The sequence below is a fragment of the Sphingomonas sp. GW821-FHT09E03 genome (assembly GCF_059416225.1).
In genome coordinates this window covers 1-55749 of sequence record NZ_JBWKOS010000005.1, presented here as the reverse complement: position 1 = coordinate 55749, position 55749 = coordinate 1, and the positions used below count along the sequence as shown (strand labels likewise).

56 protein-coding genes (1 of these 56 only partly in view) are annotated in these 55749 nt (G+C 68.7%); 37 read left to right on the top strand and 19 right to left on the bottom strand.

What is annotated here, in order from left to right; translation table 11 throughout:
- Positions 1-7, top strand: partial view of a TonB-dependent receptor gene (locus AC07M8_RS13070; RefSeq protein ID WP_495174869.1) — the end only. It extends 2003 nt beyond the left edge of the window; the window shows 7 of its 2010 coding nt (coding positions 2004-2010); its start codon lies beyond the left edge, outside the window; its stop codon occupies positions 5-7.
- A 67-nt stretch (positions 8-74) separates the two neighbouring features.
- On the top strand, positions 75-1088 hold the full coding sequence (locus AC07M8_RS13065; RefSeq protein WP_495174764.1) for an alanine racemase: 1014 nt from the start codon (positions 75-77) through the stop codon (positions 1086-1088).
- 27 nt (positions 1089-1115) lie between these two features.
- Here the strand turns inward: AC07M8_RS13065 and AC07M8_RS13060 are convergent, their stop codons facing one another.
- Positions 1116-2150 carry an alpha/beta hydrolase gene (locus tag AC07M8_RS13060; RefSeq protein WP_495174763.1) on the bottom strand — a complete coding sequence of 345 codons (1035 nt, stop codon included), beginning with the start codon at positions 2148-2150 and terminating at the stop codon, positions 1116-1118.
- Positions 2151-2188: 38 nt separating this feature from the next.
- Between AC07M8_RS13060 and phaR the strand changes: the two genes are divergently transcribed.
- Together phaR and AC07M8_RS13050 are read left to right on the top strand one after the other, a co-directional pair.
- Positions 2189-2743 (top strand): polyhydroxyalkanoate synthesis repressor PhaR, encoded by a 555-nt coding sequence (gene phaR, locus AC07M8_RS13055; protein ID WP_495174762.1) that lies wholly within the window; start codon positions 2189-2191, stop codon positions 2741-2743.
- Between the two features lies 1 nt (position 2744).
- Positions 2745-2927 (top strand): hypothetical protein, encoded by a 183-nt coding sequence (locus tag AC07M8_RS13050; protein WP_495174761.1) that lies wholly within the window; start codon positions 2745-2747, stop codon positions 2925-2927.
- Between the two features lie 16 nt (positions 2928-2943).
- Here the strand turns inward: AC07M8_RS13050 and AC07M8_RS13045 are convergent, their stop codons facing one another.
- From AC07M8_RS13045 to AC07M8_RS13035, 3 genes are all read right to left on the bottom strand, one after another.
- Complete coding sequence (locus AC07M8_RS13045) at positions 2944-4125, bottom strand: retropepsin-like aspartic protease (protein ID WP_495174760.1); 1182 nt, start codon at positions 4123-4125, stop codon at positions 2944-2946.
- Positions 4126-4158: 33 nt separating this feature from the next.
- Entirely contained in the window at positions 4159-5622 is a 1464-nt protein-coding gene (locus tag AC07M8_RS13040; protein ID WP_495174759.1) for a glycosyltransferase family protein, read from the bottom strand.
- 115 nt (positions 5623-5737) lie between these two features.
- Positions 5738-7270 (bottom strand): TadA family conjugal transfer-associated ATPase, encoded by a 1533-nt coding sequence (locus AC07M8_RS13035; RefSeq protein WP_495174758.1) that lies wholly within the window; start codon positions 7268-7270, stop codon positions 5738-5740.
- A gap of 157 nt (positions 7271-7427) precedes the next feature.
- On the opposite strand from AC07M8_RS13035, the gene AC07M8_RS13030 reads away from it, so the two are divergent.
- Positions 7428-8930: a S1C family serine protease gene (locus AC07M8_RS13030; protein ID WP_495174757.1), complete on the top strand. Its 1503-nt coding sequence runs from the start codon at positions 7428-7430 to the stop codon at positions 8928-8930.
- 54 nt (positions 8931-8984) lie between these two features.
- On the top strand, positions 8985-10577 hold the full coding sequence (locus tag AC07M8_RS13025) for a tetratricopeptide repeat protein (RefSeq protein WP_495174756.1): 1593 nt from the start codon (positions 8985-8987) through the stop codon (positions 10575-10577).
- A 171-nt stretch (positions 10578-10748) separates the two neighbouring features.
- Here AC07M8_RS13025 and ada read toward each other — a convergent pair whose 3' ends face one another.
- Positions 10749-11801, bottom strand: coding sequence for a bifunctional DNA-binding transcriptional regulator/O6-methylguanine-DNA methyltransferase Ada (gene ada / locus AC07M8_RS13020; protein WP_495174755.1), 1053 nt, complete (start codon positions 11799-11801; stop codon positions 10749-10751).
- 70 nt (positions 11802-11871) lie between these two features.
- Positions 11872-12558 carry a dienelactone hydrolase family protein gene (locus tag AC07M8_RS13015; RefSeq protein ID WP_495174754.1) on the bottom strand — a complete coding sequence of 229 codons (687 nt, stop codon included), beginning with the start codon at positions 12556-12558 and terminating at the stop codon, positions 11872-11874.
- 188 nt (positions 12559-12746) lie between these two features.
- On the opposite strand from AC07M8_RS13015, the gene AC07M8_RS13010 reads away from it, so the two are divergent.
- The 5 genes from AC07M8_RS13010 (at position 12747) to AC07M8_RS12990 (ending at position 17798) form a co-directional block, all read left to right on the top strand.
- Entirely contained in the window at positions 12747-13337 is a 591-nt protein-coding gene (locus tag AC07M8_RS13010) for a F0F1 ATP synthase subunit delta (RefSeq protein ID WP_495174753.1), read from the top strand.
- A gap of 3 nt (positions 13338-13340) precedes the next feature.
- Complete coding sequence (atpA, locus tag AC07M8_RS13005; RefSeq protein ID WP_495174752.1) at positions 13341-14870, top strand: F0F1 ATP synthase subunit alpha; 1530 nt, start codon at positions 13341-13343, stop codon at positions 14868-14870.
- A gap of 146 nt (positions 14871-15016) precedes the next feature.
- Positions 15017-15904, top strand: coding sequence for a F0F1 ATP synthase subunit gamma (locus AC07M8_RS13000; RefSeq protein WP_267393855.1), 888 nt, complete (start codon positions 15017-15019; stop codon positions 15902-15904).
- A 24-nt stretch (positions 15905-15928) separates the two neighbouring features.
- Positions 15929-17407, top strand: coding sequence for a F0F1 ATP synthase subunit beta (atpD, locus tag AC07M8_RS12995; protein WP_267393856.1), 1479 nt, complete (start codon positions 15929-15931; stop codon positions 17405-17407).
- Positions 17408-17546: 139 nt separating this feature from the next.
- Positions 17547-17798, top strand: coding sequence for an ATP synthase F1 subunit epsilon (locus AC07M8_RS12990; protein WP_495174751.1), 252 nt, complete (start codon positions 17547-17549; stop codon positions 17796-17798).
- A 391-nt stretch (positions 17799-18189) separates the two neighbouring features.
- Here AC07M8_RS12990 and AC07M8_RS12985 read toward each other — a convergent pair whose 3' ends face one another.
- Together AC07M8_RS12985 and AC07M8_RS12980 are read right to left on the bottom strand one after the other, a co-directional pair.
- Positions 18190-20361, bottom strand: a complete 2172-nt coding sequence (locus tag AC07M8_RS12985; RefSeq protein WP_495174750.1) for a primosomal protein N' — start codon at positions 20359-20361, stop codon at positions 18190-18192.
- A 61-nt stretch (positions 20362-20422) separates the two neighbouring features.
- Entirely contained in the window at positions 20423-21880 is a 1458-nt protein-coding gene (locus AC07M8_RS12980) for a diguanylate cyclase domain-containing protein (protein ID WP_495174749.1), read from the bottom strand.
- 71 nt (positions 21881-21951) lie between these two features.
- Here AC07M8_RS12980 and AC07M8_RS12975 point away from each other — a divergent pair, with 71 nt between their 5' ends.
- The gene (locus tag AC07M8_RS12975; protein WP_495174748.1) at positions 21952-22851 is read left to right on the top strand and encodes a tyrosine recombinase XerC; all 900 of its coding nucleotides are present in this window, start codon (positions 21952-21954) and stop codon (positions 22849-22851) included.
- A 12-nt stretch (positions 22852-22863) separates the two neighbouring features.
- Here the strand turns inward: AC07M8_RS12975 and gshB are convergent, their stop codons facing one another.
- From gshB to rsmI, 3 genes are read right to left on the bottom strand one after another with little or no spacing between them, the layout of a single operon-like run.
- A complete protein-coding gene (gene gshB, locus AC07M8_RS12970) occupies positions 22864-23823 on the bottom strand; it encodes a glutathione synthase (RefSeq protein WP_495174747.1) in 960 nt (319 codons plus the stop codon).
- Positions 23824-23875: 52 nt separating this feature from the next.
- Complete coding sequence (locus AC07M8_RS12965) at positions 23876-24229, bottom strand: YraN family protein (RefSeq protein ID WP_495174746.1); 354 nt, start codon at positions 24227-24229, stop codon at positions 23876-23878.
- A complete protein-coding gene (gene rsmI / locus AC07M8_RS12960) occupies positions 24226-25110 on the bottom strand; it encodes a 16S rRNA (cytidine(1402)-2'-O)-methyltransferase (protein WP_495174745.1) in 885 nt (294 codons plus the stop codon). Before rsmI ends, AC07M8_RS12965 begins: the two co-directional genes overlap by 4 nt.
- Here rsmI and AC07M8_RS12955 point away from each other — a divergent pair.
- A complete protein-coding gene (locus AC07M8_RS12955; RefSeq protein ID WP_495174744.1) occupies positions 25109-26350 on the top strand; it encodes a penicillin-binding protein activator in 1242 nt (413 codons plus the stop codon). The two genes, rsmI and AC07M8_RS12955, sit on opposite strands and share 2 nt — an antisense overlap.
- On the opposite strand, the gene hemW is transcribed toward AC07M8_RS12955, so the two are convergent.
- On the bottom strand, positions 26340-27503 hold the full coding sequence (hemW, locus tag AC07M8_RS12950; RefSeq protein ID WP_495174868.1) for a radical SAM family heme chaperone HemW: 1164 nt from the start codon (positions 27501-27503) through the stop codon (positions 26340-26342). The two genes, AC07M8_RS12955 and hemW, sit on opposite strands and share 11 nt — an antisense overlap.
- A 24-nt stretch (positions 27504-27527) precedes the next feature.
- Between hemW and AC07M8_RS12945 the strand changes: the two genes are divergently transcribed.
- Positions 27528-28079 (top strand): CAP domain-containing protein, encoded by a 552-nt coding sequence (locus tag AC07M8_RS12945; protein WP_495174743.1) that lies wholly within the window; start codon positions 27528-27530, stop codon positions 28077-28079.
- Positions 28080-28100: 21 nt separating this feature from the next.
- On the opposite strand, the gene rdgB is transcribed toward AC07M8_RS12945, so the two are convergent.
- Positions 28101-28739, bottom strand: coding sequence for an RdgB/HAM1 family non-canonical purine NTP pyrophosphatase (rdgB, locus tag AC07M8_RS12940; RefSeq protein ID WP_495174742.1), 639 nt, complete (start codon positions 28737-28739; stop codon positions 28101-28103).
- Positions 28736-29449: a ribonuclease PH gene (gene rph, locus AC07M8_RS12935; protein WP_495174741.1), complete on the bottom strand. Its 714-nt coding sequence runs from the start codon at positions 29447-29449 to the stop codon at positions 28736-28738. Before rph ends, rdgB begins: the two co-directional genes overlap by 4 nt.
- A gap of 84 nt (positions 29450-29533) precedes the next feature.
- On the opposite strand from rph, the gene AC07M8_RS12930 reads away from it, so the two are divergent.
- The 4 genes from AC07M8_RS12930 to AC07M8_RS12915 all read left to right on the top strand — a co-directional run bounded on the left by AC07M8_RS12930 (position 29534) and on the right by AC07M8_RS12915 (position 33200).
- Entirely contained in the window at positions 29534-30049 is a 516-nt protein-coding gene (locus tag AC07M8_RS12930) for a DUF6438 domain-containing protein (protein WP_495174740.1), read from the top strand.
- A 39-nt stretch (positions 30050-30088) separates the two neighbouring features.
- Positions 30089-31132, top strand: coding sequence for a heat-inducible transcriptional repressor HrcA (hrcA, locus tag AC07M8_RS12925; RefSeq protein ID WP_495174739.1), 1044 nt, complete (start codon positions 30089-30091; stop codon positions 31130-31132).
- A gap of 12 nt (positions 31133-31144) precedes the next feature.
- Positions 31145-31699 carry a nucleotide exchange factor GrpE gene (gene grpE / locus AC07M8_RS12920; RefSeq protein WP_495174738.1) on the top strand — a complete coding sequence of 185 codons (555 nt, stop codon included), beginning with the start codon at positions 31145-31147 and terminating at the stop codon, positions 31697-31699.
- Between the two features lie 277 nt (positions 31700-31976).
- On the top strand, positions 31977-33200 hold the full coding sequence (locus tag AC07M8_RS12915) for a threonine synthase (RefSeq protein WP_495174737.1): 1224 nt from the start codon (positions 31977-31979) through the stop codon (positions 33198-33200).
- Positions 33201-33372: 172 nt separating this feature from the next.
- Here the strand turns inward: AC07M8_RS12915 and AC07M8_RS12910 are convergent, their stop codons facing one another.
- The 3 genes from AC07M8_RS12910 to AC07M8_RS12900 all read right to left on the bottom strand — a co-directional run bounded on the left by AC07M8_RS12910 (position 33373) and on the right by AC07M8_RS12900 (position 34795).
- On the bottom strand, positions 33373-33774 hold the full coding sequence (locus AC07M8_RS12910; protein WP_267393885.1) for an acyl-CoA thioesterase: 402 nt from the start codon (positions 33772-33774) through the stop codon (positions 33373-33375).
- Between the two features lie 95 nt (positions 33775-33869).
- Positions 33870-34346, bottom strand: coding sequence for a vgr related protein (locus AC07M8_RS12905; protein WP_495174736.1), 477 nt, complete (start codon positions 34344-34346; stop codon positions 33870-33872).
- A gap of 5 nt (positions 34347-34351) precedes the next feature.
- Positions 34352-34795, bottom strand: a complete 444-nt coding sequence (locus AC07M8_RS12900) for a copper chaperone PCu(A)C (RefSeq protein WP_495174735.1) — start codon at positions 34793-34795, stop codon at positions 34352-34354.
- Positions 34796-34973: 178 nt separating this feature from the next.
- Between AC07M8_RS12900 and dnaK the strand changes: the two genes are divergently transcribed.
- The 3 genes from dnaK to AC07M8_RS12885 all read left to right on the top strand — a co-directional run bounded on the left by dnaK (position 34974) and on the right by AC07M8_RS12885 (position 38627).
- Positions 34974-36875, top strand: a complete 1902-nt coding sequence (gene dnaK, locus AC07M8_RS12895; RefSeq protein WP_495174734.1) for a molecular chaperone DnaK — start codon at positions 34974-34976, stop codon at positions 36873-36875.
- A 133-nt stretch (positions 36876-37008) separates the two neighbouring features.
- Positions 37009-38136 carry a molecular chaperone DnaJ gene (dnaJ, locus tag AC07M8_RS12890; protein ID WP_495174733.1) on the top strand — a complete coding sequence of 376 codons (1128 nt, stop codon included), beginning with the start codon at positions 37009-37011 and terminating at the stop codon, positions 38134-38136.
- 35 nt (positions 38137-38171) lie between these two features.
- Positions 38172-38627: a hypothetical protein gene (locus AC07M8_RS12885; RefSeq protein ID WP_495174732.1), complete on the top strand. Its 456-nt coding sequence runs from the start codon at positions 38172-38174 to the stop codon at positions 38625-38627.
- A 285-nt stretch (positions 38628-38912) separates the two neighbouring features.
- Here AC07M8_RS12885 and purB read toward each other — a convergent pair whose 3' ends face one another.
- On the bottom strand, positions 38913-40226 hold the full coding sequence (gene purB / locus AC07M8_RS12880; RefSeq protein ID WP_495174731.1) for an adenylosuccinate lyase: 1314 nt from the start codon (positions 40224-40226) through the stop codon (positions 38913-38915).
- A 111-nt stretch (positions 40227-40337) separates the two neighbouring features.
- Positions 40338-41021 carry a RadC family protein gene (gene radC / locus AC07M8_RS12875; protein ID WP_495174730.1) on the bottom strand — a complete coding sequence of 228 codons (684 nt, stop codon included), beginning with the start codon at positions 41019-41021 and terminating at the stop codon, positions 40338-40340.
- A 71-nt stretch (positions 41022-41092) separates the two neighbouring features.
- Between radC and AC07M8_RS12870 the strand changes: the two genes are divergently transcribed.
- From AC07M8_RS12870 to AC07M8_RS12795, 16 genes are all read left to right on the top strand, one after another.
- Entirely contained in the window at positions 41093-44272 is a 3180-nt protein-coding gene (locus AC07M8_RS12870; protein ID WP_495174729.1) for an intermembrane phospholipid transport protein YdbH family protein, read from the top strand.
- A 44-nt stretch (positions 44273-44316) separates the two neighbouring features.
- A complete protein-coding gene (locus tag AC07M8_RS12865) occupies positions 44317-44493 on the top strand; it encodes a YnbE family lipoprotein (protein ID WP_495174867.1) in 177 nt (58 codons plus the stop codon).
- Complete coding sequence (locus AC07M8_RS12860; RefSeq protein WP_495174728.1) at positions 44493-44870, top strand: YdbL family probable chaperone protein; 378 nt, start codon at positions 44493-44495, stop codon at positions 44868-44870. The genes AC07M8_RS12865 and AC07M8_RS12860 overlap by 1 nt, the downstream gene beginning before the upstream one ends.
- A gap of 180 nt (positions 44871-45050) precedes the next feature.
- Complete coding sequence (locus AC07M8_RS12855) at positions 45051-45371, top strand: AtpZ/AtpI family protein (protein ID WP_267393902.1); 321 nt, start codon at positions 45051-45053, stop codon at positions 45369-45371.
- Between the two features lie 37 nt (positions 45372-45408).
- Positions 45409-46200 carry a F0F1 ATP synthase subunit A gene (locus AC07M8_RS12850; RefSeq protein WP_495174727.1) on the top strand — a complete coding sequence of 264 codons (792 nt, stop codon included), beginning with the start codon at positions 45409-45411 and terminating at the stop codon, positions 46198-46200.
- 46 nt (positions 46201-46246) lie between these two features.
- Complete coding sequence (locus AC07M8_RS12845) at positions 46247-46474, top strand: F0F1 ATP synthase subunit C (protein WP_038662560.1); 228 nt, start codon at positions 46247-46249, stop codon at positions 46472-46474.
- A gap of 48 nt (positions 46475-46522) precedes the next feature.
- The gene (locus tag AC07M8_RS12840) at positions 46523-47017 is read left to right on the top strand and encodes a F0F1 ATP synthase subunit B family protein (RefSeq protein WP_495174726.1); all 495 of its coding nucleotides are present in this window, start codon (positions 46523-46525) and stop codon (positions 47015-47017) included.
- On the top strand, positions 47010-47648 hold the full coding sequence (locus tag AC07M8_RS12835; RefSeq protein ID WP_495174725.1) for a F0F1 ATP synthase subunit B family protein: 639 nt from the start codon (positions 47010-47012) through the stop codon (positions 47646-47648). The genes AC07M8_RS12840 and AC07M8_RS12835 overlap by 8 nt, the downstream gene beginning before the upstream one ends.
- A 121-nt stretch (positions 47649-47769) precedes the next feature.
- Positions 47770-48090 carry a DMT family transporter gene (locus AC07M8_RS12830; protein WP_495174724.1) on the top strand — a complete coding sequence of 107 codons (321 nt, stop codon included), beginning with the start codon at positions 47770-47772 and terminating at the stop codon, positions 48088-48090.
- Positions 48091-48167: 77 nt separating this feature from the next.
- Positions 48168-48605, top strand: a complete 438-nt coding sequence (locus tag AC07M8_RS12825; protein WP_495174723.1) for a hypothetical protein — start codon at positions 48168-48170, stop codon at positions 48603-48605.
- 50 nt (positions 48606-48655) lie between these two features.
- Positions 48656-50578: an excinuclease ABC subunit UvrC gene (uvrC, locus tag AC07M8_RS12820; RefSeq protein ID WP_495174722.1), complete on the top strand. Its 1923-nt coding sequence runs from the start codon at positions 48656-48658 to the stop codon at positions 50576-50578.
- A 68-nt stretch (positions 50579-50646) separates the two neighbouring features.
- A complete protein-coding gene (locus AC07M8_RS12815) occupies positions 50647-51597 on the top strand; it encodes a polysaccharide deacetylase family protein (protein WP_495174721.1) in 951 nt (316 codons plus the stop codon).
- Positions 51594-52475, top strand: coding sequence for a GNAT family N-acetyltransferase (locus tag AC07M8_RS12810; RefSeq protein ID WP_495174720.1), 882 nt, complete (start codon positions 51594-51596; stop codon positions 52473-52475). The genes AC07M8_RS12815 and AC07M8_RS12810 overlap by 4 nt, the downstream gene beginning before the upstream one ends.
- A 45-nt stretch (positions 52476-52520) precedes the next feature.
- Complete coding sequence (gene recO, locus AC07M8_RS12805) at positions 52521-53252, top strand: DNA repair protein RecO (protein WP_495174719.1); 732 nt, start codon at positions 52521-52523, stop codon at positions 53250-53252.
- A 28-nt stretch (positions 53253-53280) separates the two neighbouring features.
- The gene (leuB, locus tag AC07M8_RS12800; RefSeq protein WP_495174866.1) at positions 53281-54327 is read left to right on the top strand and encodes a 3-isopropylmalate dehydrogenase; all 1047 of its coding nucleotides are present in this window, start codon (positions 53281-53283) and stop codon (positions 54325-54327) included.
- Positions 54328-54337: 10 nt separating this feature from the next.
- Positions 54338-55435, top strand: a complete 1098-nt coding sequence (locus AC07M8_RS12795; protein ID WP_495174718.1) for a glycosyltransferase family 2 protein — start codon at positions 54338-54340, stop codon at positions 55433-55435.
- Positions 55436-55749: the final 314 nt, after the last annotated feature.

Below are 55749 nucleotides of genomic sequence, written 5' to 3'. Positions count from 1 at the left end.
GAAGTAGGTCCGCTGGCGATCGTCGGTGGCATGCAGCCATCGACGCCCGCGTCGGCCCGGCTTATGCGACGCGGGTGACCGCTCCTCTTCGCCTCCGCCTCGATCCCGCCGCGCTTGTCGCCAATTGGCAGCACATGGACCGCCTCAGTGGCGCCGCGGCATGCGGCGCGGCGGTCAAGGCCGATGGCTATGGCCTCGGCGCGAGCGACGTGGCCAGGCGGCTCGCCGCAGCGGGCTGCCGCGATTTCTTCGTTGCGACGTGGCGCGAGGCCGAAGCTTTGGCCCCGCTCGGGCTGCCGGTATCGGTGCTCCACGGTTTGCGTGCCGACGACATGGCGCTGGCGACGAGCGGCATCGCCCGTCCCGTGCTCAGCACCGACGCGCAGGTCGCCCGCTGGCGCGACGCCGGGGGCGGTGCCTGCGACGTCATGGTCGACACCGGGATGAACCGGCTTGGCGTGTCGAGCGCTGCGGTGCGCGACGGGCTGCTCGTGGGCCTGCGGATCGAGACGCTGATCAGCCATCTCGCCTGCGCCGACGAGGATTCGCCGATGAACGAGCGTCAGCGGGCGCTGTTCGCCAGCTTGGCCGGCGTCACCGATGCGCGGCGGATGAGCCTCGCCAATTCGGCAGGCGTCGCGCTTGGCGGCGGATATCACTTCGATCTCGTCCGCCCCGGCCTGGCGCTGTACGGCGGCGTCGCCCGGCCCGAACTGGCGGCTATCCGCCAGGTCGCGGTGCCCGAGGCGCAGATCCTGCAACGGCGGCTTGTCCTCGCCGGGGGAACGGTGGGCTATAATGCGACCTGGACGGCGCGCGCGGACACCGAGGTGGCGATCCTCAACATCGGCTATGCCGACGGTTATTTCCGCGGCTTTTCCGACCGCGGCGCCGCCGGCGACCTGCCGGTGATCGGCCGCGTCTCGATGGACCTCACCGCGATCGACGTCTCGACACAATCCGACTTGGCCGAAGGCGACTGGATCGCGCTCGATTTCGCGCTGCCACAGGCGGCGGCGCAATCGGGCATGTCGCAATATGAGCTGCTCACCAGCCTCGGTGCGCGGTTAGACCGGACGTGGATATAGGCGCGTCCGCATCGTGCCGTCGCCGGATCAGGCGCCGACATCCTTGATCCATTCGGCCAGCGGTACCCACAGCTCTGCAGGCGCGCGCCGGCTAACGATCATGCCGACATGGCCTAACCCGCTGTCGCTACGCCCCGGCAGCTGCGCGGCGGTGGCGGCAGGGACGATGCGGTCGGCGCGCGACACCACATCGACGGTGGGGCAGGCGAGGTCAGCCGGCTCGATGGGGCTGCCGCCGACCACCCAGCGGCCGCTGCCGGGCAGATCGTCGCCGACGAACTGCTCGAACAGCTCGCGTCCGAAGGCGTAGGGCAGCGGCGCGCCGGTGTTGGCCCAATCCTCAAGGCGCACGAAATCGCTCGCCGCGGCGCTGCCGGGGTCAAGCCGACCGAATGCGCCGTATTTCGCCACGGTGGCGGCGGGGTCGAGCTGCCAGAAGCCGGCCTGCAGTAGCTCCATCGGTACCAGGCCGAGCCGCTCGCACCAGGGCTGGGCGCGGCGCCACATCTCAAGCATCGACGCCCGCGCATCGCCATAGCCCGCGAACCGCCACGGCGCGGCGAGGGTCGCCAGCCCGGCCACCGGCGTGCGCGCCGCGGCGGCGATCGCCAGCGTGCCGCCAAGGCAATAGCCGACGAGCACCGGCGGCTCCTCCAGGCGCTGGATCAGCGGGATCAGCAGCTGTTCGACATGATCCGCGAGGCCTAGCGTGCGATCGGCAGGCTCCGGGGTGCCCCAGTCGACCAGCCACACGTGCAATCCCTGGGATGCCATCCAGCGCAGCAGCGATCGCTCGCCGAGGTCGAGGATCCCCGGCGGATTGATCAGCGACGGCACGAAAACAACCGGCGGACCGACGCCGCCATAGTCGCGCAGGCATACCCGGCCTTCAAAAAAACGCGCAGGCATCGGCTCGGGCGCGGGCGGGCGGGGCGCTTGCTGATAGGAGGCAAGGCCACGCAGCGCGGCGGCGCGAGCGTCGGGTACATCTGCGGTTTCGCTGCGCAGCATGGCGAGAAACAGAGGGAGAGGGCGTGGCCCGTGTTGCGGTGCGGCAAGCATCGGCGTATCGTCCGCCTCAATCACGGATGGAGAGCCGGATGAAAAAACAAAACGCGGGGGACGGCACGGTCATTATCAAGAAGTACGCCAACCGGCGTCTCTATAATACCGAAACCTCTTCCTACATCACATTGGACCACCTCGCCACGATGACGCGCGAAGGGCGCGACTTCAAGGTGATCGACGCCAAGACCGAAGAGGACATCACCCACAGCGTCCTCACCCAGATCATCATGGACGAGGAAAACCGCGGCCAGGCGATGTTGCCGGTGGGCTTCCTGCGCCAGCTGATCGCGATGTACGGCGATTCGATGCAGGCACTGGTGCCGGGCTATCTCGATGCATCGATGGAGAATTTTCGCCGCAACCAGGCGCAGTTCAAGTCGGCGGTCGAGGGCGCCTTCGCCCATTCTCCCTTCGCCGAGATCGCCAAGCGCAACATGGCGATGTTCGAGGCCGCGGCGGAAGCGTTCAAGCCGGTGATGCCGGCGGCGGCGGCTGGCGCGGCACCGGGCGGGACCAAGGACGACGAGATCGCCGCACTGCGCGCCGAACTGTCGCGGCTGCAGGAAAAGGTCGAGAAGCTCGGCTGAGATGATGTGGGGCGTGGGGGCTGCGGTCGCAGTGCTGCTGGCCATTGTGGCCGGGCTCGGCGATCGCCGCCGGCGGCTGCGGCAGGATCTTGATCGGGTCGGCGTGGTCGATTGGCGCACGGTGCAGATGGCGGCGCTGCTTGCGGCGATGATTATGGCCGGGCTCGGCTTCCACGCGGGCTGATGTCGTCGCTGAGCCCTCAGTAGAAGCGCTTTAGGGTCAGCGAGCGGACCTCGCCGGTGCACAGGCCGAGCATCACCACCGTGCCCGGTGCGCCGATCGACCAGGCGGCGATCGGGTTGCCCGCATAATCGGCGGGGATCGGGACGCCGTTGATCCGGCAGATGCGATCGCCGTCATGCCAGCCCGCCGCTTCCGCCGGGCCGCCGCGCATCACATGGAGCACGCGCAGCCGGTCCGGCTCGATCCCTACCAGAAGTCCGCTGGTGGAGCGCAGCGGCGGCTGGTCGGCGGTCAGGCCGGGCTGCAGCACCATCCGCCCCGCCGCCGGGTCGAGCAGCACGCGATAACGCTGCAGGAACCCCGAGCCGATCCGTCCGGCAACGCCGATCGCCTGTGAGAAGCCGCCGGCGGGCTCCACCCGCACCTCCACCTGCCGCGCCAGCTGGGTGCCGAGTGCCACCGCCGGGGCGATCGCCAGCGTGCTCACCACGGGGCCGGCAAGCCCGAACGAAATGGTGGTGGTGTTGGGCAAGGTGGCAAGCCCCGCGCGCTGCCAGGCCGCCGCCGACAAGGTGATCGCCGAGCCATCGCCGGTGTCGACCACCATCGGCGCGAGGCGGCGGCCGGCAACGGTGAGCTCGCTTTCATAGACCCGCCGCGCAGCGGAGATGGCGAGCGGCGCGGTCGCGCCGGTGAACGGCAGGCGGCCGGTGGGGATGAGGCGGAAGCGGCGATGTTCATAGTCGATGTCGAGTGCCTGACCGCCGGTGAGGTCGCGGCCGACCAGCATGTCGACCGGCGTCGCGCCGCCGGTGGCCAGCGCCGGCAGGTCGGCGACCGAGACGCCGCCGCCGCGCCGGGTCAGGCCGCCGATGGTGATGGTGCCGGTCGGCAGCCAACCGGTGGCGACGGCACCGCCGATCGCGGTTGCCTGGCCGCCGCTCGTTAATCGCGCCGGATCCACCGCCGCCGAGGCGCGCGCCAGCACCGAGAACGACACCCCAGTGTCGAGCACCGCGGTGATCGGCCGCGAATCGAGCCGCATCGCGAAGCGGATCTGGTTGCCCGGGGTAAGATCGAACGGCACCCATTGCGCCTCGGCATCGGCGGCCAGGGTGGTGACGCCATCCTCCGGGCCCGCCGGTGGGGCAGGGGCGGCGGCGAGCAGCAGCAGGATCGACGGGAGGAGCAAGCGCATCGCGGTCCTCCTACGGGGGATTGGCATCCCCGGCTAGAATCCCGTGCGCGCCAGCACCCGGTTGACCAGGAAGGGGGATCCTGCCGCGCCGGCGCAGCGGCCAGGCCGTGCGAACAGGCAGAGCCGGCCGTCGCGCAGTGGGTGGCAGGCCAACGCTTTGTAGTCCGTCGGCGTGTGTTCAGGCCCCACGGAGAATGTGATCAGCCGGTTATAGCTCGCACTCCATCGCGCGGCGGCACGTTCCGGATCCTCCGGCGTCACCGCGGGATCTTGGTTCCAGAACAGGCTGAGCGGTATGGCGCGCCGCAGCGCGCTCATGCCAGGCAATGACGTGATGACGCCATCGGTAACCATGAACGCCACCCCGCAGGCTGCGGGATCGCGGCGGATCGCCGCGAAGAGTTGGCTTCCCGCCGTGCCCGGATCGAACTGATTGGGCGCGAACGACCCCTCCGCCAGCCCGAGCGACGCCAGTCCCCAGGCGGCGAACACCCCGAACGCGACCCGCCGGCCGACCGTTGCACCCCAGCGCTGGCGGACCAGGCCGATGATCTCGCCCCAGCCGATCGCGGCCAGCACCAGCAGCGCCGTCACTGCCAGGAAGATGAAGCGATATTCCTTGTGGGCGATGCCGCTGTGGACGAGCAGCGTGACGAGGGCCGCCGCCGCCAACGCCGGGCACCGCCGCCAGCCGAACCGCACGCCGATCGCCACCGGCACGATCCACCACCGCCAGACCTCGAGCAGCCACGACACATAAGCGATCGCCGGCAAGGTGCCGTAGCGCGCCGCGACGCCATGGACAATATTCTGGCGAAGATTCTCCAACATCCAGGCGAAGGGCAATTGGCCTCGCGCGGCATCGATCGCGGCGCTGGCGAGCCCCACCACCAGCCCGCCCGCGATCAGCCAGGGCACACGCCGCCAGTGTGCCGCCTGCGCACCGCGCGGCCACCAAGCGACGAGGATCAGCGTGGCGATGCTGGGTGCGTAATGCGGCCGGGCGACGAGCACGAAGCCGAGCAGCGCGCCGGCGATGGCGGCGTCGCGCGCGCGCTGGCGTGGGGCGGTAACGAGGGCCGCAGCCGGCAGGAAGGCCGCGGTGGCGAGCGGCTCCGCCAGCGTCTGCGCGCCGAAGAAGATCAGCTCGAACCAGGTCGCCGCGACGAACGCGGCGAGCACGCCGGTGAGCGGCGCATGGCGGCGGCCGATCTGCCACGCCGCCCAGACGATCGACAGCGAGGCGAGTCCCGTCGCAACTCGCGGCAGCAGCGTTGGCAAGGCTCCCATAGGGTCCAGCCATTCGCCGAGGCCAAGCGGCATTGCGAGCAGTGCCGGCAGCGTCCAGCTGCGGATCCCCGCGCGCCATTCCCAGGTAATCACCCCGTCGCCGGTCAGCAGGCGCTGTGCGGGCTCGAGATATTGATAGATCGCGTCCGGATGATGGAAGCCAGGCACTGCGGCGGCGATGATCCGCAGCGCCGCGCCGAGCAGCATCAGCCAGAGAAGCGGGCGACCAGCTGTCGCCCGCCACCACGACGCGGTTGCGTGGGGCGGCGGCAATGGTGTCGTGGCGGATCCCGAGTCGTCTACGCGCATGGCGCCGATCAGCTTACAGGCACGCCTCGAGGAATGCCTGGTCGAAGCCGAACTGCTTGGCCTTGTCGAGCGTATAGGGCCTGAGACCCATCGAACGGTATTCGCCGATGATCTTGCCGTCGGCGCTCTCGTCGAGATACTCGAACTTGAACAATTCCTGGGTGACGATCACCGGACCTTCCATGCCGATCACCTCGGTGACGTTGGTGACCCTGCGAGAACCGTCGCGCAGGCGCTTCACCTGGATGATCAGCTCGACCGAATCCGCGATCTGGCGGCTGATCGCTTCCTTGGGCACCTTGATGTCGCTCATCATCACCATGTTCTCCATGCGGGCGAGCGCCTCGCGCGGGGAGTTGGCGTGGAGGGTACACATCGAGCCGTCGTGGCCGGTATTCATCGCCGCGAGCATGTCGAAACACTCGCTGCCGCGGATTTCGCCGAGGATGATGCGATCCGGGCGCATACGCAGCGCGTTCTTGACGAGATCGCGGATGCTGATCTCGCCCTGACCCTCGAGGTTGGCGGGGCGGGTTTCCAGCGGCAGCCAGTGCGGCTGCTGCAGCCGAAGCTCGGCCGCGTCTTCGATCGTCAGCACGCGCTCGCCCGGGTCGATCATCTTGGAGAGGGCATTGAGCATGGTCGTCTTGCCCGAGCCGGTACCGCCCGAGATGACGACGTTGAACCGGCTCGCGCCCGCGATCTTGAGCGCGGTCGCCATCTTGCTGCTCATCGAGCCGCCGTTCGCCATCATGTCGAGCGTGATCGGCTTGGCGGAGAATTTACGGATCGAGATCGCGGTGCCGCGCAGGGACAGCGGCGGCACGATGACGTTGACGCGGCTGCCGTCCTTGAGGCGGGCGTCGGCGAGCGGGGTGGTCTGGTCGACGCGACGGCCGACCGAGTTGCAGATCCGCTGTGCGATCTGGAACAGATGCTCCTCGTCGCGGAACTGGATTTGGGCGAGCACTAGCTTGCCCTTCTGCTCGATGTAGGTCTGCTCGGGGCCGTTGACCATGATGTCGGTAATAGTCGGGTCGGCGAGCAGTTCCTCGAGCGGTCCGAGCCCGAGCAATTCGTCGACCAGCACCTTCTCGAGCGCGAACTGCTCGCGGCGGTTGAGGGTGAGCTTCAATTCGGCGAGCACCTCGCCGATGATCGGCCGGAATTCCTCGGCGAGCTCGTCCTTGCCGAGCGTCGCGGCGGCCTCAGGGTCGACGCGCTCGAGCAGGCGCGGCAGCACCTGCTCCTTGATCTTGTGGATCGACGCCTCAAAACCCTCGCCGCGGCTGTTGCCGGCGTCGCCGCTCGCATTCTGGCGATCGGTGAGGCGCTGCATCGCGTCGCTCATCTGGTCGGGCTGGGTGCCGTAACCCTCCTCGCCGGGCAGCGGCAGCATGTCGATCGGCGGGAATTGGCTACCGCCGCCGATCGCCTCCGGCTCGGGCCGCGGCGTGCCGCCGCCCTGCATCGGCCGCGCCACCCCGAATGCAGGCCGTGACGGCTGCCCGCCGCCCATTCCGCTCCGCCGTCCGAACGCACTCATCGCCATACCCTCATGCTCTGGCGTGATCGGTAGGGGCCAAGGTTTGAGATATTCCTAACCAAAGTAGCTTGGTTTCCCGCAGCTTCTCTTGGATCGTCGCCGGCACCCAGGGGGGCGGCGCTTGACACCGGCGCCTCGGTGCCGTTCGAGAAGCGCCGTGATCCGCTGGCTCCTGCTTCTTTTCGCCGCGCTTGGTTGGGCCGCGCCCGCTGCGGCCGATGACATTGCCGCCACGGCACGCGGGGTGGTGCGCGTCGTTACCATCGCGGTGGTCGATGGCGAGGTGGTCGGCTTCGGCCATGGCAGCGGCGTTGCGATCGCACCCAATCGTATCGTCACCAATGCCCATGTCATGGAGCTAGCCGATCGCTACCCCGACAATGTCGTGATCGGCATCGTCCCCTCCGAAGGCGACAAATCATACCAGGGCAAGGTGATCGCCTATGATTCCAAGCGCGATCTGGCACTGATCGAATTCACCGGCGCCGCGCTGCCGCCCGCCGCGCTTTATACCGGCCCGGTGACCGAGGGCGATCCGGTGGTGGCGCTGGGCTATCCCGGCAACGTCGATCTCGCCACCGCGCAATCGGCTGCCGATTATATCCGGCCGACCTCGCCGGTGCGCTCGGAAGGGGTGTTCTCCGGTCGCCGCAGCCTGACGGGAATCGAGGTGCTGCTCCACACCGCCAGCATCGCCCGCGGCAATTCCGGCGGGCCGCTGCTCGATCGCTGCGGCCGGGTCATCGGCGTCAATTCGGCGATCACCCGCGGCGAGGAAGGCGATTCCTCATTCGGCTTTGCGATCGCCGATACCGAGCTGGCGAGCTTCCTCCACGACGCCGATCAGCCCTTCGCCACGATTGGCACGCCCTGCACCTCAATGGAGGAGCGGCTGCGCCAGGACGCCGAGGCGGAGGCTCATGCTCAAGCCGAGGCGGCGACCGCGCGACGCGAGGCCAGCACCCAGGCCGAGATGAACCGCGAGGAGGCGCTCGCCTCCGCGCGCAATGCAGCCGAGCGCCACCGCGAAAATGTCATGGCCATCGCCGGGCTGCTGCTGGTGGCGGGAGCGCTGATGATCGGCGGTGCCGGGCTGCTCGAGATCCGCGACCAGCGGCGCCACGCGATCTGGGCCGCCGTCGTCGGCGCGCTTGCCATGCTCACCGCGGTGACTGTGTTCGTGCTGCGGCCGTCCGCCGATATCGAGCTGCCCGCGCCGGCCGCGCTCACCGTCGCCAGCAGCCGCAACGCGCCGCTCGGTAAGCTGGTCTGCACCATGCAGCCCGAGCGCAGCCGGGTGACGATGTCGTCGACCGCGGACGTGGCGCTCGACTGGGGGCGCAACGGCTGCATGAACGGCCACACCCAATATGTCGCAAGCGCCAGCCGGTGGGAGCGGGTGCTGGTCCCGGATGCCGAACAGACGCTGTCGGTGCTCGGCTTCGATCCGGCGACCCGCACCTATACCAACACCCGCTACTTCCTCCCCGCCACGGCGATGGCGGCAGCGCGCAAGCTGCGCGTGCAGACCGGCCTCAAGGCCTGCACCATCGAACCGGCGCCGACCGAAGCGCTAATCCAGCAGCAGGCCGCGATCCGCGCCGCGCTGCCGCGACTGCCCAACGAAAAGCTGGTCTATGCCTGCAAAGCCGCGGGCTGACAGGGTGATCCGCCGGCGATAGGATCACCCGACAAGGGGCAGGGGGATGCGACGATGACGGCTGTTGGTTGGCGCTGGCGGATGGCGGCGGCGGCGTTGACGATGGCGGTGGTGCAACAGCCCGCCCACGCCGAATGGCTGGAAGCGACGTCGTCGCACTTCATCGTCTATGCCGACAACAATGCCGCCGAAATTAAGCGCCAGGCCGAACAGCTCGAGCGCTTCGATCAGGTGTTGCGCTATTTCCACCACGTCCGCTCGAACCCGGAGGATGAGGCCAACAAGGTCACCGTTTATGTCGTTGCCGACGACGAGGCGGTGAAGCGGCTGTGCGGCGGTGGCAGCGGATGCCGCAACGTCGCCGGCTTCTACGAACCACGGGTGACCGGCTCGGTGGCGTTCACGCCCAAGGGCGGCTTCGATACCAGTAACGTGCTCGATCTGCAGCCGCGGATCGTGCTGTTTCACGAATATGCCCACCACTTCCTGCTCGGCAATTATGCCGCCGCCTATCCGGCGTGGTTTTCGGAAGGTTATGCCGAGTTCGCGTCGACCGCGCAGGTGACAAAAGATTATGTCCAGATCGGCGGAGCCGCCAATCATCGGGCTTATAGTCTGTTCATGGGCAAGTCGCTGTCGGTCGAGCAGCTGTTCACGCCGCGCACCAAGCCGATGAACGATGAAGAGACCGAGTCGCTCTACGCGCGCGGCTGGTTGCTGACCCATTACATCATGTTCAACACCGATCGGCGCAAGCAGTTCGCCGCCTATCTCGATGCGCTCAACAAGGGGACGCCGAGCCTGGACGCGGCGCGGCAGGCGTTTGGCGACCTCAAGGCGATGAACCGCGCGGTTAATGCCTATCTGGCGGCGTCAACCCTCCCGGCAACGCGGATCCCGATCGACAAGCTGCCCGCGGTAACCGTGTCGGTGCGTGCGCTGGCACCGGGTGAGAAGGCGATGATCGGCTTGCGCATGCAATCCGACCGCGGCGTCAACCGGACGACCGCGCAGCCACTGTTCGCGCGCGCGACCGTCATCGCGGCGAACTATCCGCGCGATCCGGTGGTGCAGGGATGGCTCGCCGAGATGGCCTTTGATGCCGGTCGTGACGATCTCGCCGACGCTGCCGCCGATCGCGCGCTGGCGGCCGATCCAAAGTCCGAACAGGCGCTGGTCTACAAGGCGCAGATCGCGCTGCGCCGCGCGCATGACGCCAAGGCCAAGGATGCCGCGGTGTGGCAGGCGGCGCGGAGCTGGATCATCAAGGCCAACCACCTCGATCCGAATGACGCGCAGGCGCTGCTGCTGTTCTACGAAAGCTTCGAGCTTGCCGATCAGCTGCCCACCGCCAGCGCAATCCAGGCACTGGATCGCGCGCTCGAACTGGTGCCGCAGGATCCTGGCCTCCGCTTCGCCGTCGCTCGCCAGGCGATCGTCGATGGCAAGATCGACGATGCTCGCCACACGCTGCAGCCGCTGGCGTTCGATGCCCATGCCGGCCCCAACAACCCGGCCGCGCAGCTCGTCGCGCTGCTCGACGCCGGCCTCAAGGGCAAGGCCGCGCTCGAGGCGGCCGAGAAGGCCGATGGCGAGAAGGCCGCCACCGCCACGGCACCGGGCAGCGCTGGAGGCAGCGCGCCGTAATCTCTGACGAGGTGAGCTGCCTGTCGTACTCCGTTCGCCCTGAGCTTGTCGAAGGGCAGTGAGACCCATGGGCCTCGACAGGCTCAGCACGAACGGACCAGACTGATCCTCCACCAGCACCCCGTTCGGGAGCAGGATCGTCCGCGACGCCGGCCAACGTATCGGCAGCGGTTAACCTCGCTCGCGGTCCAGCAGCGCCCGTTTGCGTTCCACCCCATAGGCATAGCCGCCGGCGCTGCCATCGCCCCGCAGCACGCGATGGCAGGGCACCACCACCGCCAGCGGGTTGGCGCCGCACGCGCTGCCCGCCGCCCGTGTCGCGCCGGGTGCGCCGGCGGCGGCGGCGAGCTGTGCGTAGCTGCGGGTCTCGCCTGCGGGGATGGTCTTGAGCGCCTGCCACACCGCCTCCTGAAAGGCGGTGCCGCGCACGTCGAGCGGCAGGTCGTGGTCGCGCTCGGGCGATTCCACCTGTGCCACCACCCGCGCGGCCAGATTGGCGAGCGAGTCGCCGCCGGCGATCACCGTCGCCCGCGGGAAGCGCTCGACCAGCGCCGCGTCGTCCTCGTCGAACGCGATCCGGCACAGTCCCTTATCGGTGGCCGCGATCAGCAGCGGGCCAAGGCTGGTGGCGGCGATCGTCCAGCGGATCGTCGCGCCGGCGCCCCCGCGCGCCCAGGCGCTCGGCGCCATCCCCAGTCGCGGTGCCGCCTCGTCGTAGAAGCGGCTCGGCGCCGAATAGCCCGCCTCGTAGATCGCATCAGTCACCCGATCCTCGTCGCGCAGCGCGTCGGCGGCCCGCCCGGCGCGCAGCCCGCGGGCATAGGCCGACGGCGTCACCCCGGTCGCGCGCTTGAACAACCGGTGAAAATGGTGCGGCGCATAGCCGACCGCGGCGGCGAGCGGGCCGAGCGTGATCGGCGCCTCGGCGGCCTCGATCAGCCGCACCGCCTCGGCGACCGCGACCCGGTCGCGGCCGACCGCGTCGGGGAGGCAGCGCCGGCACGCGCGGAAACCAGCGGCCTGTGCCGCGGCCGGATCGGCATGGAAGGAGACGTTCTCGCGCCGCGGGTGGCGCGCCGGGCAACTCGGCTTGCAATAGATGCCGGTGGTCTTCACCCCGATCACGAACCGCCCGTCGTGGCTCCGATCGCGGGCGGCGAAGGCGGCCCAGGCGGCCTCCTGGTCGATGCCGGGGACGGTGGCGGGGTCAATGATCGTGCTCATGATCCCTTATGTAGCGCCGCGGCGGGGTGTCTCCATCCCGCCGCTTGCGCCCAAAGCACGGGTCCGGGCGTCAGCCGCCGTTGGCGTGGAACAGGTCGAGCGTGCGCTGCTTGGCTAGCGTTGCCGACGCCTCGTCATATTGGGCGCGGCGATCCGAGTTGAAGCCGTGATCGGCGTCATAGGTGTAGACGGTGGCGTTGGGCCAGTCCTTGGCGGCGATCGTTTCGACATCGGCCATCGAGATATGCGCGTCGAGCTTGCCGAAGTGGAGGATCACCGGCACCTTGGGCTCCTCGTCGGCGGCCGCGGCGATCATGCCGCCGTAATAGCCGCTCGCCGCGGTCACATGGTGCATCCGCGTCGCCGCGAACCAGGCGACCGAGCCGCCATAGCAATAGCCGACCACGAACACTGGGCCGCCCTTGCCATCCGTTCCGGCCAGCGCATCGACGCAGGTCTGGGTGTCGGCGAGGGTGAGGTCGAACGGATGGAGTTCGCGGGCGAGCTTCACGCCGTCGTCGAACCGGGTGTAGTCGATCTCGAAGCCCGGCGCCTCGCGATCGAACACCGCCGGGGCGAGCACCTCATAGCCGAGCGCGGCGTAATCGTCGCACAGCGAGCGGATATGCTCGGTGACCCCGAAGATTTCTTGGATCAGCACCAGCCCGCCACGCCGCGTGCCGCTCGGCTGGGCATGATAGACGCCGATCTCGGCGCCGTCGCTCATCATCATCCGTTCCATCGTGCCTGCGCTCATCGTCTCGATCCTATTGCCCGAAAGGGGCCCGGCGGTGCCTTTGCGCCGCGACCCCGCGGTTGCGCAACACCCTGACAAAAACCGTTCACGCAACTGTCATGCAGCCGCCCAGCTTGCTTGCATCATCGCCACCCCCATGCTAGCCGCCCGGCATCCCATGGCAGGCGCGGTTTCGCGCCCATATCCTTATGGGTCTAACCGTTGATAACGAGGACTTCGATCGCGTGGAGACATCCGGCGGTATTCAGGCAAGCTTAGGTGGTCGCTATGCGATCGCGCTGTTCGAGCTCGCGCGTGATTCCAAGACGATCGACACCGTCGAGCAGAGCCTCGCGACCATTCGCGACGCGCTCGCCCAGTCGGCCGATTTCAAGGCGCTCACCCTCAGCCCGCTGGTCGCCCGCGGCGCCGCGGTGAAGGCGGTGCTCGCCACCGCCGACGAGCTCGGGCTCGACGCGACCACCAAAAACTTTCTCGGCGTGCTCGCCGAGAACCGCCGGCTCGCCAAGCTGCCCGCGATCACCCGCGCGTTCCGCGAGCTCGCCGCCCGCCACCGCGGCGAGGTCAGCGCCGAGGTCGCCAGCGCCTATCCGCTCACCGACGAGCAGGTCGTCGAACTCAAGCAGCAATTGCGCCAGCGCGTCGGCCGCGAGGTCGCGGTCGACCTGTCGGTCGATCCGGCGCTGCTCGGCGGGCTCGTCGTCCGCATCGGCTCACAGATGATCGATTCGTCGATCCGCACCCGTTTGAACACGCTCGCGCACGCGATGAAAGGCTAAGTGATGGATATCCGCGCCGCAGAAATCTCCAAGGTCATCAAGGACCAGATCGCCAATTTCGGTGCCGAGGCCGAGGTCTCGGAGACCGGCCAGGTGCTCAGCGTCGGTGACGGCATCGCGCGCATCTACGGGCTCGACAACGTCCAGGCGGGCGAGATGGTCGAATTCTCGAACGGCGTGCAGGGCATGGCCCTCAACCTCGAGGCCGACAATGTCGGCGTCGTGATCTTCGGCTCGGATGCCCAGATCAAGGAAGGTGACGTCGTCAAGCGCACCGGCACGATCGTCGACGTGCCCGTCGGCAAGGGCCTGCTCGGCCGCGTCGTCGATGGTCTCGGCAACCCGATCGACGGCAAGGGCCCGATCGTCTCCGACCAGCGCAGCCGCGTCGAGGTCAAGGCACCGGGCATCATCCCGCGCCAGTCAGTGAGCGAGCCGATGCAGTCCGGCCTCAAGGCGATCGACGCGCTGGTGCCGGTCGGCCGCGGCCAGCGCGAGCTGATCATCGGCGATCGTCAGACCGGCAAGTCCGCCGTCGCGATCGACGCTTTCATCAACCAGAAGACGGCGAACGCCGGCGACGACGAGAAGAAGAAGCTTTACTGCGTCTATGTCGCGGTCGGGCAGAAGCGCTCCACCGTGGCGCAGCTGGTCAAGACGCTCGAAGAGAATGGCGCGATGGACTATTCCATCGTCGTCGCCGCAACCGCATCGGACCCTGCGCCGATGCAGTTCCTCGCGCCCTATACCGGCACCGCGATGGGCGAGTACTTCCGCGACAATGCGATGCACGCGCTGATCGTGTTCGACGATCTCTCCAAGCAGGCCGTCGCCTACCGCCAGATGTCGCTGCTGCTGCGCCGCCCGCCGGGCCGCGAAGCCTATCCCGGCGACGTCTTCTATCTCCACAGCCGCCTGCTCGAGCGCGCCGCCAAGATGAGCGACGCCAATGGCGGCGGTTCGCTCACTGCGCTGCCGATCATCGAGACCCAGGCTGGTGACGTCTCGGCGTACATCCCGACCAACGTGATCTCGATCACCGACGGCCAGATCTTCCTCGAGACCGACCTGTTCTTCGCCGGCATCCGCCCGGCGATCAACGTCGGCCTGTCGGTCAGCCGCGTCGGCTCGGCCGCGCAGACCAAGGCGATGAAGAAGGTGTCGGGCTCGATCAAGCTCGAGCTCGCCCAGTATCGCGAGATGGCGGCGTTCGCGCAGTTCGGCTCGGATCTCGATGCCTCGACCCAGAAGCTGCTCGCCCGCGGCGCCCGGCTCACCGAGCTGCTCAAGCAGAAGCAGTTCGCACCGATGCCGTTCGAGGAGCAGACCGCGTCGATCTTCGCCGGCACGAACGGCTATGTCGACAAGGTCGCGGTGAACGACGTCGTCCGCTACGAAGCGGCGATGCTGCAGGACCTGCGCGCCAACCATTCGGACGTGCTCGCCAAGATTCGCGACACCCGCGATCTCGGCGACGAGGCCAAGGCGGGGCTCAAGGCCGCGCTCGACCAGTTCGCGAAGACCTTCGCTTAAGGCGCATGCGGAACAACCCACACATCGTCACCCTGAACTCGTTTCAGGGTCCATGGCCGGACCCTCGCGCCGCACGCGCGGGCGGCGATGGGCCATGGATGCTGAAACGAGTTCAGCATGACGGTGCAGATATGGTGCTCAAGTAAATGGCGTCACTCAAGGCCCTCAAGATCCGCATCGGCTCGGTGAAGTCGACGCAGAAGATCACCAAGGCGATGAAGATGGTCGCCGCCGCCAAGCTGCGCCGCGCGCAGGAGGCGGCGATGGCCGGCCGTCCCTATGCCGAGCGGCTCGAAGGCGTGGTCGCGAGCCTGGCCGGCCGTATTGGCGGCGGCATCGGCGTCTCGCCGTTGCTCGCGGGCACCGGCAAGGACCAGGTCCAGCTGATCGTGATCGCCACCTCCGAGCGCGGCCTCGCCGGCGCGTTCAACAGCAACATCGTTCGCGCGGCACGCCGCAAGGCGGAGGAGCTGGAGAAGGCGGGCAAGACGGTGCGCTTCTACATCGCCGGCAAGAAGGGGCGGGTGATCCGCCGCTTCTATCCCGACCAGATCCTCGCCGATCACGATCTCGCCGGGATCAAGAACGTCGCTTTCGCCGATGCCAAGGGGATCGCCGACGATCTCATCGCGCGCTACGCCAAGGGCGAGTTCGACGTCGCTCATCTGTTCTACGCCAAGTTCGTCTCGGCGCTGGTGCAGGAGCCGACCGGCCAGCAGATCATCCCGGTGTCGGTACCGGCTCCGGCCGCCGCCAAGGGTACGGTCGCCGCGGCCGAGGCGGTGACGGAGTATGAGCCGGACGAGGAGACCATCCTTGCCGATCTGCTGCCGCGCAACGTCGCGATCCAGCTGTTCCGCGCGCTGCTGGAAAATGCCGCCTCGGAGCAGGGCAGCCGCATGAACGCGATGGAAAACGCGACCAAGAACGCAGGCGACATGATCAATCGCCTGTCGATCGAATATAACCGCACCCGTCAGGCCGCGATCACCACCGAGCTGGTGGAAATCATCTCGGGCGCCGAAGCGCTCTAAAGTTTCGCAGTAGGAAGCAGACCCATGGCAACCCTCGCCGAAGACATCCGCCCCAACCATCAGGGCCAGACCAACAACGTGGGCACCATCGCCCAGGTGATCGGTGCCGTCGTCGACGTGCACTTCCCCGAGAACCTGCCGTCGATCCTGTCCGCGCTGGAGACCGACAACAACGGCAACCGCCTGGTGCTCGAGGTCGCCCAGCATCTCGGCGAGAACACCGTGCGCACGATCGCCATGGATTCGACCGAGGGCCTGACCCGCGGCCAGAACGTCCGCGACACCGGCAGCCAGATCTCGGTGCCGGTCGGCCCGGCAACGCTCGGCCGCATCCTCAATGTGATCGGCGAGCCGATCGACGAGCGTGGGCCGGTGCAGACCGATTTGCGCAGCCCGATCCATGCCGAGGCGCCGCTGTTCGTCGATCAGTCGACCGAGAATGCGATCCTCGTCACCGGCATCAAGGTGATCGATCTGCTCGCGCCCTACGCCAAGGGCGGCAAGATCGGCCTGTTCGGCGGCGCCGGCGTCGGCAAGACCGTCCTGATCCAGGAACTGATCAACAACATCGCCAAGGGCCATGGCGGCACTTCGGTGTTCGCCGGCGTCGGCGAGCGCACCCGCGAGGGCAACGATCTCTACCACGAGTTCCTCGACGCAGGCGTTATCGCCAAGGATGCCGAGGGCAATCCGATCAGCGAGGGCTCGAAGGTCGCGCTGGTGTTCGGCCAGATGAACGAGCCGCCGGGCGCGCGCGCGCGCGTCGCGCTGTCGGGCCTGACCATCGCCGAATATTTCCGCGACGTCGAAGGCCAGGACGTGCTGTTCTTCGTCGACAACATCTTCCGCTTCACGCAGGCGGGCGCCGAAGTGTCGGCGCTGCTCGGCCGCATTCCGTCGGCGGTGGGCTATCAGCCGACCCTGTCGACCGACATGGGCGCGCTTCAGGAGCGGATCACCTCGACCAACAAGGGGTCGATCACCTCGGTGCAGGCCGTCTACGTCCCCGCCGACGATTTGACCGATCCGGCGCCGGCCACCTCCTTCGCCCACTTGGACGCGACCACGGTGCTCAACCGCGCGATCTCGGAGCTTGGCATCTATCCGGCGGTCGATCCGCTCGATTCGACCAGCCGCGTGCTTGAGCCGCGCGTCGTCGGTCAGGAGCATTACGACACCGCGCGTGCGGTCCAGTCGCTGCTCCAGCGCTACAAGTCGCTGCAGGACATCATCGCCATCCTCGGCATGGACGAATTGTCCGAAGAGGATAAGCTCACGGTGACCCGTGCACGCAAGATCCAGCGCTTCCTCAGCCAGCCGTTCCACGTCGCCGAGGTGTTCACCGGCATCTCGGGCAAGTTCGTGCAGATCGAGGACACGATCCGCTCGTTCAAGGCCGTGGTCGACGGCGAATATGACCACCTGCCGGAAGCCGCCTTCTACATGGTCGGCGGCATCGACGAGGTGGTCGCCAAGGCCGAGAAGATGGCCAAGGAGGCGTAAGCCTTCACCCCTCCCGACCGCGGGAGGGGTCTGTAGTTCCCCTCCCGTGATCGGGAGGGCTGGGGGAGGGTTTCCTTGACGCCCTGTCCCGCCATGGCCTCCCCCGACCCCTCCCGCGCGGGAGGGGGGAGAAGAACAGATGCTGCACTTCGAACTCGTCACGCCTGAGAAGCTGGTCCGTTCCGAGGACGTCTACATGGTGGTCGTGCCCGGCACCGAGGGCGACTTCGGCGTGCTCGAGGGTCATGCGCCGCTGATGTCCACCGTCCGCGACGGCGCGCTGTCGGTCTACCGCACCCAGGGCGGCACCGCCGAGACCATCTCCATCCAGGGCGGCTTCGCCGAGGTCAACGCCAAGGGCCTGACCGTGCTCGCCGAGCGCGCGGGCTGAGCTAGCCCGGTCGGCGGTTCCCCTTTGCCTGGTGGTTGGAGCGCAGCCGAGAAACACCGGCGCCCGGCTGTCCTACACGATTCGATTATGCCAGCGTCGCGAGCCGGAGTCGTTTAGGCTCGCGGCTCTTTCTCACGTTCATCAATGCGGAACCACGCCTCTCCTCAGGTAAAGCGTCGAGAGGTACAAGCCGTCGCCCCACCACCACTGTCATCCTGAACTTGTTTCAGGATCCATGGCCCGGACGTGCCCGGCGGACAGCGCCGGCCGTGGATGCTGAAACGAGTTCAGCATGACGAATAAGTTGGACGTGAGCCACCTGGCAGCCGCCACCAGGTGAGACTTTAGTGAGACCTTCGGCGGAATTCCGCCATTTCCCACATCGTGGCGCTTACAGGAAACTGTACGGATCTACATCCACTGTCACCCGCGCCTTGGTCGGCCAGTCGAGCCCTCCCAGCCAGTCTCGAATCACGTCCTGAACATCGAGCGCGCGGCGGGCATGGACCAGCAGCCGATAGCGGTGGCGCCCGCGCAGCATCGCCAGTGGGGCAGGGGCGGGGCCATAGACCGCCATGCCGTCCACCTGCGGCGCCGAGCGTCCGACCAGCAGCGCCGTCTCATGCGCGCAGGCGCGATCCTCCGAGGAGACCACGATCGCCGCATAGCGGCCGAACGGCGGTGCGCCGGCATCGCGCCGTGCCTCGGTCTCGGCCTCGTAGAACGCCTCGGCATCGCCGGTGATCAGCGCCTGCATCACCTGCGCCTTGGGGCTGTGGGTCTGGATGAAAACATGCCCCGGCTTTTCGCCACGCCCGGCGCGGCCTGAGACCTGGCGGATCTGCTGGAAGGTCCGCTCCGCCGCGCGCAGGTCGCCGCCCTCGAGGCCGAGGTCGGCATCGATCACGCCGACCAAGGTCAGGTTGGGGAAATGGTAGCCCTTGGTGACGAGCTGGGTGCCGACGACGATGTCGATGTCGCCCGCCTCCATCCGGCCGACGAACTCCGCCGCCTTGGCCGGCGACCAGATGGTGTCGGAGGTCACCACCGCGGTCTTCGCCTCCGGGAACAGCGCGGTCACCTCGTCGGCGATCCGCTCCACCCCCGGGCCGCAGGCGACCAGCGTGTCCTCTTCCTTGCACTCGGGGCACAGCCGCGGGATCGGCTCGACATGGCCGCAATGATGGCAGGCGAGCCGGCGGGTGAGGCGGTGTTCCACCATCCAGGCGGTGCAATTGGGGCATTGGAAGCGGTGCCCGCAGGTCCGGCACAAGGTGAGCGGCGCATAGCCGCGGCGATTAAGGAACAACAGCGACTGCTCGCCCTTGGCCAGCGTCTCCGCCATCGCCGTGACGAGCTGCGGCGCCAGCCAGCGGCCGCGCTCGGGCGGGTGCTCGATCAAGTCGATCGGCTCGATCGTCGGCATCTCGGCGGGGCCGTAGCGGCCGGGCAGCTTCAATTCGGCATAGCGGCCGATCTCCACCTGCTGGCGGGTCTCGATCGCCGGAGTCGCGGAGGCGAGGATCACCGGGCAGCCCTCGAACTTGCCGCGCATCACCGCGACGTCGCGGGCGTGGTAATGAACGCCCTCTTCCTGTTTGAAACTGCTTTCATGCGCCTCGTCGACGATGATCAGCCCAAGGTTGCGATAGGGCAGGAACAGCGCCGACCGCGCCCCGACCGTGACCATCGCCTCGCCGCTGGCGATCGCCCGCCACGCGCGCCGCCGTTGGGTGGAGCGCAGGCCCGAATGCCAGGGCACCGGCTCGCAGCCGAAGCGGTCGTAAAAGCGCTTGAGGAACGGCTCGGTGAGCGCGATCTCGGGGAGCAGCACCAGCGTCTGCCGGCCGAGCCGGATCGCCTCGGCGACCGCCTCGAAATAGACCTCGGTCTTGCCCGACCCGGTGACGCCGTCGAGCAGCGTCGGGCGAAAATCATGGTCGCGCACGCCCGCCGTCAGCACCTCGGCAGCGGCGCGCTGCTGATCGGACAAGGTCGGCGGACCGAACGCCGGATCGGGCGCCGGATACGGGCTATCGATGCTGACCTCTACCGCCTCCAGCGCGCCGCATTTGACAAGGCCGCGGATCACCGCGTCGGACACTTCGGCGAGGGCGGCGAGCTCACGAATCAGGCCCTGGCGGTCACCGATCCGTTCCAGCGCCTGCTCGCGCTGCGGGGTGATACGCGGCGGCACGTCGCCGGTGGCGCGATATTCCGTCGCGGTACGGGCACCCTCCAGCGCCGAGGTGGAGGCGAGCGCCATCCGCACCACTGACGCGGGCGGCGCGAGGTAATAAGCGGCGGTCCATTCGATCAATCGGCGCAGCGGCGCGCGCAGCGGTGGCGCATCGACAACGCCGAGCAAATTGCGCAGGCGGTTGTCGCCGACCTCGGCGTCCGATGGCAGTCGCTCGGGTTCCCAGGCGACGCCGAGCAGCTGCCGCGGACCGAGCGGCGCGATCACGATCGATCCGGGCTCCACGGCCATGCCGGCGGGCACCCGATAATCGAGAGGGCCGAGGGCGGAGTTGAGGACGAGGACACGGGCACGGGACGACATCGGCCCTCATATGGGGCCTCGGCGGGGTGGCGTGAAGCGGGTCGTTCGGCTGCGGCCCGGCTCAGCCGGCGGCGCGGTAGCGATCCATCCGTCGGCGCTCGCCGGTGCGGCTCCGCTTGGCGGCATAGAGGATGGTGTCGGCGCGGTGGGTGAAGTCGCGGGCGCTGTGGCAATCCTCGCCGAGCGCGGCGACGCCCACGGTGCCGGCGCTGACCAGGATGATGCCCTTGGCGGCGACCTGCCATTGCAGCGCCTCTTCCAGCCGCCTCGCCAGCTGGTCGGGTGCGTGGACCAGCAGCGAATCCTCGACGATCAGCGCGAACTCGTCGCCGCCGATCCGGGCCGGGGTGCAGCCGGCGAGCCATGGCGCGGTCAGCACCTGGCCCACCCGGCGTAGCACGTCATCGCCGGCACTGTGGCCGAGCGTGTCGTTGATCGCCTTGAAGCCGTCGAGGTCGATCAGCGCGAGCAGCAGCGGGCGCTCCTCGCTGCAGGCGCGCTCCATGGCGCGGGCGAGCTGCCGATCAAAGGCGGCGCGATTGGCGATGCCGGTCAGCGCGTCGGTATCGGCCGAGTGGCGCAGTGCCAGCTCGAGGGCGTGTCGTTCGGTGATGTCCTGGAACACCCCGACCATGGCAACGGTGCGGCCGTCGACCACATCGGCCTCGGCCATGCTGCGCACCTTGCGTGGCTCGCCGGGGCGGGCGCAGAAATCCACCTCTATGTCGAACGAGCTCCCGGTGGCGATTGCCCGGTCGAACTCGGCCTGAACCACCTCGCGGGCCTCCGGCGGAAAGGGCGCCATCGCCTCCTCCAGCGAGGGCGTGGCGCCGATCGGCCGGCCGTAGATGGCGAAGACGCCGTCCGACCAGTCGAGCCGCTCTTCGTCGATCGAGTAGCGCCACGATCCGATCCGCGCCATCCGCTCGGCCTGGCGGAAGATCCGGTCGTGGCGCACCAGATCGGTGGAGAGCTGCTGGCTGGCGGTGGCGAGCCGGACCGCCTCGAGTGCGGTCTGCCGCGCCGCGATCAGTGCCTCGGCCAGGGAGGCAAGGTGGAGAAGTGCCGCGCGACCAGCGGCGTTCAGCGAGCGCGGCGCCGTGTCGGTGACGCACAGCGCCCCGATCGGCTGTCGCTGCCCATCACCATCGGTCGCGTGGATCGGCATGCCGGCGTAGAAGCGGACGGTATCGGAAAGGGTCAGCGGGTTGCTGGCGAAACGAGCGTCGGCGGCCGAGTCTTCGATCACCATCGGCGTCGATCCGCGGATGGTATGGTCGCAGAATGCAAGGTCGCGGGGCAGGTTCTGGATGTCGTTGGGGGTGCCGGCCTTGATCCACTGGCGGTCGCGATCAATGAGCGTGAGCAGTGCCATCGGACAACCGAGCATCTGCCCGGCGAGCGCGACCAGCGCATCGAATTCCTGCTCCGGCGCGGTGTCGAGCAGGTCGAGCGAGTGCAGGGTCGCCAGGCGCTGCTCGTCTGGCGAACGCGAGATCGGAGGGGCGGCAACGGACATCGTGCCTCGCAGTGCCACAAGCCGGGTTAATATTGTTTGCAGTAGAAACCTCATGAGGCTCATGCAGCAGCATGGCTGAAAATCCGCCCGTTTCGCTGACGCTCGCCTGGAGTGAGCATCTCGGTCGCGACCGCCGCCGCTCGGTGCATACGGTGCGGGCGTATGAGGCGACCGCAGTGCGGTTGGTCGGCTTTCTCCGCGAGCATTGGGGTGGCGAGGTTAACCGCGAGCGGCTGACGCAGCTCGAGGCGGCGGACCTGCGCGCCTTTCTGGCACGGAGGCGCGGGGAAGGGCTGGGGAATGCCTCGGCGGCGCGCGAGCTGTCGGCGGTGCGGGGCTTCCTCGCCTGGGCCAACCCCGATGCAGCGGCGCCGCGCCTCAAGGGGCCCCGGGTCAAGAAGGGGCTGCCGCGGCCGATCTCACCCGCCGAGGCGATCGCACTGGCCGATGAGGTTGCCGATGATGCCGCCGAGCCATGGATCGGCCTGCGCGACTGGGCGGTGCTGATGCTGCTCTACGGCGCTGGCCTGCGCATTGGCGAGGCGATCGACCTGGCCGCCGGCGTAATGCCGCTCGGCGACACGCTCAGCGTCACCGGCAAGCGCGACAAGACCCGGCTGGTGCCGCTGCTGCCGCAGGTCCGCGAGGCGGTGGAGCGTTATGCGGCGGCGGTGCCGTGGTCGCTGGTACGGCACGAACCGCTGTTCCGCGGTGCCAAGGGCGGCCCGCTGTCGCCGGCGGTGGTGCGACGCGCGGTCCGCGGCGCTCGGGCGCGGCTGGGTTTGAGCGAACGGACCACGCCGCACGCGCTACGCCACAGCTTTGCCACCCATCTGCTCGGCCGTGGCGCGGATCTGCGCGCGCTGCAGGAGTTGCTCGGCCACGCCAGCCTCAGCTCGACGCAAATCTACACTCAGGTGGATGCGGCGCATTTGCTCGACGTCTACCGCAACGCCCATCCCCGGGCGTAACCGCCGAGCGGCCTAAGCCGCTCGCGCGGCGACCTTGCGCTCGATCGCATCCCAGATCAGCCCGGCGACATCGGTGCCGTCGAACCGCTCGATCGCGACGATGCCGGTGGGCGAGGTGACGTTGATCTCGGTCAGCCATTCGCCGCCGATCACGTCGATGCCGACGAACAGCAGCCCGCGACGCTTGAGCTCCGGCCCGAGCACGGCGCAGATCTCGCGTTCCTTATCGGTCAGTTCGGTCTTCACCGCCGAGCCGCCGACCGCGAGGTTGGAGCGGATCTCGCCCTCGCCGGGCAAGCGGTTGATCGCACCGACGACCTCGCCGTCGACCAGAACGATGCGCTTGTCGCCCTTGGCGACGGCAGGCAGGAAGGCCTGGACCATGTGCGGCTCGCGCCAGGTCTGGTTGAATACCTCGATCAGCGCCGACAGATTGGCGCCCTCGTTGCCGACCTTGAAGATCGCCTTGCCGCCGTTGCCGTGCAGCGGCTTGATCACGATCTCGCCATGCTCGGCGAGGAACGCGCGGGCCTCGTCGAGGCTGCGGGTGATCAGCGTCGGTGGCATGAACTGCGCGTAGTCGAGCACGAATACTTTCTCGGGCGCGTTGCGGACGCTGACGGGATCGTTGACCACAAGCGTCTGGTCGGCGATCCGCTCGAGCAGATGGGTGGCGGTGATATAGCCGAGGTCGAACGGCGGATCCTGGCGCATCAGCACGACATCGGCCTCGGCCCCGAGGTCGAGGCTGACCGGATCGCCGGCCGCGAAATGATCGCCGACCACGCGCTGCACCGTCACCGGCCGCGCCGCCGTCCACACCCGGCCGGCCGAATAGTTGAGATTCTCGGCGGCATAATGGAACAGCCGGTGCCCGCGCGCCTGCGCCGACAGCATCAGCGCAAAGCTCGAATCGCCTGCGATGTTGATGCTTTCCAGCGGATCCATCTGGACGGCGACGGTAAGGCTCATGCGGCAACTCCTGCAGGGACGTGCGGGCATGTAGGCGCGGGATGCCGGGAAGTCACCCGATCCAGGCGTTCTCGATATGTCGGGGTCGCACCCCTGGAGCGAGCAGGATCACGTCGACGCGGATGTCATCGCCGGCCCTGGCGTATCGCGCCATCAGCACCTCGGCCGCCGCGGCGACCCGCGCCAGCCGGCGCTCGTCGATGGCATGGTCGAGCTCGGCGACCGACTTGCGGGTCTTGACCTCGACGAACGCCACCAGATTGCCGCGGCGCGCGACCAGATCCACCTCGCCGGCAGGCGTCCTCACCCGGCGGTCGAGGATCTGCCAGCCCTTGAGGCGCAGCCACCAGCCCGCCAGCCGCTCGCCGCGCCGACCGGAAGCCTCGGCGACGCGGCGGTCCCTCATTGCGGCGCCGCGCCTTTCATCGCCAACGCGCGGGCGTAGAGCTCCTTGCGGTCCAGCCCCAGCCGCTTGGCGACCTCGCCCGCTGCCTTGGCGATCGGCAGCCTCGTCAACGCCTCGGCAAGCGCAGCGTCGGCGTCTTGCTCGGTCGCCGGTGGTGCGTCGCCTAGCGGCGCCACCACCACCACGATCTCGCCCTTGGGTGGCGCTTCGGCATAGCGTGCCGCGAGGCTGGCGAGGGTGCCGGTGACTGCCTCTTCGAACCGCTTGGTGATCTCGCGCGTCACCGCCGCCTCGCGATCGCCGAGCACCGCGGCAAGCGTCGCCAGGCAGGCGCCGAGCCGCGGTCCCGACTCGTAAAGCACCAGCGTCGCGCGGACGGCGGCCACCTCGGCGATCGCATCGGCGCGCGCCTTTTCCTTGGGCGGCAGGAAGCCGAGGAACAGGAAGCGATCGGTTGGCAAGCCGGCGAGCGTCAGCGCCGCCACTGCCGCGCACGGGCCAGGAAGGGTGACGACCAGATGTCCGGCGGCGCGTGCGTCGCGCACCAATTTATAGCCCGGATCGGAAATCAGCGGCGTGCCGGCATCGGAGACGAGCGCCACTGCCTCACGCGCCATCCGCGCGATCAGCCCGGGGCGAACGCCCTCGGCGTTATGGTCGTGATAGGGCATCATCGGCCGCTTGACGCCAATGTGGCGCAGCAGCCCGGCGGTCACGCGGCTGTCCTCCACCGCGACCACATCGGCGCGGGCGAGGATGTCGGCCGCGCGCGGCGACAGGTCTCCGAGATTGCCGATCGGTGTCGCAACGATGTAGAGCCCGGGATCGAGAGCCGTTGGTTCGGGCGGGTTCGTCTTCAAAGCAGTCACAAGGATCGTCATGGCAGAGGCAGCTACACTTGCACAGCCACGTGCAGCGTTACCGGCGGGGCCGCTCGGCGAGAGGATTGCGTGGCGGCCGGCGCGCTGGCTGGCGGTCGCCGCCGCCGGCCTGCTCGGCGCCTGCTCGACGGTGGTGCCGCGCGGCCCGGTCGAGGCGCCGCAGCAGCGTCCGGCCAACCGGCCCGCGGCGACCCGCCCCGACACGGTGGAACAGGGCCTGCCGCGCGATACCCAGCGCAATCGCGTCGCGCTGCTGGTGCCGTTGTCGGGCGGCAACGCCGGGGTCGGTCGTTCGATCGCCAACGCCACCATGCTCGCGGTGCTCGACACCGGCACCGACAAGGTGCGCATCACCAACTACGACACCGCCGGCGGTGCAGCGGCCGCGGCGCGGCGCGCGATCGCCGAGGGTGCTCAGCTGATCCTCGGGCCGTTGCTGTCAGACGATGTCCGTGCGGTTGCGCCGATCGCCCATGCCGCGGGCGTGCCGGTGCTCGGCTTCTCCAACGATGCCAGCGTCGCCGGCGCCGGCACCTATCTGATGGGCTATGCGCCCGCCCAGTCGATCGACCGGGTGGTCGGTTACGCGCGCAGCCGGGGCGTCACCAGCTTCGCCGGATTGGTGCCGAACGGCCTATATGGCGAGCGTGCCTCGACCGCGTTCCTGCGCACGGTGGAGGCCGCGGGGGGGCAGGTCGTGTCGCTGCAGACCTACGGCCGCGCGCCGGGTGGGCTGACGGCTGCGATCACCCGCCTTAACACCAAGGCGCCGTTCGGCGCGGTGCTGGTCGCCGACGGCGGCGCCTCGGCGGCCGCTGCGGCGCCGCTGGTCAAGCGCGGCAGCGGCGCGTCCACTCGCATTCTCGGCACCGAGTTGTGGAATTCCGAAAACGGGCTTGCCGCCAAGCCGGGCCTCGCCGGTGCCTGGTTTGCGAGCGTCGCGGATGGCCTCTATCGCCAATATGCCGCCAAATACCGCGCGCGCTACGGCGCTGCCCCGTACCGGCTGTCGAGCCTTGGCTATGACGCGGTGCTGCTGACCGTGAAGATCGCGCGCGATTGGCCGGTCGGCCGGCCGTTCCCCGAGAACAAGCTCAGCGACAGCGGCGGCTTTGCGGGCATTGATGGCGCGTTCCGCTTCGGCCGCGACGGCGTCGCCGAGCGCGCGCTCGAGGTGCAGGAGATCCAGAACGGCACCACGGTGACGGTGTCGCCGGCGCCGGCGGGTTTCAGCCGCTGACGCGGTCGAGTACCAGCGCGGGCAGGATCGCGTCGAGCAGCAGTGCGCCTGCCTCCGTGACGACGAGCCGGTCGCCGTCGTAGCTGATGAGGCCCTGATCGCTCATCCGCGCCGCGGCCGCATCATCGATCGGCGCGCGGCCGCCGGCGAGCGCGGCAACCCGGGCGAGGTCGACACCCTCGCGCAGCCGCAGGCCCATCACCAGCGCCTCGGTGGCGCGGTCATGCGGATCGAGCAATTCCTCCAGCTCCATGCCGTGGCCGTTGCGTGCTACGGCGGCGAGCCAGTTCTCGGGCTTCTTGCGCCTCGCGGTCGCGAGGCCGCCGCGCCGGCCGTGGGCACCGGGACCTACGCCGGCGTAATCGCCGTAACGCCAATAGGTGAGATTGTGCCGGCTCTCCGCGCCTAGTCGGGCATGGTTGGAGGTCTCATAGGCGGGCAGGCCTGCCGCGGCGGTCATCGCCCTCGTCGCCTCGAACAGGTCGGCGGCGCTGTCGCCATCGGGGATGGTCAGCCGGCCCTGCGCCGCCTCGGTGGCGAAGCGCGTGCCGGGCTCGATGGTGAGCTGGTAGAGCGAGAGATGCTCGGTGCCGAACGACAGCGCGCGGGCGAGCTCGGCCTGCCAGGCCGCCATGTCCTGCCCGGGCAGCGCGTAGATCAGGTCGAAGCTGACCCTCGGGAACACCGCCTGCGCGACGTCCAGCGCCGCCAAGCCCTCATCGACGCCATGGGCGCGGCCGAGGAAGCGCAATGCTTCGTCGTCTAGGGACTGCAGCCCCAGCGAAGCGCGGTTGACGCCAGCGGCGGCGAGGTCGGCGAAGCGTGATGCCTCCACCGACGAGGGGTTTGCCTCCAGCGTGATCTCGATCCCCGGCGCGAAGCCCCAAGCGCGCTCGGCGGCATCGAGGATCGCGGCGACGGTGGCCGGCGGCATCAGCGAGGGCGTGCCGCCGCCGAAGAAGATCGAGCCCAAAGTCCGCCCCGGCAACTCGGCCGCTTCATGAGCGAGATCGGCGAGCAGTGCGGTGCGCCAGGCGTCCTGGTCGACGGCGTCGCGGACGTGGCTGTTGAAGTCGCAATAGGGGCATTTGGAGACGCAGAACGGCCAATGGACGTAGAGGGCGAGCGGCGCTTGTGTCTTGTCGGGGTTCATCTTGGCGCCGATATGGACCCCGCCATGCTCAAACGCCACCTTCTCGCCGCGATGCTGCTGCTCACCGCCTGTGCCCAGGCGCCCGAACGCGTGGTCGAGCCGCGCACCAGCGATCAGCCGGCGCCGCGCGGGGCGGGGCTGCTCCGCCAGGCGATGCTGGCCGGGCAGAATGCCGCGCGCGTCGAGGTGGGCGTGCCGCCGCTGGTGTGGGACGAGCGGCTGGCGGATTCGGCACGAGCCTATGCGCAGACGATGGCGCGAACCGGCAAGTTCGAGCACGCCAAGCAGCCGATCGACATGAGCCGGCAGGGCGAGAACCTATGGACCGGCACGCGCTATGCTTATGGCTATGACGAAATGGTCGGCCATTGGGTGGCGGAGAAGAAGGATTTCGTGAACCTGCCGACACCCAATTTCAGCCGCAGTGGCCGCTGGGAGGATGTCGCCCATTATACGCAGATCATCTGGCGCGGCTCGACCGCGATGGGCTGCGCGATGGCGAGCAGCCCGACCGACGATTATCTGGTCTGCCGCTATTCGCCACCGGGCAATGTCTGGGGCCACGCGGCTTTCTGACGCCGCCGTGCGTGCGCCGGTTCAGAAGACCGCTGCGACCATCTGCCTGAACGCCGCGGCGCGGTGGCTGATCGCCTGCTTCTCCTCGGGTGCCAGTTCGGCGAACGTCCGCGTCTCGCCGTGGGGCACGAACACCGGGTCGTAGCCGAAGCCGACGGTGCCGCGCGGTGGCCAGGTCAACGAGCCCTCGGCGCGGCCCTCGAACCACTCGACATGGCCATCGGGCCAGGCCAGCGCGAGCACCGAGACAAAATGCGCGTCGCGACCGGCATCCGGCCCCTTGGCGGCGAGCGCGTCTTCCACCTTGCGCATTGCCAGGTTCCAGTCGCGCCCGCTGGGCGTCTCCGCCCAATTGGCGGTGTACACCCCCGGGTCGCCGTTTAGCGCATCGACGCACAGCCCGCTGTCGTCCGCCAGCGCCGGCAAACCCGACAGATCGGCGGCGCTGCGGGCTTTTAGTTCGGCGTTGGCGAAGAAGGTGGTGCCGGTCTCCTCGGGCTCGGGTAGATCGAGCGCTGCTGCCGACACCGTTTCGATGCCATAAGGGCGCAACAGCGCCTCGATCTCGCGGACCTTGCCGGCATTGTGGCTGGCGATCACCAGCTTGCCCGGCTGAAGCTTGCGGATGGCCTGGCGGCCGGTGTCGGCAGCGTTGGTCATGCGGTTGCCCGTTCCTGCGCGGCGAAGATGTCGGTGCAGCCGATCCGCGCCAGCCGCAGCAGGCGCAGCAGCGCCTCCTCGTCATAGGTCGCATGCTCGGCCGTGGCCTGCGCCTCGGCGATATGGCCGTTCTCAAGCAGCACGAAATTGGCGTCGGCGTCCGCAGCCGAATCCTCGTCATAGTCGAGGTCGAGCACCGGCGTGCCCTGGTAGATGCCGCAGGAGACGGCGGCGACCTTCTGCTTGATCGGATCGGCCGACAGCTTGCCCTCGACCAGCAGCTTGTTGACCGCGAGCCGCATCGCCACCCAGGCGCCGGAGATCGACGCGGTGCGCGTGCCGCCATCGGCCTGGATCACGTCGCAATCGAGCACGATCTGGCGCTCGCCGAGCAGCTTCATGTCCATCACCGAGCGCAGGCTGCGGCCGATCAGCCGCTGGATCTCCTGGGTACGACCCGATTGCTTGCCCTTGGCCGCCTCGCGGTTCGAGCGGGTGTGGGTGGCGCGCGGCAGCATGCCATATTCCGCCGTCACCCAGCCTTCGCCCTTGCCGCGCATGAACGGTGGCACCCGCTCCTCGATCGAGGCGGTGACGAGCACGCGCGTGTCGCCGAAGCCGATCAGCACCGACCCTTCCGCGTGGCGGGTGAAATGGGGCTGGATGGTGATGGCACGCATCTGGTCTGGCGTGCGGCCGCTGGGGCGCATGAAATGAGTCTCCTGTCGTTCAGGTGCGGAGCCCTAGACGGCGGTGGGCTGCGGCGCCAGTAGCCGTGCTCCCGGGAGAGACAGATGATCAAGACGATGACCGCAGGCCTGTGCGCACCGATCGCCCTGCTGGCGCTGGCGGGGTGCGCGACGCCGGGCCAGGTGCCGGCCGCCGCCGCGGCGGCCGCTGGGGGGAACGAAACGATCCGCTATGCGACTACCGCCTGCCACGGCTTCTGCCCGGTCTATGCGGTGACGGTATCGTCGGACGGCGCCGGCGTGTTCGAGGGCGAGCAGCATGTCGCCGCGACCGGTGCGCACCGCTTCACGGTAACGCCTGCACAGTTCCTCGGCTTCAAGCAGCGGCTCGCGCCGTTCCGGCCTGCCGGCGAGGCGATCTACCAGCCGGATCAGCCGCTGTGCGGCCCGGCGGTGACCGATCTGCCGGGGGTCGACATCCGCTGGCGACAGCCGGGGACGGCATCCAGCCATCTCGATTTCTATTATGGCTGCGGCGGCGAGCCGGCGCGGGCGATGCGCGACGGCCTGCGCGCCGCGCCCGAGGCGCTGCCGATCGCCGACTTCATCGGCAAGCGTTGAGTCGTTGAGCGTGGGGCGAAGCCCGCCTACATGTCGCTGATGGTCGCACCCCCCGTGTCCGAACTGACCGACCGCGCCCGCGACATCTTTCGCGCGGTGGTGGACGGCTATGTCGACAGCGGCATGCCGATGGGATCGAAGAGCATCGCGCTCGCCTCGGGGCTCAACCTCTCGCCGGCGTCGATCCGCAACGTCATGCAGGAGCTGGAGGAACTGGGCCTGCTCGCCAGCCCGCATACCAGTGCCGGGCGGATCCCCACCGAGCGCGGCTTGCGATTGTTCGTCGACGGCATGATGCAGGCGCTCGAGCCGAGCGCGGAAGAACGCGCCGCGATCGAGGCGCGGGCCGGGGTGGGTGGCCCGGTGGAGGAGGCGCTGGCGGCGACCACCGCGGCGCTCTCCGGCCTGTCGGCCTGCGCAGGGCTGGTGATGGTGCCCAAGCGCGAGCTGGCGCTGCGATCGATCGGTTTCGTCGCGCTGTCGCCCACCCAGGGCATGGCGGTGCTGGTCAGCGAGGATGGCTCGGTGGAGAACCGGGTGATCCAGCTGCCGGCGGGGATGACCTCCTCGGCGCTGGCCGAGGCGGGCAATTACATGACGGCGACGCTGTCCGGGCTGACGCTGGTCGAAGCGCGCGGCCGGGTGGAGCGCGAGCTGGCCGAAGGGCAGGCGGCGCTGGACGGCGCCGCGCGCTCGCTGGTCGAGCAGGGCTTGGCGGTATGGAGCGAAGACGGTGATCGCCGCCCGGTGCTGATCGTGCGCGGGCAGGGCCGGTTGATCGACACCGCCGCGGCCGCCAACCTCGATCGGGTGCGCGACCTGCTCGACGATCTCGAGGGCAAGCAGGAGATTGCGCATCTGCTGGACAGCGCCCGTGCCGGCGATTCCACCCGCATCTTCATCGGCGCGGAGAACAAATTGTTCGCATTGTCGGGCTCGTCGGTGATCGCGCGGCCGTTCCGTGGCCCCGGCGGAAGGGTGGTCGGCGTGGTGGGCGTGATCGGGCCGACGCGGTTGAACTATGCCCGCGTCGTGCCCATGGTGGATTTCACAGCGGCGACCATCGCCCGATTGATGGCCTGAACAGGGAATAGAATGACCGACAACATCACCACCGACACCGACAATCTGCGCCAGGAAACCGCCGAAGCCGCGCCCGAAGTTGCCGAGCACGACCAGGGCCAGGCGCGGATCGCGGAGCTGGAGGATCAGCTCGCCGAGGCCAAGCAGCAGGTGCTCTACGCCCAGGCCGAGATCCAGAACGTCCGTCGCCGCGCCGAAAAGGAAGCGCAGGACGCCCGCAACTATGCCTCGACCAATTTTGCCCGCGACATCCTTTCTGTCGCGGACAATCTCTCCCGCGCGCTCACCGCGATCCCCGGCGACCTGCGCAATGACGAGAAGATGAAGGGCCTCGTGGTCGGCCTGGAAGCGACCGGTCGCGAGCTGGACAGCGTGTTCAGCCGCAACGGCATCACCAAGGTGGAGGCGATGGGCGCCGCACTCGATCCCAACAAGCACCAGGCGATGATGGAAGTGCCGAGCGACGCCGAGCCGGGCACGATCGTCCAGGAGATGCAGGCGGGCTACATGATCAAGGACCGCCTGCTGCGCCCGGCGCTGGTCGGCGTCGCGCGCAAGCCGGACTAAGATGAACACGCCGCGCCGGCTGTCGATGAAGATACTGGCAGCGGCGCGGCGGCGCGCGGGATCGATTCAGACGCCGTAACCGCAAGCGACCTGACGATGACGACGGGTCCGTCGGCACGCCGGTGGACCCGCCTCGTCCGGCGGCACTACCGCTGTCGCACTAGAGTTCGATAGCTAGCGTCGGTTGGGGGATGCCGTCGGCCGCGGCTGGGCATGGATGGTGATCTCGCCAAGTAAGCGATTGCTCAGCGGGCCTGCTCGATAGTAGCGAGGAGGCATGAACGCCAATCTCACCGCCGATCGCGCCACCTTCGTCACCCATCTGGAATGCTCGCTGACCGGCGAGCGCTATGAGGCGGACCAGCTTCACGGCCTGTCCGCGGCGGGCAAGCCGCTGCTGGTGCGCTACGACCTCGACGCGGTGAAGGCCAACCTGCCGCGGCCGCTGCTCGAGGCGCGGCCGACCGACCTGTGGCGCTGGCGCGAATTGCTGCCCGTGCGCCACACCCGTGACATCGTCAGCCTTGGCGAGATCGAGACGCCGCTGGTGCCGATCGGCAAGTCCGGCGGCCCCAACGTGCTGGTCAAGGACGAGGGGCGGCTGCCGACCGGTTCGTTCAAGGCCCGCGGGCTGGTGATGGCGGTGGCGATGGCCAAGGAACTCGGCGTCACCAGGATCGCGATGCCGACCAACGGCAATGCCGGCGCCGCGCTTGCGGCCTATGCCAGCCGCTGCGGGATCGAGACGATCGTGTTCTGCCCCGAGGACACGCCCGAGGTGAACGTCCGCGAGATCGCGATGCAGGGCGCGCGGGTGTGGCGGGTCAACGGGTTGATCGACGATTGCGGTGCGATCGTCGGCAAGGGGGCTGCCGAGGGCCGCTGGTTCGATTTCTCGACGCTGAAAGAGCCCTATCGGATCGAGGGCAAGAAGACGATGGGGCTGGAGCTCGCCGCGCAGCTCGGCTGGAAGCTGCCGGATGCGATCTTCTACCCCACCGGTGGCGGCACCGGGCTGATCGGCATGTGGAAGGCGTTCGACGAGCTGGAGAAGCTCGGCTGGATCGGGCCCGAGCGCCCGCGGATGTATGCGGTCCAGGCCTCGGGCTGCGCGCCGATCGTGCGGGCGTTCGAGGAAGGCGTCGAACATGCCGAGCGTTGGGAGGATGCCTCCACCGTGGCGATGGGCATCCGCGTGCCGAAGGCGATCGGCGATTTCCTGATCCTGCGCGCGGTGCGCGAGAGCGGCGGCAAGGCGCTCGGCGTCGGCGATCCCGCGATCCTCAAGGCGGTGGACGATTGCGCGCGCCGCGACGGCCTGCTGCTGTGCCCCGAAGGCGGCGCGACGCTGGCGGCGTACAAGGAGGCGCTGCGCTCCGGCGAGGTGGACGAGGACGAGCAGGTGGTGCTGTTCAATTGCGCGACCGGGTTGAAATATCCGATGCCCGAAGCCCCACAGTGGCTGGATCGCCACCAGCCGATCGATTTCGACGCGCTATAGGAAGGTGGCCGCCGAACCGCATTTCGCCGGCCGCCAGCATTGCTGCTTACTTCGTCATCCTGAACGTGGTTCAGGATCCCTCACCGGCGGCGTCCAGGAGCGGAGCGGCCTGGCCATGGATGCTGAAACGAGTTCAGTATGACGGCGGGGAACTATGGGGCGAGCTGCCCGCTCAATCCTTCGGGAAGAAGCGCTCGATCACATTGGCCGCGAGCCGCGCCGGCCGGTGGGTGGTCGCATCGAGGCAGCACCAGCTCGATTTGACCTCGGCGAGCACTTCCTCGCCGCGCTTGATCACCGTCTCGTAGAACGCCCGCGCGCCCTGGACCTTTTCGAGCAGCACGGTGGCGATCACCTCGTCGTCGAGGAAGGTCGGCTTGCGATAGGTGATCTCGTGCTTGAGCGCGACCCACAGGTGCGTCGCGACCGCATCGGGCGGCGCCAGGCGCTGCCAATGGCTGATCACCGCCTCCTGTACCCACTTGAGATAGCTGGCGTTGTTGACATGACCCATGAAGTCGATGTCGGCCGGATCGATGCCGATCGGATAGCTGTGGGGGATCGCGGTGGACACAATAATTCGTGTACCACCAAAAGCTTACCCAAGCGATGACAGATTGGGCCGCGACGGCATGTTTATCGCTAATGCCGATTAGCGGGTCGAGCGGATCAGCCGCCGCGGAACGGCAGCAGCGTGTCATATTGGCCGAGCGGCGGCGCACCGGGCACGCGGGCGCCGTGGCGGAGCAGAAAGGCGTGGCGGACGATCTCGCCTTGCTGCTCGATGCCATAGCGGTGGAGCGGCTGGCCGGGCTTCAGCGCATAATCGTAGCGGCACCACGGATGGCGGGCGAGCGGCAGGAAGATGCCGCGCTGGTGCTGCCAGACGTGGACCATCTCATGGATGAACAGGCCCTGATCGGTGAGTGCGGCGGCGGCGAAATCGTCGCGATAGCCGGTGCCATGGGGGTGAAAATGGATGCAGCCGCGCGGCGCCATCACCGTATCGCGCGGCTGGAAGAAAACCCATTTGCGCCGCACGATCCGCACCGGGGCATAATCGATCGCGTCGCCAAACACCGATCCGGCCAGCGCGATCTCGCCGGCCGTCAACGGGCGCCCCGACATCGTATCGGCGTCGGCCATCGCGATCAGGCGTCGGGCATCGGCTGGCCCGGGCCGACCACGATGGCGGTGGTCACCAGCCGCTGGCCATCGGCGAAGCTCAGCGTGACCACCGGCCGCCGGCCGCCGGGCTTGATCCCGGGATTGACGTCGAACAGCATCACGTGGCGGCCGCCGGGCGCGAAGACGATGTCGGCGCGCGCCGGGACGGCCAGCCGCGCGAGCGGCGCCATCGTCGTCAACCCGCCCTTGGCCATGCTCTCGTGCATCTCGCTGCTCACCGTCACGTCGGTGGTGACGCCGATCAGCGTCACCGGCAGCGGGCCGCCATGCAGGGTGAAATAGAGCGCCGAAGGCCGGCTCGGCACCGCGGCGAGCCGCACCCAGGCCTGCTCCACGGTCGGCGTGTCGGGCCTGGTGCACCCGGTCATCACCGCCGCGCCCAGCGCCAGCGCCATCACCGTTCGCATGCCGTCCCTCCCGTGCCGATCTCCCGGTTCGGGAAATCTCCGATGCGCTCTAGGTTCCGCGCCTTCTTGCGGCAAGCGGGCGCCCCCCTATATCCGGCCTAGCAACGGGAAATTGCGCAGCCGTAACGGGGCGTCGTTTCCCATGGTTTTTTTGTTCGTGAGGGGCTGAAGAGCACACATGGCTAAAGTTATCGGTATCGATCTCGGCACTACCAACAGCTGCGTTGCAGTGATGGAAGCCGGCAAGCCCAAGGTCATCGAGAATGTCGAGGGCGCGCGCACCACGCCGTCGATCGTCGCCTTCGCCAAGGATGGCGAGCGACTGGTCGGCCAGCCGGCCAAGCGCCAGGCGGTCACCAATGGCGACAATACGATCTTCGCGGTGAAGCGCCTGATCGGCCGTCGCTTCGACGACCCGATCACCAAGAAGGACACCGAGCTGGTGCCGTACAAGATCGCGCGCGGCCCGAACGGCGACGCGTGGGTCTCGGCCGGCGGCAAGGATTATTCGCCGTCGCAGATCTCGGCGTTCACGCTGCAGAAGATGAAGGAGACCGCGGAGTCGTATCTCGGCGAGACGGTCACGCAGGCGGTCATCACCGTGCCGGCCTATTTCAACGACGCCCAGCGCCAGGCGACCAAGGACGCCGGCCAGATCGCCGGCCTCGAGGTGCTGCGCATCATCAACGAGCCGACCGCGGCGGCGCTGGCTTACGGCCTCGAGAAGCAGGACGGCAAGACGATCGCCGTCTACGATCTCGGCGGCGGCACCTTCGACGTCTCGATCCTCGAGATCGGCGACGGCGTGTTCGAGGTGAAGGCCACCAACGGCGACACCTTCCTGGGGGGTGAGGATTTCGACAACAAGCTGGTCGAATATCTCGCCGAGGGCTTCAAGAAGGACGAGGGGATCGACCTCGCCAAGGACAAGCTCGCGCTGCAGCGCCTCAAGGAAGCCGCGGAAAAGGCCAAGATCGAGCTCAGCTCGGCTGCGTCAACCGAGGTCAATCTGCCGTTCATCACCGCCGACCAGAACGGCCCGAAGCATCTCGTGCGCACGATCACGCGCACCGATCTCGAAAAGCTGGTCGACGACCTGATCAAGCGCACGATCGAGCCGATGAAGAAGGCGCTCGCCGATGCCGGCGTGAAGACCGACGACATCAGCGAAGTGGTGCTGGTCGGCGGCATGACCCGCATGCCCAAGGTCCGCGAAGCGGTGAAGAACTTCTTCGGCAAGGAGCCGCACACCGGCGTCAACCCGGATGAGGTCGTCGCGATGGGCGCCGCGATCCAGGCCGGCGTGCTGCAGGGTGACGTCAAGGACGTGCTGCTGCTCGACGTGACGCCGCTGTCGCTCGGCATCGAGACGCTGGGTGGCGTGTTCACGCGGATGATCGATCGCAACACCACGATCCCTACCAAGAAGAGCCAGACCTATTCGACCGCGGACGACAACCAGGGCGCGGTGACGATCCGCGTGTTCCAGGGCGAGCGCGAGATGGCCGCGGACAACAAGATCCTCGGCCAGTTCGACCTGGTCGGCATCCCGCCGGCGCCGCGCGGCGTGCCGCAGATCGAGGTCACCTTCGACATCGACGCCAACGGCCTCGTCAACGTCTCGGCCAAGGACAAGGGCACCGGCAAGGAGCAGCAGATCCGCATCCAGGCGTCGGGCGGCCTCAGCGACAATGACATCGAGCAGATGGTGCGCGATGCCGAGCAGTTCGCCGAGGAGGACAAGAAGCGTCGTGCCGGCGCCGAGGCGAAGAACAACGCCGAATCGCTGATCCACACCACCGAGCGCCAGCTCGCGGACAATGGCGACAAGGTCGACGACGCCTTGAAGTCGGAGATCCAGGGCGCGATCGACACCGCCAAGGCGGCGGTCGAGAGCGGCGATGCCGATCGCATGACCGAGACGAGCCAAGCGCTCGCCCAGGTCGCGATGAAGCTCGGCCAGGCGATCTACGAGAAGCAGGCCCAGGCCGACGCGTCGCCGCAGGGTGGTGCCGATGAGGCGCCCAAGGACGATGTGGTCGATGCCGAATTCTCGGAAGTCGACGACCACAAGGCGTAAGTTCGAGGCGCAGTGACATGACTCTCCTCCGTCATACCGGCCAGCGCCGGTATCCAGGGCCGCCGGCGATATCGCTGGCGGTTCTGGACCCCGGCCTCCGCCGGGGTGACGGACAGAGGGGCGGGGGCCAAGTATGAGTACCGAGATCGACTATTACGAGCTGCTCGAATGCGAGCGGACCGCGGATGCGGGGACGATCAAGTCGTCCTACCGCAAGCTCGCGATGAAATATCACCCCGACAAGAATGCGGGGTGCAAGGACAGCGAAGCCAAGTTCAAAGCGGTCAGCGAGGCGTATGACGTCCTCAAGGACCCGCAGAAGCGCGCGGCCTATGATCGCTTCGGCCATGCCGCCTTCCAGAACGGTGGCGGCGGCGGCGGTGGTGGCGCGCAGGATTTCAGCGGCTTCTCCGACATCTTCGAATCGGTGTTCGGCGAGTTCATGGGCGGTCGTGGCGGTGGCGGGCGTGCCCAGCCGCGTCGCGGCGCCGATCTGCGCTACGACATGGAGGTCACCCTCGAGGAGGCGTTCCACGGCAAATCGACCGAAATCACGGTCGATGTCTCGGCGCAGTGCGACACCTGCCACGGCTCGGGCGCCAAGCCCGGCACGCATGCCTCCACCTGCCGCCAGTGCAACGGCCATGGCAAGGTGCGCGCGCAGCAGGGCTTCTTCGTGGTCGAGCGCGCCTGCCCGGTGTGCCAGGGCTCGGGCGAGGTGATCGCCGACCCGTGCCCGGATTGCCGCGGCGACGGCCGGATCGAACAGACCAAGACGCTTGCCGTCAACGTCCCCCCCGGGGTGGACGAAGGCACCCGCATCCGCCTGTCGGGCGAAGGCGAGGCGGGTCCGCGCGGCGCGCCGGCGGGCGATCTGTACATCTTCCTCCACGTCAAACGACACACGCTGTTCGAGCGCGAGGGCACGACGCTGTTCGCGCGCGCGCCGATCAGCTTCACCACCGCCTCGCTCGGCGGTTCGCTGTCGATCCCGGGGCTCGACGGGCAGACCCATGAGGTCAAGATCCCGGCGGGGATCCAGTCCGGCAAGCAGCTGCGCCAGCGCGGCGCCGGCATGCCGGTGCTGCAGGGCAGGGGGCATGGCGACCTGGTGATCCAGATCGACGTCGAGACTCCCACCAAGCTCTCGACGCGCCAGCGCGAATTGCTCGAACTGTTCCGCGAGACCGAGACGGGCGACGAATGCCCGGCGACGCAGGGCTTCTTCGCCAAGCTGAAGGGCGTGTTCGCCGGGGAATGAACGGCGCCGTCACGGTGCCGCGAAAGGGGGAACCGATGACGGCGATCGTGATGACGTGGCTGGCGTGCTGGCTGGTGATGGTGATCGCGCCGGGCGTGCCGGCCAGCCGGGCGCTGCATCGCTGGCTGGTCGAGACGCCCGCAGCCCGGCTGCTCGCGCTCAGCCGCGGCGATGTCGCCGTGATGTTCATTCTTGTTATGGCAGCGGCGATCATGCTCGCCGTCGGTGAGACAGATGGCGTGCGGCTGGTGACCTTCGCGCTGCCCGACCTGGCCATGTGGCTGACTAGCCTCGAGCTGTCTGCCCTGTTCGACGTCGCGGTGGCCTTGGTCACGGCTGTGTCCGCGGTCCGAGGCAGTGGCTTGGCCGGTCGCATCGGGACGGCGAGGCTGCCGCGCGCAGGCCGGCATGGCCGATCACGCCGTCCCCGGCGTTTGCTGGCGAGCAACGATGATGATGAAGAGCGAGCGGTTCGGTCGCTGGTCGCGTGACCGATCCCGCCCGAGCCACGCCCCCTTGCCGGGGGCGGGCGGGCAGATGATCAGAAGGAGGTAACTACCACCCCGACCACCAGCGCCTGGGCCGCGATCGCCAGCATGGTGCTGGTCACGGTTTCGAACATACGCATGGGTTGGTCTCCGATACCGGAAAAATATCCGGCAAGCGCGAGATGGTGATAGTTGCCGGAGCGCGCAATATAATTGCGTGCAATCGTGATTGCGTTCGACGCAATCGCCCGTCACTCCAGCGCAGCTCCGGAGCAACGGGCAGAGCGGTCACTCGCCGAACACCCGCGCGAAGATCGTATCGACGTGCTTGAGGTGATAGCCGAGATCGAATTTCTCCTCGAGCTGAGCAGGCGACAACGCCGTGGTGACCTCCGGATCCGCCTTGAGCAGCTCGAGCAGCGACAGCGCGCCATCCGATTCCCACACCTTCATCGCGTTGCGCTGGACGAGGCGATAGGAATCCTCGCGGCTCACGCCCGCCTGGGTCAGCGCCAGCAGCACCCGCTGCGAGTGGACGAGCCCGCCCATCTTGTTGAGGTTCTTTTCCATCCGCTCGGGGTAGACGAGCAACTTGTCGACGACGCCGGTGAGGCGGGCGAGGGCAAAATCGAGGGTGATGGTCGCGTCGGGGCCGATGTAGCGCTCCACCGACGAATGGCTGATGTCGCGCTCGTGCCACAGCGCGACATTCTCCAGCGCCGGCGTCACATAGCCGCGCACCATGCGGGCCAGGCCGGTGAGATTCTCGGTGAGCACCGGGTTGCGCTTGTGCGGCATCGCCGACGAGCCCTTCTGCCCGGGGGAGAAATATTCCTCGGCCTCCAGCACCTCAGTCCGCTGGAGGTGGCGGACCTCGATCGCGAGCCGCTCGATCGCGCTCGCGATCACGCCCAAGGTGGCGAAATACATCGCGTGGCGGTCGCGCGGGATCACCTGGGTGGAGACCGGCTCGGGAGTCAGCCCCATCTTGGTGGCGACATGCTCCTCGACCATCGGATCGATGTTGGCGAAGGTGCCGACCGCGCCCGAGATAGCGCAGGTCGCGATATCGGCGCGCGCGGCGACCAGCCGGGTACGGCAGCGGTCGAACTCGGCATAGGCCTGGGCGAGCTTGAGGCCGAAGGTGACCGGCTCGGCATGGATGCCATGGCTGCGGCCGATCGTCGGCGTCATCTTGTGCTCGATCGCGCGGCGCTTGAGGACGTCGAGCAGCGTGTCGAGATCGGCGAGCAGCAGGTCGCTGGCCCGGGCGAGCTGCACCGCGAGGCAGGTGTCGAGCACGTCCGACGAGGTCATGCCCTGGTGCATGAACCGCGCCTCGTCGCCGACATTCTCCGCGACCCAGGTGAGGAAGGCGATCACGTCATGCTTGGTGACGGCCTCGATCGCGTCGATCGCGGCGACGTCGATCGCGGGGTTGGTCGCCCACCAGTCCCACAGCGCCTTGGCAGCCGCCTTGGGCACCACGCCGAGTTCGGCCAGCGCATCGGTGGCGTGTGCCTCGATCTCGAACCAGATCTTGAAGCGCGCTTCCGGTGTCCAGATCGCGACCATCTCGGGGCGGGAATAACGGGGGATCATGGGCGGTCCTTGTGGCGCTGGGGAAGAGTCGCTCGGGCCCCTAGCAGAGCAGGCCGGCAAGATCAGCCCCGCGGACGGCGGCCAACGGAACGTTCTCGCCAGAGAGCGACGCTAGATCAGTCCCTGGGCGCGCAGGCTGACATGGCCATTCAGCCCCATGATCAGGTGATCGTGCACCGCGATCCCCAGCCGCTTGCCGGCCTCGGCGATGGCACGGGTAATCTCGATGTCGGCGCGGCTCGGCGACGGATCGCCCGAGGGATGGTTGTGGACGAGGATGATCGCCGCCGAGCCGAGATCGATCGCGCGGCGGATCACCTCGCGGACGTGGACCGCGGTCTGGTCGATCGAGCCTTCGCTCATCACCTCGTCGCGGATCAGCATGTTGCGGGTGTTGAGGTGGAGCACCCGGAACCGCTCGATCGCGTGGTGGACCATGTCGGCGCGCAGATAATCCATCAGCGCCTGCCAGTTGGCGAGCACCGGCCGATCGGCGACCGGCGCCTGGAGCAGGCGCAGCGCGGCGGCCTGGACGATCTTGATCGCCGCCGCCGATCGCTCGCCCATCCCCGACACCCGGGTCAGCGCCTCGGCATCGGCGGTGAGCAGCCCCGCGATGCCGCCGAACTCGCGCAGCAGCGCCTTGGCGAGCGGCTTGGTGTCGATACGCGGGATGGCGAGGGTGAGCAGATATTCAATCAGCTCATGGTCGAGCAGCGCCTCGCCGCCACCGGCGAGCAGGCGCTGGCGCAGGCGATCGCGGTGTCCGGCAGTGTCGCTGGGCGGAGCGGCCATGCCCCAGCCTAGGTCGGCGCGGCGACCCGCGCAATTGCATCCACGGCCGTGCGCCGCTTATGGAAGCGGGGATGGAAGAGGGCGTGGACGAACTGACCGAAGCGCCTGAACGACGCGCCCGCCGCGCGTCGCTCGGCGCGGTCTGGCCGCTGCTCGGGGTCCTCGGCCTGCTGCTGCTCGCCGCGCTGGTCGCTGTGTGGCTCGAGCGGCGACCGATCGCGAGCCACTTCATCGATCGCGAATTCGCCAAGCGCGGCGTGCCCGCCCGTTACCGCCTCACCGATCTGGGGTTCGGCCGCCAGCGGCTCACCGACGTGGTGATCGGCGATCCGGCGGCCCCCGATCTGGTTGCCGACTGGATCGAGACCGACACCCGGCTGGGGCTGTCGGGCGCGTCGCTCGAGGGCGTGCGGGCAGGGCATATCCGCGCACGGGGACGGCTGGTCGATGGGCGAGTGTCGCTCGGCGTGCTCGACCGGCTGATGCCAGCGCCGTCGGGCAAGCCGTTCGCGCTGCCCGCGTTGCACATCGACCTCGCGGATGGCCGGCTGCGGCTAGACACCGCGGCGGGCGTGCTCGGGCTGAAGCTCAGCGGCCAGGGGCGGCTCGACGACGGCTTCAGCGGTAGCGTGGCGGCGGAGGGCGAGCGGCTGCAGGCCGGCGCCTGCGTGCTCGATCGCCCCCAGGCGGTGCTGCGGATCGTCACCCGGCGGGGGGCGCCGTCGCTGACCGGGCCCGTCCGGATCGCGCACGCGACATGCGCCGGTGCGGAGATCGCCAGCGCCGGGATCGACATCACCGCGACGCTGACTCCCTCGTTTGACCGCTGGCAGGGCAGCGCGCGCATCGCCACCGCCGCGCTGCAGGGCGGCGGCGTCCGCGTCGAGCGCGCTCGCGGGTCGCTCGACTTTGCCGGTGGCGGGTCCGGCACCGCCGGTCATGTCGACCTCGCTGCCGCCGGCGTCGCGGGTGCCGCCGGTACCGCCGGCGGGCTGGCGATCAAGGGCCGCTACCAATGGGCCGGCACCGCGGGGTTCGATGGCACGGTTCAACTCGCAGATGCCGCGATCGCCAGTCGCTGGCGCGCGCGGCTCGATGCACTGGACGGCGCCGCCGGCACGCCGCTGGCGCCGATCGCCCGCGCGCTGCGCCGGCATGGCGAGGCGGCGCTGCGCCGCTTCGATGGCAGCCTCGCCGTCGCGACCCAGTTGGTGCCGTGCTCGGCCGCGGCGGGTCGCTGCGTTTCGGCGCAGCTGCGCCAGGCCACCGTGTCCGCCGCCAGCGGCGCCCGCGTCGGGCTCGCCGGCGGCACCGGCCTGAGCTGGCGGGGAGGGGCCGGGTTGCGCGTCGATTCGACCCTGGCCCTCGCCGGGGGCGGCCTGCCGACGATGCGCGTCACGCTCGCCCAGGCGCAGCCCGGCGCCGCGATTCGGGGGCGGGCGCTCGTCAGCCCCTATGCGGCGGATGGCGGACGATTGGCGCTGGCGCCGGTGCTGTTCACCGCGACACCCGGCGGCGCGACGCGGATCGCGACGCGCGTCACCCTGTCGGGCCCGCTCGGCGATGGCCGGGTCGACGAGCTGGCGCTGCCGCTCGATGTGCGTTGGGATGGCCGCGCCGCGCTGGCGATCAATCCCGGCTGCGCAACGCTGTCGTTCCGCCGGCTCGCCGTGTCGGGCTTGGCGCTCGACGCGGCGAGCGTGCCGCTGTGCGCGACGGGGCCGGCCTTGCTGACGATGACGCACGGCCAGCTGACGGGCGGCGCACGGCTCGGCGCGGTGCGGCTCGGCGGTCGCCTCGGCTCCACACCGCTCGCGCTGGCGGCGGCCGGTGCCGAGCTGCGGCTGGCGGACCGCGGCTTCGCGCTGCGCGGGATCGAGGCCCGGCTCGGCCCTGCCGAGCGACTCACCCGGCTCGATATCGCCGAACTCGGCGGCACGCTTACCGGTGCCAACCTCGCCGGCCGCTTCACGGGCGCTGCCGGGCAGATCGCCAACGTGCCGTTGCTGCTCGGCGGCGCGGCGGGCGACTGGCAGGTCCGCGGGGGTGCGCTGGCGCTGACCGGCGCGCTGACGGTGAGCGATGCCGCCGCCGACCCGCGCTTCACGCCGCTTGCCGGGCGCACCGTCAGCCTCGCCCTCGCCGGCGGCAGGATCACCGCGCAGGGCACGCTCTACGAGCCGACCGCAAACCAGAAGATCGCCGACGTGCGGATCGAGCACGCGCTCGGCGACGGGCGCGGCGGTGCGACGCTGGCGGTGCCGGGGATCACCTTCACCAAGGATTTCCAGCCCGACCGGCTCACCCGGCTGACGCTCGGCGTGATCGCCGAGGTGCGCGGCACGGTGACGGGGGAGGGCCATATCGACTGGAGCGCCGCCGGCGTCACCTCGGGCGGGCGCTTCGCCACCGCCGGCACCGATCTCGCCGCCGCGTTCGGGCCAGTCAGCGGTATCGCTGGCACGATCGTCTTCACCGATCTGCTCGCGCTCGAAAGCGCGCCGGGGCAGGTCGCGACCGTCAAGTCGATCAATCCCGGCATCGAGGTTACCGACGGCACGATCCGCTATCGCACGCTGGCGGGCAGCCGCATCCAGCTCGATGGCGCGCGCTGGCCGTTCGCGGGCGGCGCGCTGACGCTCGATCCGAGCCTGCTCGACTTTTCGGCGCCGCAGGCGCGGCGGCTGACCTTCCACGTCGCCGGTGCCGCCGCCGACCAGTTCCTCCAGCAGTTCGACTTCCAGAACCTCGACGCCACCGGTATCTTCGACGGCGACCTGCCGATGATCTTCGATGTCGACGGGGGGCGGATCGAGGGCGGCAAGCTTTCGGTGCGCGAGGGCGGCGGCGGCATCGCCTATGTCGGCGCGATTACTCAGAAGGACGTCGGTTTCTGGGGAAATCTTGCCTTCCAGGCGCTGAAATCGCTGCGCTACCGCAACCTCACTATCGCCATGAACGGTCCGCTCGCGGGCGAGATGATCACCGAGGTCCGCTTCGCCGGGGTCAGCCAGGGCAAGGGCGCCAAGTCCAACTTCCTGATCCGCCGGCTGCAGCGGCTGCCGTTCGTGTTCAACGTCCGCATTAAGGCGCCCTTCCGCGGGCTCGTCGATACCGCGCAATCCTTCTACGACCCCAAGCGCCTGATCAGCCGCAACCTGCCGCAACTGCTCGACGAGCAGCACAAGCGCGCCGCGCCGCCCTCAACCCAGCCAGCCATTCAGCCTCCTGCAAGCGAGACCGTGCCATGAGCGTAACAGGATTGACGAAACCGATGCGGATCACGACCTTGGGAATGTTGCGGGCGCTGATGATGAGCGGGATGGCGATCGGCAGCACGGGATGCGTCAACATCTCGGCGCCGGACAAGCCGATCCAGATCAACCTCAACATCTCCGTCACGCAGGAAGTGGTGTATCGGCTGGACGGCGAGGCCAAATCGCTGATCCAGCAAAATCCGGGGATCTTCTGATGAACAGATACATGGGCATGATGGTCGCCGGGACGGCAGCGCTGGCCGGCCTGTCGTCCGCCGCAAGCGCGCAGCGCGACCCCGCCTACGCCGCCGCGCGCGAGGCCAAGCAGGTCGGCGAACAGCCCGACGGTTATCTCGGCGTCGTCGGCGCCGGGACGCCGGCGCTGCAGGCGATGGTCCGCGACATCAACATCAAGCGCAAGGCGGCCTATACCGCGAGCGCGCAGGCCAGCGGCGCGACGGTGGAGCAATTCGCCTTCACCAGCGGCTGCAACCTCGTCGCCAAGGTCGGCGCGGGCGAGATGTACAAGACGCCGTCGGGGCAGTGGAAGCAGAACAGCGGCACGCCGGAGCTCGATGGCCGCTGCAAGTAAACGGAGGTCGCGCCGCCGACACGGCGCTGGCCGGGCGCGCGATATTGCCGGATGGTTGCTCGGGCCCAACCCGGTTGACACAAAACCGCCTCCCACCTAAACGGACCGGGCCTTGGCGGGGTCGCTCGCTGCCTGTGCGCTATCTCCTCCGGTTTGTACGAAATCAGGCGAGGATGGCGCGTGGCGGAAAGCGGACCCGGACAAGACTTCCACGACGCGGAGGATCCGCGGCTCTCCTCGCTCGATGAGCGATTGAAGGAGGCCCGGCATCAGGAAGCGCTGAGGACGGGGAGTGTGGCGCCGACGGCCGATGCGGGATATTCGCTCGGCAATCGCGTGCTCGCCGCCCTGATCGGAAGTCTCGTCGGCAGCGCGCTGATCGGCTGGTGTATCGACCGCTGGTTCAATACCGCGCCCTGGGCACTGATCGTGATGCTGTTCCTTGGAATCGCCGTCGCGTTCAGGCAGATCATCAAGATTGCAGGCGAGCGCCCGGCGTAATCCGGGCGTTTGTCGTATTTGGGAGCGAGCGGGCCACGTGGCGGTAGAATCGGGCAGCAAGATCGATCCGATGCACCAGTTCCTGATCGAACCTCTGTTCGGTCGGCACTGGATGGTAGGCGGCTATGATCTGTCGTTCACCAATTCCGCGTTGTGGATGGTGATCACCCTCGCCAGCCTGTGGCTGTTCATGCTCGGCGGGATGAAGCGCGAGCTGGTCCCCGGTCGCTGGCAGGCCGCGGTGGAGGGGTTCACCGGCTTCGTCTCCCACATGCTGACCTCGAACGTCGGCCCCGAAGGCAAGCGCTTCGTGCCCTATGTCTTCTCGCTGTTCATGTTCATCCTGTTCGCCAACGTCTGGGGCCTGACTCCCGTCGGCGTGGTGCCGGGCTGGCATCCGTTCACGATCACCAGCCACTTCACCGTCACCGGCGTGCTTGCGATCATCAGCTTCGCCATCGTGCTGATCGTCGGCTTTGGCCGGCACGGCTTCCACTTCTTCGCGCTGTTCGTGCCCAAGGGCACGCCGGTGCTGATGATCCCGCTGATCTTCGTTGTCGAGCTGATGAGCTTCCTGGTGCGGCCGTTCAGCCTCGGGCTGCGACTGTTCGTGGCGATGACCGCCGGGCACATCCTCTTGAAGGTGCTCGCAGCGTTCGTGATCAACGGGCTCAACCTCGGCGTCGGCTACGGCCTTCTCGTGTCGCTGCCCAGCTTCGTGCTGATGATCGGCATCACGTTGCTCGAGCTGCTGGTTGCCGCGATCCAGGCCTATGTCTTTGCGCTGCTGACGAGCGTCTATCTGAACGACGCCGTCAACCTGCACTGAGTTTTCTAGTTTAACCACCTAACCTTATTGAACGGGAGTTTTTGAAATGGACGCAGAAGCCGCCAAGATGATCGGTGCGGGCCTCGCCGCGATCGGCATGGGCCTCGCCTCGCTCGGCGTGGGCAACGTGTTCGCCAAGTTCCTCGAGGGCGCGCTGCGCAATCCGGGCGCCGCGGACAGCCAGCAGGGCCGCCTGTTCATCGGTTTCGCGGGCGCCGAGCTGCTCGGCCTGCTCGCTTTCGTGACGATGATCATCCTGCTGTTCGTCGCGTAACAATGACTGTCCCGCCGGGCCCGCGCGCCCGGCAGGCTTGAGAGCGCCATGCCACAGATTTCCCAGATCGCCGCCACTTACGCATCGCAGATCTTCTGGCTGCTCGTCACTTTCGGTCTCCTGTATTTCGGGATCGGGCGTGGCATGCTGCCCAAGGTGATCGCGACCGTCGACGCGCGTGAAGCGCGGATCGCGGCCGATCTGGCGGCGGCCGAGGCCGCACGCCTTGCCGCCGACAAGACCGAGGCGGCATGGCGCGCCAGCATGGATGCGGCGCGCGCCACGGCGCTCGCTGCAACCACCGCCGCCAAGGCGCAGGCGACCAAGACCGCCGAGGTCCAGATCCACGCCACCGACGTGGATCTCGCCGAGCGGCTGGCGCATCACGATCTCGCCGTCGCCAACGCCAAGGTGAGCGCGATGGCCAATATCCAGACGGTTGCGGCCGAGGCCGCGCAGGAACTGGTCGCCAAGCTGTCGGGAGTCCAGGTCACCCTGGACGCGGCGGCGGAAGCGGTGCGGAGGAATAGTGCGCATGGCTAAGGACACTGCAGACGCGACCGTCGCGGCGAACCTCGCCGATGCCGCGTCGAACCAGGGCATGACCCATCGCGACGTCCGTGATGCCAGCGCGCTGACCGCCAATGTCTCGGCCCCCGGCGGCGCCGAGCATGTCAAGGAGCCGACCGCACTTGGCTTCAACACCACCGGCTGGGTCGGCATCGTCGCGCTGGTCGTGGTGATCGGCATGATCTGGCGCAAGGTGCCGGCGATGGTCGCCAAGATGCTCGACCAGCGCATCGCCGCGGTGCGTGACCAGCTCGCCGAAGCGACCAAGCTGCGTGCCGATGCCGAGGCGCTGCGCGCCGATTACGAGGCCAAGGCCAAGGCTGCCGAGGCCGATGCCGAAACCATCCGCGTCCATGCCCAGCATGAGGCCAATGCGATCATCGCCAAAGCCAAGCAGGATGCCGAGGAGCTGATGGAACGCCGCGCCCGTCGCGCCGAGGACAAGATCGCCGCCGCCGAGCGCGCCGCGATCGCCGAGGTCCGCGCGCTGGCTGCCGATACCGCCGCCAGGGCCGCCGCGACGCTGCTCGCCGAGCATCATGATGCCTCGGCCGACCAGGCGATGATCAACCGCTCGATCGCGGGGCTCGGCCGCCTCAACTGATATCCCGTCATCCCGGGTCGAACCCGGCATGGCGACAGGTATCTTCCTACCCACCCGCACCGTCTCTTCCCGGGTTTCCGGCGGCGCGCCATGGACCTGAGCCCGTACAGGAGCATCCTCCATGTCATGGGCCATCCTCGCCGTCGCCGTCGTCACCGAGATCTGCTGGGCGCTCAGCCTCAAATGGGCGGCGACCCACGCCAGCTGGCAGGCGTCGAGCGTCCCGATCGTCCTCTCGTTCGTCAACATGGGCTTGCTCGCACTGGCGATGCGCGGGCTGCCGGCCGGCACCGCTTATGCCGTGTGGACCGGGCTCGGCGCGGTCGGCGTGATCATCGGCGGGGTGTTCCTGTTCGGTGACCGGGTGAGCACGATCCAGGCCGGCTTCATGGCGCTGACCGTGATCGGCGTGGTCGGCACCAAGCTGTTCGCGCAAGGGTGAGCCGGCAAGCGTCGACCCGTCTTCCGCTGCGCCGCCGACCTGTTAGGAAGGCGGCTGGTCAAGTCGAGGTGCCCGTCGTGTCGATCCGCCCGTTGCTGCCGCTGATGCTCCTGCTGCCGACCGCGGCCTGGGCGCAGCAAGCCCCGTCGACCGCCGCCAGCGCCGCCGACAAATTCTCGCTCGACATCCCCGCCGACGACGCCGTGACCGCGCCCGCCGCTGCGGCTCCGGTGACGACTCCAACGGCGGCCCCGGCGGCCTTCTCGCTTGACACGCCGATCGCCGCGCTGATCGCCGATCCTGCCGCCAAGGCGGTGCTCGACCGCAACCTGCCCGATCTCAGCACCGACCCCAACATCGACAAGTTCAAGGCGCTGTCGCTGCGCAAGCTCGCCCCGCTGAGCGGCGGCCAGCTTACCGCCGCGCTGCTCGCCACCACCGAGCGCGATCTCGCCACCGTGGCGCCGACCCGGCCGGTAAAAGCGCCCCCGCGGCCGCTGCCGATCGGTCGCTAAACCCTCATCAACCCTAGTCGCGTGAGCCCGCGACTCCTACATGGCGTGACATGTCCGGCTACGGCCCCCCCGATCGATTCAACGAAGAACGCGCCACTTTCGCGGTGCGCGGCAGCGACGTGCCCGACCTCGACGCAGGCGTAGCGGCGATCCGTAACGTGCTGCAAACATTGCCGACCCGCTCCGGCGTCTACCGGATGCAGGATGCCAAGGGCGATGTCCTCTACGTCGGCAAAGCGCGCTCGCTGAAGCAGCGGGTCGCGAACTATACCCAGGTGAAGGGCCTGTCGAAGCGGCTGCAGCGGATGATCGCGCAGACCCGCTCGATGACGATCGTCACCACCAACAACGAGGCGGAGGCGCTGCTGCTCGAGGCGCAGCTGATCAAGCGCTACCGGCCCGCCTATAACGTGCTGCTGCGCGACGATAAGTCGTTTCCGTTCATCCTGCTGCGCGGCGACCACGACTTCCCGCGCGTCCAGAAGCACCGCGGTGCCCGCCGCGCCCAGGGCAATTACTACGGCCCGTTCGCCAGCGCCGGCAGCGTCAACAACACGCTCAATGCCTTGCAGAAGCTGTTCCTGCTGCGCTCCTGCACCGATGGCTTCTTCAAGACGCGCGACCGGCCGTGCCTGCTCTACCAGATCAAGCGCTGCTCGGCGCCGTGCGTCGGCCGCATCGACAAGCAGGGCTATCAGGAACTGGTCGACGATTGCCGCGACTTCCTCGGCGGCAAGTCCACCAAGGTGCAGGCCAAGCTCGGTGCGCAGATGCAGGCGGCGGCGGAGGCCATGGATTTCGAGCTGGCCGCGCTGCTGCGCGACCGGCTGAAGGCGCTGACCTTCGTCCAGGGCACCCAGGCGATCAACGCCGAGGGCGTCGGCGATGCCGATGTGTTCGCGCTCGCCTGCCAGGATGGCGTGATCGGCATCCAGGCCTTCTTCATCCGCGGCGGCCAGAATTGGGGCCATCGCAGCTTCTTCCCGCAGCATACCAACGAGGTGCCGGAGGAGGAGGTGATGACCAGCTTCCTGATGCAATTCTACGAGGAGCTGCCGCCGCCCAAGACGGTGCTGCTCGATCGCGAGCTGAGCGAGGGCGAGCTGCTCGGCGAGGCGCTCGGCGAGCGCGCCGGCTACAAGGTATCGCTGTCGGTGCCGCAGCGTGGCGACCGACGCCGGCTGATGGACCAGGCCAAGCGCAACGCGGTCGAGGCGCTCGAGCGCCGTCTGGCGGAAAGCACCACCCAGGCACGGCTGCTGCGCGAGGTCGCCGACTTGTTCGAGCTGGAAGGGCCGCCCGACCGGATCGAGGTCTATGACAACAGCCATATTCAGGGCACCAGTGCGGTCGGCGCGATGATCGTCGCGGGCCCCGAGGGCTTCCGCAAGGGCCAGTATCGCAAGTTCAACATCAGGAACAAGGACACGGTGCCGGGCGACGATTTCGGCATGATGCGCGAGGTGCTCACCCGCCGCTTCAGCCGTGCCCAGGCCGAGGATCCCGATCGCGACGGCGGCGAATGGCCGAGCTTGGTGCTGCTCGACGGCGGCCGCGGCCAGCTCAACGCCGCCAAGGCGGTGCTCGAGGATCTCGGCATCGAGGACGTGCCGCTGGTCGGCGTCGCCAAGGGTCCGCATCACGGCCGCGACGGCCGCGAGGTGTTTCACCTGATGGATGGCCGCGAGCTGATGCTCCCGGTCAACGCGCCCTTGCTGTTCTACCTCCAGCGGCTGCGCGACGAGGTCCACCGCTTCGCGATCGGCGCGCATCGCGACAAGCGCTCCAAGGCGATCGGCGCGAGCCCGCTAGACGAGGTGCCCGGCATCGGCCCGGCGCGCAAGAAGGCGCTGCTGATGCACTTCGGCACCGGCCGCGCGGTGCGCAACGCCAGCCTCGAGGATCTCCAGAAGGCCCCGGGCGTCTCCGCCGGCGTCGCCCAGCAGGTGTACGACTTTTACCACGCGCGGTGAGTACCGGCGTGCGGCGCTGCGTAACCCGGCTTTGCCATTTGTTCACGGGCAGGCGATAGGCAGGCATCATGCCGACGCCCGTGTTCCTGACGATCGACACCGAGTTCACCTGGCGGCACCATGCCGCCGGGCTGGACCTGGAAACGATCTACCAGCGGTCGCTGGAGCCCGCCGGGGTGGGGCTCAGCTACCAGCTCGCGCTGCTTGAACGCCACGGGCTCAAGGCCTGTTTCTTCGTCGATCCGATGCCGGCGCTGGTGTTCGGTCTCGATCCGGTGCGGCGGATGGTGGAGACCGTGCTCGCTGCCGGGCAGGAGGTGCAGCTTCACCTGCATCCTAACTGGGCAGGCGCGCGGGAAGGGGATCGCGGTGCGAGCTATGCCCGCTTCCAGATGCACGAATATGATCTGGACGAGCAGCGCGCGCTAATCGCGGGCGCGCGCGATCTGCTGGTCGCCGCCGGCGCGCCATCGCCGATCGCGTTTCGCGCGGGCAGCTATGCCGCCAATGACGATACGCTCCGCGCGCTGGCGTCGCTCGGCTTCGTTTACGACAGCAGCCACAATGGCGGCGATCCCGTCGACAGCCAGATCGGGCTCGCCCAGCGCCAGATCGCTCCGCTCAAGGCGCGGGTGATCGAGGTGCCGGTGACGGTAGTGGAAGACAGTCCCGGCTGCTGGCGACCGTTCCAGCTGTGCGCGCTGTCGAGCGCCGAGGCCGCCGCCGCGCTCGATCACGCCGCCGCGCACGATCACGCTGCGCTGACCATTGTCAGCCATGGCTTCGAGCTCGCCAACCGGCTCGGCACCGGCGCCAATGTCGTCCACGTCCGCCGCTTCGAGAAACTGTGCCAGCTGCTCGACGAGCGGCGCGACTCGCTGCCGACCGTCCATTACGCCGACCGGCCCGACCTGCCGCTCGGCCGCGACGACCTGCCGCTGCGCGCCAATGCGCTGCGCCGCCGCTGGCGACAGGCCGAGCAACTGTGGTCCAATCTGGTGGCCGAGCGCGCCGCGTGAGCGCGGTGGCCTTGCCGTTCCAGCTCGGCGCGCGAACGCTGGCGACCGTTACCCGCGATCTGGTCCTGCTGCGCTTGTCGCTCGACGAGGTGCTGGCCGGCACGCCGCCGCGGCTTCCCGAGCTGCACGGCGACGGCTATCTGATCACCTCGCTGCCCGCGGCGGCGCTGCCCGCGCTGCAAACCGGGGGGCTCACGGCCAAGGTCCGCCAGCGCTACGTGCGCCATTACACCGATCTCGGCATCGGCCATGAGCCGTGGTTGGCAAGCCTCTCCGCCAGCGCCCGGTCGACGCTGAGGCGCAAGACCAAGAAGGCCGCTGCGCACGGCATGGCGGTGCGCGCCTATCGCACCCCGGCCGAGTTCGCGACCTTCTACCCGCTTGCCCGCGACATCTCCGCGCGGACCTATCAGGAGCGGCTGCTCGACGCCGGCCTGCCGGTTGACGCGCCGTCGGTGGCGTATCTCCAGGCCGCCGCCACGGCAGACAAGCTGCGCGCGTGGCTACTGCTGATCGGTGGCGAGCCGGTCGCCTATCTGTGCGGCACCGCGCAGGGCAGCGCGCTGCGCTATGATCACGTCGGCCACGATCCGGCGCTCGCGCATCTGTCGCCGGGGACGCTGCTCCAGGCCGCCGCGATCGAGACGCTGTTCGCCGACCGGTTCGCGTTGTTCGATTTCCTCGAGGGCGACGGCCAGCACAAGCGGCTGTTCGCCTCCGCCGGGGTTGCCTGCGTCGATCTGCTGCTGCTGCGCCCGACGCTCGCCAACCGCGCCGCCGCGGGCGCGCTGACCGCGTTCGACGGTGCCGCCGCGCTCGCCAAGCGCGCCGGCGGCCATCCGGCGCTGGCCGGGCTGGCGGCCAGGGTTCGCCGCTAGCAAACCAGTCCTGCCAAAACGCGCGCGGCCGGCTATAGCGCCGCCATGCACCTGCGCGCGCCCGCCATCGTCCTCGCCGTCCGTGGCCATGGCGAGCATGGAGCGATCGTCCGCGCGCTGACCCGCGATCATGGCGTCCAGCCCGGCTACGTCCGCGGCGGCCGCTCGCGCCAGATGCGCCCGATCCTCCAGCCCGCCAACACGATGCTCGGCGAATGGCGCGCGCGCACCGGCGAGCAGCTCGCCGCGCTCACCGTCGAACTGGTCCACAGCCGCGCCGCGCTCCACGGCGAGCCGCTCCCCGCCGCCGCGCTCGAATGGACCACCGCGCTCACCGCCACCGTGCTGCCCGAGGCGCAGCCCTATCCGCGGCTCTACGACGGCCTCGGCGGCGTGCTCGACGCGATCGAGGCGGCGCCGGCGGCGCGCGGCTGGGCGGCGGCGCTGGTCCGCTACGAGCTGCTGGTGCTCGCCGAATTGGGCTTCGGCCTCGATCTCGCGCGCTGCACCGCGACCGGCGCCACCGACGACCTCGGCTATGTCAGCCCGCGCAGCGGCAGCGCGGTGAGCCGCGGCGCGGCGCGCGGTTACGAGGCCAAGCTATTCGCGCTTCCCGCGTTCCTGCGCGACGGCGGCGCCGCCGACTGGCCCGACATCCTCGCCGGCGCCCGGCTCACCGGCCACTTCCTCGCCCGTGATCTCCTCACCGATCGCCGCGCCGAGCCGCTGGTCGCGCGCGAGCGGCTGGTCGAGCGGCTCAAAAGGGCGGTTGCGTGAGCGCGGCGGGCGCGGCAAGGGCGGCGGCATGGCAGCCCTGATCGCACTCCTCGCCGGCGACGGCATCGGCCCCGAAGTCACCGCCGAGGCGCGCCGCGTGCTCGACACGCTCGGCCTCGACCTCGTCTACGAGGAGGCGCTCGTCGGCGGCGCCGCCTATCACGCCCATGGCCACCCTTTGCCCCCGGAAACGCTCGCGCTCGCCCGCCGTGCCGCGGCGGTGCTGTTCGGCGCGGTCGGCGACCCGCGCTGCGACGCGCTCGAGCGCGCGCTCCGTCCCGAACAGGCGATCCTCGGCCTGCGCAAGGAGCTCGGCCTGTTCGCCAACCTCCGCCCCGCCACGCTGTTCAAGGGCCTCGAGGATGCCTCCGCGCTCCGCCCCGAGGTCGCCGGCGCGATCGATCTCGTCATCGTCCGCGAGACCAACGGCGATGTCTATTTCGGCGACAAGGGCATGCGCACCACCGCCGCCGGGCGCCGCGAGGGCTATGACCTGATGTCCTATGACGAGGACGAGGTCTCCCGCATCGCGCGCGTCGGCTTCGAGACCGCGCGAGGCCGCCGCGGCAAGCTCTGCTCGATCGACAAGGCCAATGTGCTCGAGACCTCGCAGCTCTGGCGCGACGTGGTGATCGAGATCGCGGTCGACTATCCCGATGTCGAGCTCAGCCACATGTATGTCGACAATGCCGCGATGCAGCTGGTGCGCAACCCCGGCCAGTTCGACGTCATCGTCACCGGTAATCTGTTCGGCGACATCCTCTCCGATCAGGCGAGCATGTGCGCGGGCTCGATCGGCATGCTGCCCTCGGCGACGCTCAACAAAACCGGCCAGGGCCTGTACGAGCCGATCCACGGCTCGGCGCCCGACATCGCCGGCCAGGGCAAGGCCAATCCCTGCGCCGCGATCCTCTCGGCGGCGATGATGCTGCGCCACTCGCTTAGCCTTCCCGAGGCCGCCGACCGGATCGACGCCGCGGTCGCCGCCGCGATCCTCGCCGGCGCGCGCACCCCCGATCTCGGCGGCACGCTTTCGACCAGCGAGATGGGCGACGCGGTGATCGCGCAGCTGTGAGCACCCGGCTGTGAGCGACCTGCTCGAGATCGCCGTCGTCATCCCGACCTTCAACGAGCGCGCCAATGTGCCGACGTTGATCGCCCGGCTCGACGCGGCGCTCGCCGGGCGCCGCTGGGAAGCGATCGTGGTCGACGACGACAGCCCGGACGGCACCGCCGACGCCGCGCGCGAGCTCGGCCGCGCCGACCGGCGGGTGCGGGTGATCCAGCGCTTCGGCCGGCGCGGGCTGTCGTCGGCGTGCATCGAGGGGATGTGCGCGACCGCGGCGCCGGTGGTCGCGGTAATCGACGGCGACCTCCAGCATGACGAGACGCTGCTGCCGGCGATGCTCGACCTGCTCCAGCGCGACGCGGCCCTCGACCTCGTCGTCGGCTCGCGCTTCGTGCGCGGCGGCGGCACCGGCGAGTGGGACCGCGACCGCGTTGCCAAGTCCGCGCTCGCCACCCGCCTGTCGCGCCGCGTGCTCAAGGGCGACCTGTCCGATCCGATGAGCGGCTTCTTCGCGATCCGCACCGTCCACGCCCGCCGCCTCGCGCCCGAGCTGTCGGCGATCGGCTTCAAGATCCTGCTCGATCTGATGACCACCAGCGCAGAGCCGTTGCGCTTCGCCGAGCTGCCCTACACCTTCCGGGTGCGCACCGAGGGCGAGTCCAAGCTCGATCACGTGGTGGCGATGGAATATCTGATCGCACTCTACGACCGGATGTTCGGCCACCTCATCCCCGTGCGCTTCGCGATGTTTTCGGGCATTGGCGTGATGGGGGTGGGGGTGCATATGAGCGTGCTCGGCCTCGCCATGCTCGCCGGCGCCGATTTCATCGCCGCGCAATTGCTCGGCGCGCTCGCGGCGATGACCTTCAACTTCGTGCTCAACAACACGCTCACCTACCGCGACCGCCGCCTCAAGGGCTGGCGGCAATTGCTCGACGGCTGGGTATCGTTCTGCGCGGTCTGCTCGGTCGGGCTGGTCGCCAACGTCGGCATCGCCGCCTTCGTCCACGACGCCCGCAGCGGCGGCGTCGCCGCCTCGGCGCTGATCGGCGTGTTGGTCGGCGCGGTGTGGAATTATGCGCTGTCGTCGCGGTTTGTTTGGGGGCGGTACTGAGGGGGCACGTAGGTTCTGGTGGTTTACTGACAGGCAGCTTACAGGAAGCGAGAAGCGGTAACGGTCGTTCCAATTGACGGCGCGATGTTCGAAAGCGGCAATTCCTCGAAGGTCAAGGAAACGGGTGGAGTGAGCAGCCGCAAGCGCTTCGAAACCATTTGCGCATCGTTCGAAGATTGACATACTTCCTTCAGCACTGTTGAACGGGCGGGAGGTTCGATTGGCGATCGTCACTCAACTAGGGTCAGGACCCATTGATGTGAGCGTCGCGATCTGATTCAGGCTCCGCGAGGAGACCGGGATGAGCGACCTGT

Coding starts and splice junctions, on each gene's coding strand:
- atpA (WP_495174752.1), top strand. CDS start 13,341: ATGGATATCCGCGCCGCAGAAATCTCCAAGGTCATCAAGGACCAGATC.
- dnaJ (WP_495174733.1), top strand. CDS start 37,009: ATGAGTACCGAGATCGACTATTACGAGCTGCTCGAATGCGAGCGGACC.
- ada (WP_495174755.1), bottom strand. CDS start 11,801: ATGAGCACGATCATTGACCCCGCCACCGTCCCCGGCATCGACCAGGAG.
- uvrC (WP_495174722.1), top strand. CDS start 48,656: ATGTCCGGCTACGGCCCCCCCGATCGATTCAACGAAGAACGCGCCACT.
- AC07M8_RS13040 (WP_495174759.1), bottom strand. CDS start 5,622: ATGCTGCTCGGCGCGGCGCTGCGGATCATCGCCGCCGCAGTGCCTGGC.
- gshB (WP_495174747.1), bottom strand. CDS start 23,823: ATGAGCCTTACCGTCGCCGTCCAGATGGATCCGCTGGAAAGCATCAAC.
- leuB (WP_495174866.1), top strand. CDS start 53,281: ATGGCAGCCCTGATCGCACTCCTCGCCGGCGACGGCATCGGCCCCGAA.
- AC07M8_RS12835 (WP_495174725.1), top strand. CDS start 47,010: ATGGCTAAGGACACTGCAGACGCGACCGTCGCGGCGAACCTCGCCGAT.
- AC07M8_RS13015 (WP_495174754.1), bottom strand. CDS start 12,558: ATGAGCGCAGGCACGATGGAACGGATGATGATGAGCGACGGCGCCGAG.
- phaR (WP_495174762.1), top strand. CDS start 2,189: ATGAAAAAACAAAACGCGGGGGACGGCACGGTCATTATCAAGAAGTAC.
- AC07M8_RS12975 (WP_495174748.1), top strand. CDS start 21,952: ATGGCTGAAAATCCGCCCGTTTCGCTGACGCTCGCCTGGAGTGAGCAT.
- AC07M8_RS12840 (WP_495174726.1), top strand. CDS start 46,523: ATGCCACAGATTTCCCAGATCGCCGCCACTTACGCATCGCAGATCTTC.
- AC07M8_RS12990 (WP_495174751.1), top strand. CDS start 17,547: ATGCTGCACTTCGAACTCGTCACGCCTGAGAAGCTGGTCCGTTCCGAG.
- AC07M8_RS13050 (WP_495174761.1), top strand. CDS start 2,745: ATGATGTGGGGCGTGGGGGCTGCGGTCGCAGTGCTGCTGGCCATTGTG.
- AC07M8_RS13060 (WP_495174763.1), bottom strand. CDS start 2,150: ATGCTTGCCGCACCGCAACACGGGCCACGCCCTCTCCCTCTGTTTCTC.
- AC07M8_RS12955 (WP_495174744.1), top strand. CDS start 25,109: ATGGCAGAGGCAGCTACACTTGCACAGCCACGTGCAGCGTTACCGGCG.
- AC07M8_RS12915 (WP_495174737.1), top strand. CDS start 31,977: ATGAACGCCAATCTCACCGCCGATCGCGCCACCTTCGTCACCCATCTG.
- radC (WP_495174730.1), bottom strand. CDS start 41,021: ATGGCCGCTCCGCCCAGCGACACTGCCGGACACCGCGATCGCCTGCGC.
- AC07M8_RS12845 (WP_038662560.1), top strand. CDS start 46,247: ATGGACGCAGAAGCCGCCAAGATGATCGGTGCGGGCCTCGCCGCGATC.
- AC07M8_RS12965 (WP_495174746.1), bottom strand. CDS start 24,229: ATGAGGGACCGCCGCGTCGCCGAGGCTTCCGGTCGGCGCGGCGAGCGG.
- AC07M8_RS12860 (WP_495174728.1), top strand. CDS start 44,493: ATGAACAGATACATGGGCATGATGGTCGCCGGGACGGCAGCGCTGGCC.
- AC07M8_RS13035 (WP_495174758.1), bottom strand. CDS start 7,270: ATGAGTGCGTTCGGACGGCGGAGCGGAATGGGCGGCGGGCAGCCGTCA.
- recO (WP_495174719.1), top strand. CDS start 52,521: ATGCACCTGCGCGCGCCCGCCATCGTCCTCGCCGTCCGTGGCCATGGC.
- hrcA (WP_495174739.1), top strand. CDS start 30,089: ATGGTCGCACCCCCCGTGTCCGAACTGACCGACCGCGCCCGCGACATC.
- AC07M8_RS13045 (WP_495174760.1), bottom strand. CDS start 4,125: ATGCGCTTGCTCCTCCCGTCGATCCTGCTGCTGCTCGCCGCCGCCCCT.
- AC07M8_RS12870 (WP_495174729.1), top strand. CDS start 41,093: ATGGAAGAGGGCGTGGACGAACTGACCGAAGCGCCTGAACGACGCGCC.
- AC07M8_RS12830 (WP_495174724.1), top strand. CDS start 47,770: ATGTCATGGGCCATCCTCGCCGTCGCCGTCGTCACCGAGATCTGCTGG.
- AC07M8_RS13000 (WP_267393855.1), top strand. CDS start 15,017: ATGGCGTCACTCAAGGCCCTCAAGATCCGCATCGGCTCGGTGAAGTCG.
- AC07M8_RS13010 (WP_495174753.1), top strand. CDS start 12,747: ATGGGTCTAACCGTTGATAACGAGGACTTCGATCGCGTGGAGACATCC.
- rdgB (WP_495174742.1), bottom strand. CDS start 28,739: ATGACCAACGCTGCCGACACCGGCCGCCAGGCCATCCGCAAGCTTCAG.
- AC07M8_RS12865 (WP_495174867.1), top strand. CDS start 44,317: ATGTTGCGGGCGCTGATGATGAGCGGGATGGCGATCGGCAGCACGGGA.
- atpD (WP_267393856.1), top strand. CDS start 15,929: ATGGCAACCCTCGCCGAAGACATCCGCCCCAACCATCAGGGCCAGACC.
- AC07M8_RS12905 (WP_495174736.1), bottom strand. CDS start 34,346: ATGGCCGACGCCGATACGATGTCGGGGCGCCCGTTGACGGCCGGCGAG.
- dnaK (WP_495174734.1), top strand. CDS start 34,974: ATGGCTAAAGTTATCGGTATCGATCTCGGCACTACCAACAGCTGCGTT.
- AC07M8_RS12885 (WP_495174732.1), top strand. CDS start 38,172: ATGACGGCGATCGTGATGACGTGGCTGGCGTGCTGGCTGGTGATGGTG.
- AC07M8_RS12930 (WP_495174740.1), top strand. CDS start 29,534: ATGATCAAGACGATGACCGCAGGCCTGTGCGCACCGATCGCCCTGCTG.
- AC07M8_RS13025 (WP_495174756.1), top strand. CDS start 8,985: ATGACGGCTGTTGGTTGGCGCTGGCGGATGGCGGCGGCGGCGTTGACG.
- AC07M8_RS12945 (WP_495174743.1), top strand. CDS start 27,528: ATGCTCAAACGCCACCTTCTCGCCGCGATGCTGCTGCTCACCGCCTGT.
- AC07M8_RS12985 (WP_495174750.1), bottom strand. CDS start 20,361: ATGTCGTCCCGTGCCCGTGTCCTCGTCCTCAACTCCGCCCTCGGCCCT.
- hemW (WP_495174868.1), bottom strand. CDS start 27,503: ATGAACCCCGACAAGACACAAGCGCCGCTCGCCCTCTACGTCCATTGG.
- grpE (WP_495174738.1), top strand. CDS start 31,145: ATGACCGACAACATCACCACCGACACCGACAATCTGCGCCAGGAAACC.
- AC07M8_RS12815 (WP_495174721.1), top strand. CDS start 50,647: ATGCCGACGCCCGTGTTCCTGACGATCGACACCGAGTTCACCTGGCGG.
- rsmI (WP_495174745.1), bottom strand. CDS start 25,110: ATGACGATCCTTGTGACTGCTTTGAAGACGAACCCGCCCGAACCAACG.
- rph (WP_495174741.1), bottom strand. CDS start 29,449: ATGCGCCCCAGCGGCCGCACGCCAGACCAGATGCGTGCCATCACCATC.
- AC07M8_RS12980 (WP_495174749.1), bottom strand. CDS start 21,880: ATGTCCGTTGCCGCCCCTCCGATCTCGCGTTCGCCAGACGAGCAGCGC.
- AC07M8_RS12900 (WP_495174735.1), bottom strand. CDS start 34,795: ATGCGAACGGTGATGGCGCTGGCGCTGGGCGCGGCGGTGATGACCGGG.
- purB (WP_495174731.1), bottom strand. CDS start 40,226: ATGATCCCCCGTTATTCCCGCCCCGAGATGGTCGCGATCTGGACACCG.